Origin of the sequence: Methylocystis silviterrae, from assembly GCF_013350005.1 — a bacterium.
Lineage (GTDB): Bacteria > Pseudomonadota > Alphaproteobacteria > Rhizobiales > Beijerinckiaceae > Methylocystis > Methylocystis silviterrae.
Genome location: NZ_JABVWW010000012.1, coordinates 55796 through 97779, shown reverse-complemented (window position 1 = coordinate 97779; position 41984 = coordinate 55796). Strand labels below are relative to the sequence as shown.

Below are 41984 nucleotides of genomic sequence, written 5' to 3'. Positions count from 1 at the left end.
CCGGAAGGATGGCCTCGAGCCGCCTCACGCCCAACAGCCAGTCCACGAAAAGCCCGGTTATTGGAGGTGTCCAGCTTTGACGCTGGCTCAAAACATGTCGTGAGCTATTTCGTCGGCGGCGCGAACGGCTGCCGTCTCACCATGATGGTCATCGATTCCGCGCTGGAGGAGGATCCGACGCCGGCGACCCAGGCAACGCGTCTCGTCGTCACCGTCACGGACGGAAAAGCGGCGTTTTTCGACTCTGCCGTCGGCACATCCCTGCGCTTCAATTGCGCCGCTGGCGCAGAGACCATGCGCGTGGACAAGATCAATCGAGTCGCGCACGCTCCAGCGGAGTAGCATCAGAAAGCGGCGCGTCCCATGACGCGCCGCGTTACTCAAAAGGCCCAGAAATGCCCGCGCGTCAGTGCGATAGGAATTTGAACGGCTCGGCGGGAACGAATTTGTCCGAAACTTCGCCTGCCAGAAGCGGGCTGCCCGCAAGGTCGAGCTTCGCGGGCTTGGCGCCCGGTTCGAGCTTCAATTTCGTCAGCTCGACCCAGAAAATCGAAGGGTTCAGCGTCGGCTCGAAATAATAGAGCCGATCCTTGATGTCGGTGACCGAACGCCACCGCGTCGAGGCGATGTTCGGCTCCTGCGGCGTGGATATCCCAAGCGGCACCGAGACGTTTCGAATGATCGAAAAGACGCTGGCGATCGCCACGCGCTTGTCGTCGACTTTCGGCGTCGCGTTCAAGTTCCAGCTGGCGCGGGCGAAGCGATCGGACGCGCGATGCGTGCCGGGAAGGAAATTCGACCCGCCGATCTCGACCCAATAGGTGTTAAGGGCGAGCTGCTGATCGAAAGGCGGGGAATTGGTCATCACCGTGTATTTAGGGTTGTGATGAATGACGAGCTTGCCGCCGAGATATTCGAGTATCGCGCTGTCGCCAGATTGATCGGCCAGCGCCATATGGCTCGCCGCTTTGACGCCGCCGGGAAGATCGGGCGCGACGATCGCGAAGGGCTCCTTTTGCAGCGCCTTCACCGCATCAGCGACGTTCGCGTAATTGTCGAGAACATATTGCGCCCAGCCGCCGACGGACAGCAGCGGCTTCTTGGAGGCTTTCGGGTCTCCGTAATCCGCCTCGGCGAGATAGAGAAGATTAACCGCGAGCCCTGCGTCATTCATGCCTTCAGCCGTGGCCGCGTTGTAAAAGTCGGCGATGAGCGAACCGTGTTTCGAGGTCCATTTGATCGACCCCGGCCCGACGCCGCCGTCGCGCGCCATGCCGCGCGGGAAGGACCACAAGTTTGTTCGCGGATCGACGTCCCAGTCCATCGTCCGGCCCACAAGATAGTCCTTATCGCTGGTCCCATAGAGCACGCGCGTGCAGGCTTCGGCGCTCCCGCACATCGATGCGATCGCAACGGCGGCCGCCAGAAGCCCTTTTGCGAATTGCCTGTCCATATCGAATTCCTTTCAATTAAGTCCGTTTGGAGAGTGAACCGCTTTTGTGTTCAGGGCGCCACCTCGATCTGCGCGTCGGCGCCCATGAGCTTGCCGAGCGCCTTCAGACGATTGAGCACGCGCTCGCTCGCAAGATCGGCGTAAGCGGCAGGCAAAGTGAGCGTCGCCGCGCGATCGCAGACCCGCAAGCGCGTGCGCGGCAGCACGCCGGGCATCGACGCTGACAACAAATAGGCGACCCGCATGAGCGCCCCGAGAATGCGCGCGCGCGCGAACAGACGTGTCGTCAACAGGGTGCGCAGATCCGCAAGGCCTTCCGCCCCGTCGAGCCCTTCGTGGCGGAAGACGATTGCAAGCGACAGGAAGGCGCGGCCCGGATGATCAATGGCGACGAACGGCCCCTGCGTGACGATGTTCATGGCGCGCTGCGCACGATATTCCGGATGGGCGCGCCAAGCGATGTCGGAGAGCAGACAGGCGGCGTGGCGCAGCCGGCGCTCCTCGTCGGTTTCATCAATGCCGCTCTTTTCCATATAGGCGTCCGTCCAATCAATGAGATCGTCGCCATAGCCCGGCGCGCGCGCGAAAGTCACTTCCAATTCGCGCGTCGCCGCGAGCAAGGGGTCGACGCGACGCTCGGCCGACGACAGGCGCTCATACAACATTCCTTCGCGCACGCCCGCGGCTGAAATGACGATTTCGCGAGGCTTGGCGCGGCGGATGATCTCGTCAAGCACGATCGCGCCATAGGCAAGCAGAGGCCGGCGCGCCGCCGAAACGAAATCAATGTCCTCGAGCGCCTCGCTGTCGATATGTTCGACAAGTTCAGCGAAGTCGGCGGCTTCGCTCGTCTGGATGCGGTAATGATGCATGACGCCGAGCGCATAGTTGCGCTGACGCATATGGAGTTTGGCGAGCGATCGCCAGGTGCCGCCGACCGCGTAAAAGGTGCGGCCCTTGAGAAGATCGAGCGGCTTCGCGTCGGCGATCGCCTTGCGGGCGATGCGCGTCGCCTCGCGCATCGAGCGCCGCGAGGCGTCCATCAACGCGAGTCCGCCGAGCGGCAGGGTGATCCCCTTGCCGAGCGTTTCCTTGTGGACATCGATGAGTTCGAGCGAGCCGCCGCCGAGATCGCCCACGACGCCGTCCGGCTCATGGATCGCCGAAATGACGCCAAGCGCGGAAAGCTCCGCCTCGCGGCGGCCCGAAAGCAGCGAAATGTCGCGCTGAATGGCGTCGCGCGCCGCGTCCAGAAAAACGTCGCCATTCTTGGCTCCGCGCACCGCCGCTGTGGCGATCACCTCGATGTCGTCGACGCCCATCGTCTCGCAAAGCGTCCGATAGCGGCGCAGCGCCTTCATCGCCTTGTCGACGCCCTCATCAGGAAGTCGGCCTGTGGTGACGACGCCCTTGCCGAGACCGCACATCGCCTTTTCGTTGAAGATCGGGGTCAGCGCGCGCGCGAGCGCCTGATAGGCGACAAGCCGCACCGAATTCGAGCCGATGTCGACGATCGCGACAGGCTTGGGCGCGGAATCGGAGCGCTGCGTCGCGCCACGCGCCGCCGCCTCAAGCATTTTGGCCGCGCTTTAAGAGCGAGCGCGGCCGCCAGTCCTTGAGCGACTTGCCGCGACCCGATAGCGAGGGATTGGTCATGAAATATTTGTGCGCGTTAAACCGCTCCTCGCCTTCGGGCGGAACGATGCGCAGCGACGAGCCGTCCGGCAAGACACGATAGCTCTGCTCATTGTCGATCAGATTGGCGAGCATGATCTGATCGAGCACCTGCTGATGCACCGTCGGATTGACGATCGGCATCATCACCTCGACCCTTCGATCGAGATTGCGCTGCATCAGGTCGGCGGAAGAAATGTAGACGTGCGCGCGCGGATGCGGCAGCACATGGCCGCCGCCGAAGGCGTAAACACGCGCGTGTTCGAGAAAGCGGCCGACGATCGACTTCACGCGAATGTTGTCGGACAGTCCGGGAACGCCGGGCCGCAGACAGCAGATGCCGCGCACGATGAGTTCGATCGAGACGCCCGCTTGCGACGCCGCATAAAGAGCGTCGATGATTTCAGGATCAACAAGCGCGTTGCATTTGCCCCAGATCACGCCAGGCTTGCCGGCCTTCACGAAGGCGATTTCCTGGTCGATATGCTCGAGAAGTTTCTTCTTGAGCGAAATCGGCGACACCGACATGCGCTCAAGCCCGGCCGGCTCGGCATAGCCGGTGATGTAATTGAAGATGCGCGAGATGTCCCGTCCGATCACAGGGTCGGCGGTGAACACCGAAATGTCCGTATAGATGCGCGCCGTCACAGGGTGATAATTGCCGGTGCCGACATGGCAGTAGGTGACGAGGCCGCCGCCTTCCCGGCGCACGACGAGCGATAATTTGGCGTGCGTCTTGAGCTCGATGAAACCGAAGACGACTTGCGCGCCGGCGCGTTCGAGATCGCGCGCCCAGCGAATATTCGCTTCCTCGTCGAAGCGCGCCTTCAGTTCGACGAGCGCGGTGACGGATTTGCCCGCCTCCGCAGCCTCCACAAGCGCGCGCACGATCGGACTGTTGTTGGAGGTGCGATAGAGCGTCTGCTTGATGGCGATGACATTGGGATCGCGCGCCGCCTGTTGCAGGAACTGCACGACGACGTCGAAAGATTCGTACGGATGATGGACCGCGAGATCCTTCTGCTTGATCGCGAGGAAACAGTCGCCGCCATTGTCGCGCACCCGTTCCGGAAAGCGCGGGTTGTAGGGCTTGAATTTCAGTTCCGGCCGGTCGAGCGCGACGAGTTCGGAAAGATCGTTGAGGGCCAACATGCCGTCGATCTCGAAGGTCTCCGGTTCGTTGACATCGAGCTCCTCGGCCACGAGCGCGCGCAAGGTCGCCGGCATGTCCGCCGCCACTTCGAGCCGGATCACCGAACCGCGCCGACGCCGCTTCAACGCGGTCTCAAAAAGCAGCACGAGATCTTCGGCTTCTTCCTCGACTTCGAGATCGCTGTCGCGAATGACCCGGAACAGCCCCTGCGCCCGCAGCAAATAGCCAGGAAACAGCCGCTGCGCGTTCATCGCGATCAGCGTTTCGAGCAGCATGAAGCGCTCACGGCCGGCGACGCCCGTCGTCGCCGGCAAGCGCACGAAGCGCTCGATCTTCGGCGGCAGGCGGACCAGCGCCTGCAGCGTCTTGCGATCGCCGGGGCGCACCAGTTCGAGCGCCAATGTGAAGCCGAGATTGGGGATGAAAGGAAACGGATGCGCCGGATCGACCGCGAGCGGCGTCAGCACCGGAAACACGCGGCTGAGGAAATATTCCTCAAGCCACTCACGGTCGGCCTTGGAGACGTCGGCGGGCTCGACGATAATAATGCCGACGTCTTCAATCTCGGCGCGAAGCTCGCGCCAGCGCCGCAATTGCTCGCTCGTCAACAGCGTGACGCGCTCGGTGATCTTCGTCAGCTGCTCGGCGGGTGTCAGGCCGTCCTCGGAGCGCGCCGTCACGCCGGAGCGCACCTGCCCGCGAAGGCCGGCGACGCGCACCATGAAGAATTCGTCGAGATTATTGGCCGAGATGGATAGGAAACGCAGTTGCTCAAGCAATGGGTGATTGCGGTTGGAGGCCTCCTCCAGAACGCGGCGATTGAATTCCAGCCAGGACAGCTCTCGATTGATGAAGCGCTGTGGAGAGGCCGCAAGCTTGGCGGGATCCTCCACGAGAATCTCGTCGGCGCAATCCATCACGGCGATATCGGCGCCCGTGCGCTGGGCTGCGAGTTTATCCTGAATATGCAGCTTCATTTCCACTTCCCGTCCCGGCCATCATGCCACAGGCCTGTGCGGCGGCGAAATCCTTCGGCCAAATCCTTAAGTAAACTTCTCAATAACCTTAGCCGCGAGCGCCCGTGTGACAGGCCGCCCCTGCGCCAAAGCCTCGCGGTCGAGAGCGGCGACAAAGGCGCGGGCGGCGGCGAGAGAGCGCTCCAGCCTCAGCGCGGCGAAGGCCAGCGCCGGCGGTTCGACGAGGAGCTGCCGATCCGCGAAGAGCTTCACCAGAACCGCGCGCATCAACGTCTCGTCCGGCGCGCCGATTTCGACGATCGGGGCGCGGCGCAAACGCGACAACAGGTCGGGAAGCCGCGTATCTTCCGCCCGCGGCGGGCGGGCCGCGCTCATCAGCAGGAAGGCGCCGCTTTCGTTCACGAAATTCAGGAGATGGAACAACGTGGTTTCGTCCGCGACGCGCTCTACGTCGTCGATGACGATGGCGCGCGGCGCCTGCGCGACCAGCCCTTCCAGCGTCGGCAGGGCGTCGGGCGCAACGACAAGCGCGTCCGCCCGCGCCGCCCAAATGGCGCAGAGGTGGGACTTGCCCGCGCCGGCGGGCCCGATCAGCGCGAGAACCCGATCTGGCCAATCCGGCCAGCGTTCGATCATCTCGAGCGCCGCCCGGTTCGATGCGGCGGGCAGAAACTCTTCACGTCCGAAGCGCGGCGTCGTCGGCAGGTCGAGCGGCAACTGACGTCCTGGCTCACGTTTCCCCGGCGCGCCGGCCTTTGTCATGCGCGGTCGGGGATCGGGTGCTGATAGAGCGCGCTCCCACGGTAGCGTTTTGCAAGAAAGCGCATGAAGGCGCCGAGCGCCGCCGCGACAGGCACGGCGACGATAAGGCCCGTAAATCCGAAAAGCGCGCCGAAGGCCAGCAAGGCGAACATGATCCAGACCGGATGCAGCCCGACGGAGGCGCCGACGAGCCGCGGCGACAGCACATAGCCGTCCATGATCAGTCCGGTCGTCACGATCGCCACCGCCTCGATCGGCAAATGGACGTGCGGCCAGCCCTGAACGATCGCGACGATGATCGATAGAACGAAGGCGGTGACGGAGCCGACGTAGGGGATGAAGCTCAGAAAACCCGCGATGACGCCGATGAGGAACCCGAAATTCAGCCCGATCGCCGAAAGCCCGCCCGCATACCAGACGCCAAGGAACAGGCAGACAAGCGACTGTCCGCGCACGAAGCCGGCCAGCGCGCGATCGATGTCGCGGGCGAGCGAGCGCACGTCCTCGCGATGGCGCGGCGGAATCAGATCGTCGATGATGGCGACCATGTGATCCCAATCGACCAGCATATAGAAGGCGACGACCGGCGTGATCACGATGAGCGAGATCACGTTGATGAGCGCATATCCCCGCCACAGCAGCGATTTCACGAAATCGCCGAGCAACGTCGCGCCCTGGCTCGTGAGATCGTTTATATATTTTTGCGCATCGAATGACGCCGCGGCGCCGCCCAGCCCGAATTCCTGCAACCAGCCATTGATGGAATCGCTGGTAAAGCGCTCGCTCCATTGCGTCAGGAGGCCATGCAGCGTCTGCAAATAGCCCGGCAGCGAGGTGATGAAGCCCGCGAGCTGATGCGAAAGAATCGGAACCAGAATGACGGCCGCGGTCCCGACGACCAAAAGAAAGACGACGAGGAGGAGACCCGCAGCGCCCAATCTCGACAGGCCCAGCCGCTGCAGCCGGTCAGCCACGGGGTCGAGCAGATAGCCGAGCGCGGTTCCGGCGACAAAGGGCGCAAGCACCGGGCTCAAGAAATAGAGCGACAGGCCTAGCGCCAGAAGCGTCAAGCCCCAGAGCCCGAGCTGCCATTCGAGGCTCAGTCCCGCCCATTGCAGCTGCTGCATCTCGGCGTCGTCGCCAGCGTCGAGAGGCGGCGGAATGACCGCCGGCTGCGCAGTATCGAAGCCGAGCGTCGGTTTTCTCTGTGACATGTCACAGCCTCATATGCTGGACCCAAAGCCACAGATAGACGCAGGCGGAAGCAACGGTCAATGCGGCGACGAGGGCGATGAGCGTTACGTTTAACAGCGGAATATGAAGGCCGTATGCCTGAACGGCCAGAACGACGCCCGCGAACACCAGTTGCGCGGCGGTGGTCGCCTTGGAAGAAAAATGTGGATGCACCTTCATCGGCCGCCCCATGAGCCACGACAGCGACACGGCGCCGGTGATCATGACGTCGCGAAACACCACCATGATTGCGAGCCACGCCGGCAGCGCGTCGACGATCGCGAGCGTCACGTACATTGAAACGATCAGCGCCTTGTCTGCGATGGGATCGAGAATCGCGCCGAGTTCCGATTGGAGATGATAGGTCCGGGCCAGCCAACCGTCGAGGGCGTCTGACAGGCCGGCGACGGCGAACAGCAGGAAGGCGGCGGTCCATTGCCGCTCGACGATCAAGATGATCGCCGCCGGCGTCAGCACGAGACGGCCGATGGTGATGAAATTCGGAAGAGAAGCGAACCAATTGTGAGTCATGATGCATTATCTGGCGCGCGCGCCCTGCTTGTCATCACTTGGCCATCGCGCCGCGCGCGCCTGGAGGAAACAAGCGCCGCCAGTCCGAGCGCTACGGCGACGAGCGCCAGAAGCAGCGTCGAAATGGCGTTGATCTGCGGCGAAACGCCCAACCGCACTTGTGAGTAGATGCGCATCGGCAGCGTCGTCGCGCCAGGGCCCGTCGCGAAACTGGCGATGACAAGGTCGTCGAGAGAAAGCGTGAACGCCAGAAGATAAGCGGTGACGATCGCCGGCGCGATCTGCGGCAACGCCACGCGGACAAAGGCTCCGAACGGCGTCGCCCCCAGATCCATCGCCGCTTCTTCGAGCGCCGGATCGCTGTCGCGCAGCGCCGCGAGAATCGCGACCGTCGTGAAACACATTGTCAACGTAACATGACCGATGACCAGCGTGATGAAGCCTCGTCCGACCCCGAACGCGACGAAACACGTCAGCAGCGCGAGGCCGAGCACGACCTCCGGCAGAACCAGCGGGGCATGAACGGCGCCGAAAAACAGCATGCGCGTGCGAAAGCGTCCAAAACGCGCGAGCGATATGGCGGCCAGAAGGCCTAGCAGAGTCGCGATGGTGGCCGAGATCAGCGCGGCGGCGAGGCTGATCTTCGCCGAATGTAGAAGCTGCTCATTCTCCAGGAGCGCCGCATACCATTTCGTCGAAAATCCGCCCCACACGGAAACGAGACGCGACGCGTTGAAGCTCATGACCGCGAGAATGGCGATCGGGGCGTAAAGGAAGAGAAAGCCCATAAAAAGGGTCGCGCGACGCGCCCAGGAGACGACCGCGCTCATCGGGCGTCGTCCTCATCGGCAAGCCGCGCCCGTTCCCACAGCAGCAGCGGAATCATCAACACAGCGACGAGCGCGATCGCCGCGGCCGAGGCCGCCGGCCAGTCGTGGTTGGAGAAGAAGTCGTTCCATAAGGTTCGCCCGATCATCAGCGTCTCGGAGCCGCCGAGGAGATCCGGAATGACGAATTCGCCGACCGCCGGAATGAAGACGAGAAGCGCGCCCGCAACCACGCCTTCACGCGAGAGCGGCAGCGTCACGCGCAAGAAAACATGCGCCGGCGACGCCCCCAGATCCGCCGCCGCCTCGCGAAGGCTGGGGTCCTGGCGCTCCAGCGCCGCGTAGAGCGGCAACAGCATGAAGGGCAGATAGGAGTAGACGATGCCGATAACGACAGCGCCCGTTGTCGCGAACATCTGCAGCGGCGCGCTAATGAGCCCCAGCGCCAACAGCGCATTGTTGATCAGCCCCTCGTCCTTCAAAAGCGCGATCCAGGCGTAGACCCGGATGAGAAAGCTCGTCCAGAACGGGGCCGCAGCAAGGCCGATGAGCATGGGACGCAGGCGCTCGGGCGCGCGCGCCATCGCGAGCGCGAAAGGATAGGCGATGATCAGCGTGATCAGCGTCGAGACCGCGGCGATGGTGAGCGAGGACAGATAGGATTCGAGATAAAGCGTATCGCTCATCAGCGCGCGATAGGCGTCGAACGAAAAGGTCTGCGCCTTGGCCCAGATGGCGGCCAAACCGTCGGAAGGCTCGAAAATCGGCCGATAGGGCGGGCGCGCCAGCACCGACTGCGAAACGGAAATCTTGGCGATGAGCAACATCGGCGCAAGGAAAAAGGCGCCGATCCACAGATAAGGCGCCGCGATCACGAGCCGCTCGCCCAGCGAGAGTCTGCGGCGCGCGCTCATCTGGCGCCCTCGCTGCGCGCGGCGCATGGGGCGCCCTCATCCTGAGGAGCGCCTGAAAGGCGCGTCTCGAAGGACGAGGGCCTCCACAAGGTGAGGACAGCCTTAGGGCGCCGGGTTCGTCCTTTGAGCCTCATCCTCACAGCTCCTCCTTGAGAAGCGTTCCCGCGCCAGGCGGGAAGCTGAGCCTCACTGGGTCGCCGATTGCGTGGCGCTCGCCATGGCCCGCCGCCGCCCGTAGGACGATGTTGCTGGCGACGCGCACCCGCAGCAGCGTCGTTTCGCCGCGAAAGACGAAGTTCTCAACGACGCCTGCGATTCCTTCGCCCTCGCGCGCAACGCCAATGCGCTCGGGGCGCACGCTGAGCGTCGCCTGCGCGCCATCGGGAAAATTTCCAGGCTCGCAGGGGATTCGTCCGAACGCGGCGATCAGCGCCGCAGCGCCATTGCGCTCCAAGCGCCCCTCGATGAAATTGGTTTCGCCGACGAAGCCGGCGACGAAGCGTGTCGCCGGGCGGTCGTAAATCTCCATCGGCCCGGCGACCTGCTCCACCCTGCCCGCCCGCATCACCGCAATGCGGTCGGCGAGCGCCAGCGCCTCGTCCTGATCATGCGTGACGATGACGAAGCTCGTCTGCGTCAGCCGCTGGATTTCCTTGAGCTGAAACTGCGTCTCTTCGCGCAGCTTGCGATCGAGCGCGGCCAGCGGCTCGTCGAGCAACAGCATTTTCGGACGCGGCGCGAGCGCCCGCGCCAGCGCGACGCGCTGCTTCTGTCCGCCGGACAGCTCGTCGATTCTGCGATGGCCAAAAGCCGAAAGCTGCGTCATCGCAAGCAATTCGTTGACGCGCGCGTCGATGGCGTCTTTCTTCCCACCCTGCCGTCGCAGACCGAAGGCGATGTTCTCAAAGACATTGAGATGCGGAAACAGCGCATAGGACTGAAACATCATGTTCACGGGTCGCCGATAGGGCGGCACGCCAGAAAGATCGACGCCGCTCAGCGCGATCGTTCCGGCGTCCGGCGATTCGAAACCCGCGATGCAGCGCATCAGCGTGGTTTTGCCGCAGCCCGACGGTCCCAGCAGCGCGAAGAATTCGCCGGCCCCGAGGTCGAGCGATACGTTCTCGAGCGCAATGACGGCGCCGAATTTTTTGCTGACGCTTTTAATCGACAGCAGCGGCGCGCTCACCCGCCAGCCTCGTCGCGACGAAACTCGGCGCGCCAGTGGCGCGCGAGCCCGCCGCTTGCCGGAATATCTTCCAGTGAAACAAGCCGAAGACCGTCGACGGCGAACGCCTCGATGTCCCTCTGCGCGAGCGGCCATGGCGGGCCGCCAAGGTCTTCGCCATCGTCGCGCGCCCGCGAGATGACGAGCAGCGTTCCGCCCGGCGCGACGAAGGCGGCGAGCGCCCGCGCGGCGTCAGGCAGAAGCGCTTCCGGCAGCGCCTGCAGCGTATACAGCTCGTGCACGAGATCGAAGGCGCCGCGCCATTCAGATGGCGCAGCGAAGAGATCGGCGACACGATAGTCGACCTTGGTCTCCGGAAAGCGCTCGCGCGCCCATTGCACGGCGCGTTCGACGAGATCGAAGGCGGTAACGCGCGCGCCGGCGCGCGCTAGCGCTTCGGCGTTGTCGCCCAGTCCGCAGCCGACGTCGAGCGCGCGAAGGCCGACGAGCGAGCGCGCGGCCAGCCAATCTTCAAGCAGCGGGCGCGGCTCAAGATGCGCCCAGGGCACTGCGGCCGGATCGTCCTCGGCGAGAGCGTAGACCGCCTCGAACCATTCCTGGCGCTTGGGATCCGCCTCGATCCCGCCGGGACGCTTATGCGGATCAACGGCGTCGAGTCTTTCGCGCGCCCGGGCGCGGCGCTCGGCGAAATCTTCGCTTAGAGCGCGCTGCGAAAAAGTGGAATCCGGTTTTTCGCCTGGAGCGCGCTCTTTGCCTTTGGAATCGATCACGTCATCTGCATCTGGGCGATCCCGCCCAGATGCGGCGTGATCTACGCTTTCGGTTCGCGCGCCTTCTCTTCCCATCCGCCGCTCTCGCTCTGCTGGTGATAGACGAGGCTATAGCCCAGATCGCGCAGTTCTTTCCATTGCGCGCGCGCGTCGGCAAGTTCGGCGTCGTCGCGCCCGTCGAAAAGCAGCGCGGCGCGTTCGCGCGGCGCGCCAGCGCCGGCGAGCGCCGGGACGATGCGCGCGCCCTCGATGAAGAACCGCACATCGGCATTATTGGGATTGTCGTTCTCGCAGGTGAGATAGATCGGCTGCGCCTCCGGCGCGCCGTCCGCTTTCGTCCCGTGCGGGAGAAAGCTTTCCGGACGGTACGACCAGAGATCGGCGTCGAGCCGCTGGAGGCGCGTTTCGCTCATCGCCTGCACGATGGCGCGCCAGCCGCGCGCGCGTGAACGCTCGAGGAGCATTGGCAGCGTCTGCTCTACCGTGGCGCGGGTGAGATGATAGAAGGCGATCTCGGGCATGTCGGGCGGCTTTCGCTCCCGGCTATGTCGGAACTCTCCGCCTCACGCAAGTTCGACGGGCGACAGCCTGGTCCAGGGCAGTCGCTGGACTTGACTGACCATCGCTTGGCCTGCGCAGCGAGCCTGAGCGAAAACCTTAAGTCTCGCCCGGCGTCCAGGAGGGCGGATCACTTGCCGGAAAAGATTCGAGGCCGGCCTGGTAGACGTCGTCCTTCGGCGCCTCCCAAATCACGCTGATGGTCAGGGCGTTTTTGACTTTGAGGGGCGAAGAGGCCGTTGAAGCGGCGTATTCCGCCTCCATCCATTCAGCCGCCGAGGCGACGGAGCCCTTCAACACGACTTCTCCCTCCACGATCTCGACCGAGATCGACTTGGCGTCCGCCAGAGGGCTTTTGTCGAGAGCCTCGCGGACGGCGTCGCGAAGCCCTGCTGTGTCCATACCGGTCATCGCAGCCTCGGCCAAAAGCGCCTCGGCCCGAAGGCTGAGGCGCGCGCTTTGCAGCTCTACATATGGGCTGTGGTGACCGATCGTTCCATGGGCTTCGTAAAGCCGATCGCGAGCAGGACGACAGCGAGAACCGCATGCAGCCAGTGGTCGGCGTGGTTCATCGCGACCAGCCCGCCGAACTCGGCGACGTTCGGCGCAATGAAGCCCAGGATGGCGATCGCTGCATAGAGTATGGCCACTGTGCGAATCATGAGGACCGGGACGCCGAAATAGGGGCTGAGCAGCAAGAGCGCTCCGGTGATGAGGTGCACGAAGTTATGGGCTGCATTCACGTGGAAGTAGCCGCCGTCATAGACGATCGGATTGGGGACGAACCCCAGCAGGCCGACCGCCACGAACACGACGCCGAGTATGGTCGCGATGAAATCGGCGTTCCATCGAGATTCGATCATGATGCGTTCCTTTCAGTCCAGGACCAACTGAACTGAGCATCAGATTGGGCGGCGGGTAAGCTTTTCCAATTAAAAATAGGCAATGACAATAATAATTGTGAAGCTATAGCGAGAATGGCGAAGCTAAAACGTTAGAAATACTTTAGGCATTTGGCCGGGTTGACGGGCAATTATGCACTTGAGTTAGCAAATGAGCGATGATACTGATTCGGTCGACAGGCCGGCGCTAAAACCAAGTGAAATTGAAGTCACGCCAGAGATGATCAAGGCGGGTATGGAAGAGTATGCCTCTCGTTGGAGAGGGTTGCGTGACGCTGATGACGCTGTTGCAGAAGAGATGCTAGCGGCGGCATATAAATCTATGGTTCTGGCATCGCATCAACTTCGGTGAATATTTTATCAAGCCATTGGATGTGGCTTAGTATGTCAGAAAAAAGACGACGTAATTGTTCTATGTCAGATTCTAAAATTTCAAATTTAAATAATCTCCTAGCAGATACCTCTGTTTTAGTCACGCTGCCGTCATCGTCTTCGCACCAAGGGTCATGAATTACCCTATTCCGCTTCTCTGATAGAGCGGCGGTTGATTTGGCGAACTTTTCGAATTCTCCATTCATCATGGATGCTCCGCGCAATTTTGAAATCGCAATAAAGGCATCTATCTTTCTGGCGGAGCCGATAACTTGGGATGTTAGGCAAAATCCATAGAGAGCGTCCATGCGCGATAATCGGATGCATCTATCGTCCAGAACCAATTCAAATAGCGCCCATGCGCTAGCGATTCGGCCAACCCAAGCGAAGTGGGTTACCGGCCCCTGTGATTTCTCAAAGGATTCTATGAGATCGCTAATATTATCAGCCACGGGCGTAACCCAATGAGTAAGGTGGAAGACGATAACTGTCTAAGAATTGAAGAAGAGACGCTAAAGCGTCTTCTCTCCACTCCGCCGCAGCCTAAGCCAAAGAAGGACGCAAGCGCGAGTCCTAAGAAGCGAGGCCGTCCTAAGTTGGGCTCCAAGAGGAATAAGTTGGATTAAATTTTGGCTCGTGCGATCTATCATTCTCCAGCCGACAAAACATGGATTGGGGATGATGGAAGAGAAGAGAACAACCCGCAACTGGGAAGACCCGCCGTCCACTTTTTCTAATTTTTTCACTGTCGCAGCTTCTCCGGCTATTGTGAGAGTCTCATTCGGGGAGGCGTTTGGATCACCTGAAACCGCTAAATATCGATTGGCTGTCTCAATGATCCCTGAGGATGCAGAAGCTCTTGCAAAATCGATTTTGGACACGATTGAGAAGGACAAAAAGGCCAGATCATCATCTGCGATGAATGGTAAGGCTGGCGATGCGTAGCGTGCCGTCTAAGAGTGGTGGCGGCGGTCACGGCCAACTTACAGTTTCGCAATCGACCAATTTGCCAAGCGCCCAACTTGGACGTGCTCCGACTATCGAGCATGTCGAGCCAGCTCCAATACGGTTGCATCAGCTCACCGAGGAAAAGCTTTCCATGTTAGCGACGCTGCCCCGTAAAAAATGGGATGAGTTCACATATGCAGCACTGACTGGGTTCATCGCAGCTTTGCCAAGTGCGATTGAGGCTGTCTATAACGCTGCTCAGCGGTCAGAATTTTCAGTCCATGCGTTCGAATTGGTTCAGGTCCTAATAGCCGCTGGTTTTTTTGTTTGGTTCATGGTGAAGGTGTACGGCGGCAGTAGTGAGCAGACGGCCGCCGAGCTTCTTAAGGAGTTGTGCGGGAAAGAAGACGCTTAGCTTATTTTATTGCTTCTATTGCGTTTTCTCCAACGCTTAAACCGCGTCGCTTTCTGCTTAATCGTTTTCGGCTCAACGAGGCTGGTTATACATTAACCGTTTGCCTTCCGCGCCTTTCAGCGCTTTTGCAGCGCGTTCCGTGTCTTCCACACCAAGGCCCGTGCGATTATTATAGCGGAAGTCAAATTCCGCGAGATAGCGATGCAGGTGCGCCTCGCTGACCGAATGATAGGTCCCTGTAATCCCGCGCTTAAGGGTCGAAAAGAAGCTTTCCGCCGTGTTGCAATGGGCATAGCCGCCGAGACGTGCATACTCATTGGCGCTGTGATTGACCGTATGATGGTTGGCAAATTCCTCGCCGATCTTGGGGTAGATTAGGCTTTCGTCGGTCATCAGCGAGCTAGCGCGATTAGCGTTGGTCACGATGATCGGGCGCACGGTCTTTGCGGTCACGTTGGCGACGTGGAAAGACTTGGCGCGGCCATCGCGTTCGATGAGCGTCACAACGGCTTTCTTTGGCGCAGGCTCTTTGAAGGCGCGGTTCTTGGCCTTTCCCCCGACATAGCTTTCGTCGGCTTCGACAACCTTGTTCGCGCCGCCAAGCCCGCCAGTGGCCTTGTGGCTATCATCGGTCATGGCCTCGCGAATGCGATGCGCCAGAAACCACGCGGTCCGGTAGGAGCCGAGTCCGAGGTTGCGCATCAGTTGATGCGCCGAAATGCCTTTCTTGCTTGATGCCATCAGATGGATGGCGAGTAGCCACTTATGCAACGGGACGTGAGAGCGCTCCATGATCGTGCCAGTGCGGCAGGTGAACTTGTCGCGGCAATCGTTGCACAGGAACATGCCGGCCTGCGTCTTGCCTTCCATGCGGCGGACTTTGACCGATCCGCAATGCGGGCAGGTCACGCCATCAGGCCAGCGCGAGGCTTCGATATGCTCGCGGGCGGCGTCTTCGTCATGGAAGCGAGGGGCGGAAAGATTGGTCATCGGTGCTAACTCCAATAACCAAGTTATCGCTTATGCTGCTTGCTAAGTCAAGTGCATAATCGCCGGTTGACGACGCACACGAAACAGCTAAGCTTCAAAAGTAAAAAATGTAATTGCAGGGTGCCAGCTAGATTACCTGCGTGTGAACGACGAGACGACGCAGGATTATTCGGAGTTTGCTGGACTGAATAGCGCAATGTGAGCTGAAACGGATGCTAATTGAAGGTCCACACCACGTCCTTATTCTACCGGGCATCGTTATCGTTCTTTTTAGCGGGCTAAACCTGCGACGATATTTTGCGTGGCGGCGATCGGAGGCGACAGTCGTCGACGTCAAGCCGACAATTGGCGAATTCATTGGGGACAGGGTGAAAGTGGAATATGATTTTGATCAGCTGCACTATGTCAGCAATGTCGGATTTGGCTTTTGCCAAAACAGCAGAGACGTCAAGGTAAATGATAAAGTAGAAATATTGGTTAACCCGATAAACGCCAACGATTGCATGCTCTATGATCTACAAGCGAGCCTCTTCTCGCTAATTATAGGGGCGGTTATGATTATAGTTTCACGAGTGTAATTAAGCTTCGTTTGGCGTGGCCGCTGGAGACGGCGACGATCGCCGTCTCCAGCGCATGCATAACCAAGCCCAGATAGCGAGCCCGGCCACTACCCCTCGTAATAATCGCGCACCAGCCGGTCGAGCAGCCGCACGCCCCACCCGGCGCCCCAGCTCTGGTTGGTGTCGCTCATCGGCGAGCCCATGCCGGTGCCCGCGATGTCGAGATGCGCCCAGGGCGTCTTGCCGACGAAACGCTGCAGGAAATGCGCCGCGGTGATCGAGCCGGCATGGCGGCCGCCGGTGTTCTTCATATCGGCGAACTTCGAGTCGATCAGCTTGTCGTAAGCGGGACCCATCGGCAGGCGCCACAGCTTCTCGCCGATGTGGTTCCCGGATTTGGTCAGGCGATCGGCAAGCTCGTCATTGTTCGAGAACAACCCGCCATATTCCTGTCCCAGGGCGACGAGAATGGCGCCGGTGAGCGTCGCCAGATCTATGACCGCGGCAGGCTTATGGTTCTCGATGACGTAAGTCAGCGCGTCGGCGAGGACGAGCCGACCTTCGGCGTCGGTGTTCACGATCTCGATCGTTTGACCCGACATGGATTTGACGATGTCGCCCGGCCGCTGAGCCTTGCCGTCCGGCATGTTCTCGACGAGGCCGAGCACGCCGACGACATTGGCCTTCGCCTTGCGGGCGGCGATCGCGTACATGGCCCCGGTCACGGCGGCGGCGCCGGCCATGTCGCCCTTCATGTCCTCCATCGATGCGGCGGGCTTGATGGAAATGCCGCCGGAGTCGAAAACGACGCCCTTGCCGACGAAGGCGATCGGCGCCGCGCCCTCGGCGCCGCCGCTCCAGCGCAGCACGACGAGCCGGATCCCCGCCTCGGACCCCTGCCCAACGCCGAGCAGCGCCCGCATCCCGAGTGCTGACATCGCCTTCTCGTCGAGGACCTCGACCTCGACGCCAAGCTTCATCAGCTCCGACGCGCGGCGGGCGAATTCCGGCGGAGTCAGGACGTTCGCCGGCTCATTGACGAGAGTTCTTGCGAGCATGACGGCTTCCGCCAAATGGCCGCCATCCGACATCGCGGCGCTATGGCTGTCGGGATCGGCCAGGGCGACGACGACCTCCATCGGTCCTTCGCGCTCGGCCTCGTCCTTCTTCTTTGTCTTGTAATGGTCGAATTTGTAGGCGCGCAGCCAGCCGCCGAGCGCGAATTGGCCGACCGAGTCGTGAGCGGCGGAAACCCCTTCCGGCAGATCGAACAGCACGACCGCCCGCGCCCCCGGACCCATTTTCGCCGCGGTTTGTCCGCCAAGCGCGAAGAAGTCCTCGAAGGGCTTGGCGGCTTCGCCGCCCTCTGCCCCGGTCTCGTCCCCGGCGCCGACGCCCATCAGGATCACTCTGCTGGCGGGCGCGCCGGGCGCCGCCAGAATCTCGAGCGACGTTCCCGACTTGCCCTTGAATTTCGCCGCTGCGGCGGCGCGCGAAAGATGCGCGGCCGCATCCTTGAGCACGCTGGCGGCGCGCTCGCCCATGGCGAGATCGCGGCCCACGAAAACGACGAGCGTTCGCGGATGCCCGGCGTCCTCGGGCTGGCGCAGCAGCGCTTCGGCGGCGTCGAATGGCTGGAGTTCATATTTGGCGTTGACGAGCATCAGGGCCTCTTGCCTCCTCCGCCGAAGCGGAAGCCGTTCCGGCGCGAATGCGTCGGTTTTTGAGAAAGTTAGCGCCGGCGGCGCGCCAGACGCGCGATTTGACGGGAGCGGCCCGTAATATCTTCCGACGGGCGGCGGCGGTCAATCGCGGCTCCGGTCAATTTTTGAACTATTCCAGATTCTCGTCCCGCCGCGGAATCGCCGCGATCTTTACGCAGAAATCCGACGTGGCGCAAAAGCAACGCTCGCGAATTGAATATGTCGGTGCGGCTCAGAGGAGCCGCGCAACGCTTGCGCGCAAAGATGCGAGCGTCTAGCGATCGTTGACAGGGCCTTAACTGCTCCCGCCTGGGGCGGCGCGCCAAAACACAGAGGAGGACAGCCGCTGCCATGATCGGGGCGACGATCACGCGCTATTTTGCGCTGCGGTTTATGCGCACGATTCTGGCGATCTTTTTTACGATTTTCTGCCTGATGTTCGTCGTGGTTTTCGTCGAGATGCTGCGGCGCGCCAGCGACAATCCGCAGGCCGGCGCGGCGACCGTCGCGCTGATGACGGCGATGCGGGTTCCGGCGGCCGCCGAGATGATTCTGCCCTTCGCCGTTCTCTTCGGATCGATGGCGACCTTCGTTGACCTAACCAGGAAGCTCGAATTAATCGTCGCCCGCGCCGCCGGCATGTCGGTTTGGCAGTTCATTGCGCCGCCGGCGCTCACCGCCCTGCTCATCGGGGTTGTGTCGGTGGCGATTTACAACCCACTCTCGGCTTCGATGAAACAGCGCTCAGAACAAATGGAGTGGGATCTTTTCGGCGTGCCCGGCAGTTTGCGCATCGACCACGGCGTTTGGCTGCGCCAGCACGGCGTCGACGGCCTCGCCATCATGCACGCCATGAACTCCTCGAATGGCGGCTCGGAGCTCGCGGGGGTCAGCGTCAACATTTACGCGGCGCGCGGCGGCTTCCTGGAGCGGGTCGAAGCGCATCACGCGCGACTCGAGCCCGGAGTCTGGGTGCTCGAAAACGCGCAGGTCAGCCTGCCCGGAGAGCCGGCGCGCAGCGTCGGTTCTTACATGCTGGCCACCGACCTGACGCCCGAGCAGGTGGCGGCGGCGACGACGCCGCCACAAGGCACGCCGTTCTGGTCGCTGCCGGAAATGACGGCGCGCACCGCCGAAGCAGGTCTCGACGCGACCGGCTATCGGCTGCAGTTTCAGACGCTTCTTGCGCGACCGCTGCTGCTCGTCGCGATGGTTCTCGTCGCCGCTTCCTTTTCATTAAGATTCTTTCGATTTGGCGGGGTCGCAAAAGCCCTTTCGGGTGGCGTGGCCGCAGGCTTCGTGCTTTACATCGTTACTAAAGTCCTCTCGGATCTCGGCGGCGCAGGCATGATCAGCCCTGTAGTGGCCGCATGGTCGCCTGCGCTTGTCGGGAGCATGTTGGGCACGGTCATTTTGCTCTATTCGGAGGACGGCTGATGGCGCTCACCAGCTCCTCCCGGCGCCTATCCATTCTTGCGGCTGCGCTCGCGCTCGCCGAGGCGGCCTTCGCCGCTCACTCCGCCGCTGCGGCGCCGCCGGCCGCGGGCGCCGATGCGCGCATGGTCGTCGAGGCCAAGGAGCTCGTCTACGACGAGAAAAGCAACACCGTCACGGCGCGCGGGGCCGTCCAGATCTATTACAAGGGCCGGCTGCTCGAAGCCGACCGCGTCACCTATGACCGCAACACGTCGCGCGTCTTCGCCGAGGGCCACGCCACGCTGACCGAAACCGACGGCTCAATCGCCAGGGCCGAGCGTTTCGACTTCACGGACGATTTCAAGAACGGGTTCATCGACAGCCTGCAGGTCGACACCGTCAACAACACGCATTTCACCTCGCCGCGCGCCGAGCGGGCCGGCGAGACGACGACCTTCGAAATGGGCACCTACACCGCCTGCGAGGCCTGTCGAGACGATCCCGCAAAGCCGCGCACGTGGTCGGTTCGCGCCAAACGGATCATTCACGACAACGTCGAGAAGATGATCTATTACGAGGATGCGTCCTTCGAACTTCTTGGCGTGCCAATCGCCTATGTGCCGTTCTGGTCGTCGGCTGACCCATCGGTGAAGCGCAAGTCCGGTTTTCTATCGCCGGTTTTCATCTATCGCCAGCAGCTCGGCGCCGGCGTGGGCGTGCCGTACTTCTGGGCGATTGCGCCGGATTACGACCTGACCGTAACGCCGATTTATTTTTCCCGGCAGGGCCCGTTCGTCACGGCCGAATTCCGTCAGCGCTTCGACAATGGCGGCTATACGATCCGCGGTCAGGGCACGCATGTGGGAGACACGAGCGCCTTCGCGCAAGCCCCATTCGGCGCCGGCGGCAAGCAGTGGCGCGGCGCCATCCAGTCTATGGGCGAATTCTGGCTCAACGACCGTTGGCGCGCCGGCTGGGACATCACGGCGCTGTCCGATCGCTACTTCCTGCAGGACTACCAGCAATACAACTATCTCCTGCAGAACTATTTCTTCCGCGAAGCGTCATCGACGATCTATCTGACCGGCCAGGGACCGCGCAGCTATTTCGACATGCGCGGCTACTATTTCCAGCTGCTGTCGCCCAATGACGTGCAGGCGCAGCAGCCCGTCGTCCATCCGGTGATCGACTATAACCGCGTCTTCGACATTGATCCTGCGGCGACGGCAGGCGTTGGCGGACAGGTTGAACTCGACGCCAATGTGACGAGCACTTCCGCCAACGTCGCGAACTTCGAGTCCATCCAGCCGCGAACGCTCGACCGCATCTATAGCCTGTACAACGTTTGCCAGATTTACGGGCGGGCTACCGACCCGGCGCAGAGCGGCTGTCTGTTGCGCGGCGTCGGCGGCGATTATCAGCACGCGACGATCAGCGGCGCTTGGAAGCGCAAAATCATCGATCCGGTCGGCGGCGTGTGGACCCCGTTTGCGTTTGCGCGCTTCGTCGGGAGCTATCTCGATTACGACCGGCAAGGCTTGTTCCCGATCTATAATCAGAGTCTGTCGCCGATCCCCAATGCCGCGCAGGGCCAGTTCTTCAACGGCGCCGACAACCGCTTCCGCGGCCAGGCGCTCCCGGGCTTCGGCGCTGAATGGCGCTACCCGATCCTTGCCAGAAGCTTTATCGGCGACATCGTCTTCGAACCGATCGCGCAGGTCGTCGCGCGCCCCAATCAGACTTCGATTCCGTCGCTGGTGAACATCGACGCGCAAAGCCTCGTCTTCGACGATTCGACGCTGTTCGAATGGAGCAAATTCTCCGGCTATGACCGGTTCGAGACAGGCACGCGCCTCAACTATGGCGGTCAGGCCACCCTGTCGTTGCCCAATGGCGGCTTCATCAACGCAATGATCGGCCAGTCGCGCCAGATCGCCGGCGCCAACTCCTATGCGCAGGCTGACGCGGCGAATGTCGGCCTCGATTCCGGCCTCGACTCGCGCGCATCGGACATCGTCGGGCGCTTCGCGTTTGCGCCTTCGTCCGTTCTCAGCCTCACCGCCAAGGGCCGCTTCGACAAGGGGAGCTTGCGCGCGCGACGAGTCGACGTGTTCGCGACAATGAATCTGGATCCGATCTCGCTCCAGCTCCAATACGCGAATTACGCCTCACAGCCGGCGATCGGCTTTGACGTGCGTCGCCAGGGACTCTCCGCGTCCGGAAAATACGACATCACCAAAAACTATTTCCTGACGGGCACCGTCACCTTCGATATGAGCCGCTATCTCTATAACTCCCTCACCAATCCGACGTCCGTCTATTATGCGACGACGCTTACGGGCTCAAATCTCGTCGGCTCGGCGCCCCTCTTCTCGATCGCAACGCTCGGCGGCGGCATCGGCTATCAGGACGAATGCACGACGCTATCGATCAATTATTCGCAGATCTATCAGCCGCAGTCATACACGGGCCTGCCGGCCCGGAGCCAGACGGTAATGGTCACGCTCCAGCTGCGCACCCTGGGCGAAGCGAAGTTCAACTACGGCGTCGGTTCGGTGCTGGTGAACGACGGCGTTCGGGCCAATCAGTCGCGCTAAGCCATTCGCGTGAAATGCCAACCTCGTGAAATGCCAACCTCGTGAAAGGCGCCAACCATACGTCAGGAGGACGCCCGCCGCCCCCTGTGCTAAAAGCGCCGCGACGAAGGGATCCCGACACGAATGCGCTGTCGCGCAAAGGAGAATGCAATGAGCTTTTTTATCTCGCTCGCCGCCGGCGCATGTCTCGCTCTAGCCGCGGCGACGCCGCTCGTCGCGGAGGAGCTTTCGGGCAAGCAGAAGGTCGAGATCGAGAAGGTCGTGCACGACTATCTCCTTTCCAACCCGGAAGTGGTCCGGGAAGCAATTGACGAACTTGGAAAGCGCGAGAAGGTCGCCGCGGCCGCCACACGTGAAAAGGCCGTCGGCCAGCACGGCGCCAAAATCGTGAACTCGCCCAACCAGGCCGTCGTGGGCAATCCGAGCGGCGACGTCACGCTCGTCGAATTCTTCGACTATAACTGCGGCTACTGCAAGCAGGCGATGGCTTCGGTCGCCAAGTTGATCGAGGCCGATCCCAAGCTGCGGGTGGTGCTCAAGGACTTCCCGATTCTGGGGCCCGACTCCGTCGAGGCGGCGCAGATCGCGACCGCTGCACGCATGCAGCTCGACAGCCAGAAGTTCTGGGATTTCCATCGCAAGCTGCTCTCGACTCGCGGCCACATCGGCAAGCAGCAGGCGCTGGCGGCGGCGAAGGAGGTGGGCGCCGATATGCCCCGTCTCGAGAAGGACATGTCGAGCGCGGAGACAAAGGCCGCGCTGAAGGAAGTCGCTACGCTGGCCGATGAGCTGCGGTTCGATGGAACGCCCGCCTGGGTGATCGGCAAAGAGGCGATCATCGGCGGCGTGCCCTACGCGCAACTGAAAGCCAAGATCGAAAACATGCGCAAATGCGGCAAGACCGCCTGCTAGCGCGGCGGCGGGCTTTCTTTGCGGCGACAACACGGCTAAGACAGACAGCCTGTCGCCTTTGAGATTTTTCGGGGAACGTTTTCGGAAGCGCTATGTCAGCCGTCCACGTGCTTAACGGTCCCAATCTCAATCTTCTCGGCAAGCGGGAGCCCGCGATATACGGAACGGCGTCGCTCGACGATATCCGCGCGACGCTGGAGAAGCGTTGCGCCGAACGCGGCGTATCGCTGGTGTTCCGGCAGTCCAACCACGAGGGCGATCTCGTCGACTGGATCCAGGAAGCCGCAAGTGCGGGCGCGCCGGTCATTTTGAACGCCGGCGCGCTGACGCACACATCCATCGCGCTCTATGATGCGATCAAGGGCGCGGAAGCTGTCGTCATCGAAGTGCATCTGTCCAATGTGCACGCACGCGAAAGCTTTCGGAGCCATTCCTTCATCTCGCCCGCGGCGCGCGGCGTGATCGCGGGATTCGGCCCGCTCTCCTACATTCTCGCCCTTGACGCTGTCTTTGAAAACGAACTGAGAAAGAGCTGAGACACTTATGGCGCGCAAAGCTCAACCGCCTCGCACCGCTTCCTCCCGCAAACCGGCGTCGGTCAAAGCGCCCGCGCCCGCCATCGACGCGGATCTGCTGCGCACGATTGCGGAACTCGTCGCAAACAGCAATTTGACCGAATTTGAGGTGGAGAAGGGCGATTTGCGTATCCGCGCGGCGCGCGCGCCCGCCGCAGCAATCGCGAGCGTGGGCGCCGCGCCGCCGGTGCAGCCCCTGCCGCCGCCGCCGATGGCAAAGCCGGCCACGTCCCCCACTCCCGTCACGGAGCCCGCCGAATACCTGGACGCGGTGAAGTCGCCGATGGTCGGCACCGCCTACCTTCGGCCGAATCCCGACGCAAAGCCCTTCGTCGAGATCGGCGCGCGCGTTTCGCTCGGCGACAAGCTTTTGCTGATCGAAGCGATGAAGACCTTCAACGACATCGTCGCCACCAAATCCGGCGTTGTGACGGCCATACTGGTCGAGGACGGCCAGCCCGTGGAATACGGCGAACCTCTCCTCGTGATCGAGTAGGCGGCGGTAAGAGATGTTCGACAAGATCCTTATCGCCAACCGCGGCGAAATCGCGCTGCGCATCCTGCGCGCAGCCAAGGAATTAGGCGTCGCGACAGTCGCCGTGCATTCGACCGCCGACGCCGACGCCATGCATGTCAAGCTCGCCGACGAGTCCGTCTGCATCGGGCCGGCGCCCGCCCGCGATTCCTATCTCAATATTCCCGCCCTGCTCTCCGCCTGCGAAATCACCGGTGCCGACGCCGTGCATCCGGGCTACGGATTCCTTTCGGAGAACGCGCGCTTCGCCGAGATTCTCGAAGAACATAACATCACCTTCATCGGCCCGAAATCCGAGCACATCCGCCTGATGGGCGACAAGATCGAAGCCAAGGCGACAGCAAAGAAGCTCGGCATTCCCTGCGTGCCTGGCTCAGACGGGCCGATCCTGAGCGAAAAGGAAGCGCTGAAGATCGCCGAGAGGATCGGCTTTCCCGTTCTGGTGAAGGCGGCGTCCGGCGGCGGCGGCCGCGGCATGAAGGTCGCGCGCGACGCGTATGACCTTCCCATCGCCATCGCCACCGCGCGCACCGAAGCAAAGGCCGCGTTCGGCGACGATACGGTCTACATCGAGAAATTTCTCGAAAAACCGCGCCATATCGAGTTTCAGATTTTCGGCGACGGCAAGGGCCAGGCGGTTCACCTCGGCGAGCGCGACTGTTCGCTCCAGCGCCGACACCAGAAGATCTGGGAAGAAAGCCCCTCGCCCGCGCTCAACGACGCCCAGCGTATGGAGATCGGCGAGATCTGCTCGCGCGCCATGCGAGACATGCAATACGCCGGCGCCGGCACGATCGAGTTTCTCTACGAGAACGGCGAATTCTATTTCATCGAGATGAATACGCGCATTCAGGTCGAGCATCCGGTGACGGAGGCGATCACCGGCGTCGATCTCGTCTGCGAACAGATCCGGGTCGCGGCGGGCTCGCCGCTCTCCCTGCGACAGGAAGACATGTGGTTCTACGGCCACGCCATCGAATGCCGCGTAAACGCCGAGCACCCCACGAGCTTCAGGCCCTCGCCCGGGCGCATCGCTTATTACCACCCGCCCGGCGGCGTCGGGGTTCGCGTCGATTCAGCGGTCTATCAGGGCTATACGATCCCCTCCAACTACGACTCGCTCATCGGAAAGCTGATCGTTCACGGGCGTAACCGAACGGAAGCGCTGATGCGCCTGCGCCGCGCGCTCGACGAATTTATCGTCGACGGCATCGATACGACGCTTCCGCTGTTTCGCACGCTCGTGCGCAACGCCGACGTCCAAAACGGAATTTACGACATTCATTGGCTGGAGCATTTTTTGGCGACGGGCGGCATCGAGCCCGATTTTTAGAGCGAAGGGTGGAAAGAAGATGAATCGATCCTCGGTCATCGTCGCGGTGGTTCTGGCGGCAGCTGCGCCGCTCTCATCCGCCTACGCAAAAACCCCTGTGCGCGGTCCCTTCGTCTTCACATGTTCGGGCGATCCCAACGCCGCTCTGACGGTCACTTTCCTTGGCGCAAACGCCAATCGCGCCAAACTTGCCTTTAAAGGCGAGACCGTGTTGGCCAAACAGGCGATGGCGGCGAGCGGGGCGCGCTACGTCGCCAAGAATATCGAGTTCTGGAACAAGGGCGACGACGCCATGGTCGAGTGGCGCGGCGAGAAGCTCAACTGCACGACGCGCAATTAATTCGACTTTCTTTAAAGAAACTCGCCGCCTGAGGGTGGCGCGGCGTTCTCGCGCCGCTATCCTTGACTATATGTCGCGCCTCAACGCCCCCTATGCAATCACCCCGCATCTTCTGCTCCGCGCCTATTCCATCGGGCTTTTCCCGATGGCCGAGAGCGCCGACGACGACCAGCTTTATTGGGTCGATCCGGAGCGGCGCGCGATTTTTCCCCTCGACGACTTCGTCGTGTCGCGCTCCCTGGCCAAGACCGTGAGGTCCGATCGTTTCGAGGTTGTCGTCGATCGCGATTTTGACGCGGTGATCGACGCCTGCGCCGCTCCCGCGTTTCGACGTGAGCGGACCTGGATCAACGCCGAAATCCATCGGCTTTATCGCGAGTTGTTCGACATTGGCTTCGCGCATACGGTCGAATGCCGCCTTGATGGGCGTCTTGTCGGCGGGCTCTACGGCGTCGCTCTTGGGAGCGCCTTTTTCGGCGAGAGCATGTTCCATCTGGAGCGCGACGCCTCAAAGGTCGCGCTTGTCCACCTGATCGGGCGGTTACGGGCGGGCGGCTTCCAGCTGCTCGACACGCAATTCATTACGCCGCATCTCGCCTCGCTCGGCGCGATCGAGGTTTCGCGCGAGGAATATCATCGCGCGCTCGAACGGGCGCTCCCAGAAAAGGCCAACTTCAGCGTCTGGCCCAAGACCGCTCCCGTGAGCGGCGTTCAGGCGCTGGCCGCGCTTGCCGACTAGAAGGGGAAAAGCGGGTTGTTGGCCGGAGGCGCCGCAGCGGGGTTGGCCTGTTCGGCGCGCCGCCGCTTCTTCTTGCGCCCGCCCGTCGGCGAGGCGGCAGGATCTTCCGCTGGCGCGGGCGCCGCCTCAGGCTCGACGGGCGCCGGGGCCGCCTGATCGGCGGGCCCTATGGGCTGGTTTTCCATCGGCGGCGGCGTCGTCGGCTCGACTCTGCGCGAGCGGCGCTTCTTACCACTGGCCCCTTCTGACGGGGCCGTCGCCTCGGCCTCGGCAGGCGGAGCCGCCGGCGCGGCCGCCTCAGCGGGCGGCGCGATCGTCTCCTTGCCGCCTTTGCAGTCGACCAGCCAGACGTCATAGACGGGATGCTCGACCCCGTGGAGACCGGGGCTTGCAGCGAACATCCAGCCCGAGAAGATGCGCTTCGCCTCTTGTTTGGCGTCGGTCTTGACCGTTTCGGGCTTGGGGTCGCCCCGGCGTTCCGGCTTGAGGATGAGTTCGTCCACCTCGACGAAGCTCGTCGTTTGCGGCGTTTCGGTTTGCGGTCGCGTGTTGCATACGCGCGGCGTCACCTGAAGGGCGCCGAACTGCACGGTTTCGTCGATCGCGACGTCGAAATTAATGATGCGGCCAGTGGTCTTGTCGAGGCCGGCGAAGATCGCGGTCGGATGGCGGATCGGCTCGGCGGACGCTGCGACCGCAAAAAAAGCCCACGCGCCGACAGCCGCTGGCGCCAAGGATAAGGGCAACTTCATCCGATCACCGCAGGATTCTCCGCCAGCTCCAAAAACAAGCCGGGGACGAAAGCAGGCAAGAAAGGCCTTTCCAAGGAGAGCGCCGCTCAGCCTTCGGGCCGCCAGGGGGCGTAGTCGCCGCCGGCGGGCGGCCTCTCGCCCAGCGCGAGCTGAGAGCCCGGCGGCCGATAGGCCTGCGGCGTTCCGGTCAAATTGGCCTGGTGCGGAAGCTCCCAGGAGCGCGGCCGATAGGTCTCGTCGGTCGGCGGCGTATCCACCGTATGATGCAGCCAGCCGTACCATCCGGGAGGCGTCGCCGAACCCTCGCAATAGCCGTTGTAGATCACCCAGCGCCGTTCAAACCCGAGCGCCGGATCGATCTTGCCGCCGCGCCGACGGTAATAGACGTTGCCGAATTCATCTTCGCCGACGCGCTCGCCGTAAAGCAGCGTCCACAGGCCGGTGCTGAGCGTGGCGCGGTTCCACCAGGTGAAGAAGCGAACGATATAGGACATGTAGCTGCGTCCTCGAATTTCGTGGCCCCTTATTGCGTCTGATGGCGCCAATGTCCAGCCTGGCCGCAGCCCCGCGACGATTCGGATTCGAAGCCGCTCGCGCTTCCGCTTGCGACGCCCTCAGACGGAGGATTGCATGTCCGCAACACTTTCGACCCAATGCTGTGTCGTCGGCGGCGGCCCTGCCGGGCTCATGGCCGGATTTCTGCTCGCGCGCGCCGGCGTCGATGTGATCGTCCTCGAAAAACACGCCGATTTTCTGCGCGATTTTCGGGGCGACACGATTCACCCATCGACGCTGCGCATCATGGACGAGCTCGGCCTGCTTGATGAATTCCTGCGGCTTCCGCACCACAAGGCCTACGCGCTTTCGGCTTGGATCGGCGAGCGTCAATACAAGGTCGCCGACTTTTCGAGCCTCCCCGGCAAAGGCAATTTCATCGCCTTCATGCCGCAATGGGATTTTCTCGACTTTATCGCCGAACATGCGCGCGCGCTGCCCAACTTCCGCCTTCTGATGAAGACTGCCGGCGAGCGCCTCTTGTTCGACGGCGATCGCGTCCGCGGCATTTCGGCGATTGGGCCGGAAGGAGAGCTGAACATCGAGGCCAAGCTCGTCATCGCCGCCGATGGGCGCGGTTCGCATATGCGCGACGACGCCAGGCTCCCCGTCGAGGATTTCGGCGCGCCGATGGACGTGCTGTGGTTCAAGCTGCCGCGCAAGGAGAGCGATCCCGACGAAAGCTTCGGCCGAATCGCGCCGGGGCGCATGCTGGCGATGATCGACCGCGGCTCCTACTGGCAGTGCGGCTGCGTCATCCCCAAGGGCGACGCCGAAAAATTGCGCGAGAAAGGCATCGAGACGTTTCGTGATTCGATCGCCGGCTTAACGCCCTTCCTTGCCGATCGCGTCAGCGTGCTCAAGGATTGGAGCGACGTGAGCCTGCTGACCGTTCAGGTCAATCGGCTCAAGATGTGGAGCCGCCCCGGATTGCTGTGCATCGGCGACGCCGCGCACGCCATGTCGCCGGTTGGCGGAGTCGGCGTGAACCTGGCGATCCAGGACGCCGTCGCCGCCGCCAATCTCCTTTCCGCGAAGCTGCGCGACGATGCGCTAAGCGATGAGGACGTGCGCGCCGTGCAGCGCCGGCGGGAGTTTCCGACCCGCGTGACGCAGGCCATTCAGCTTGCCATCCAAAATCGCGTGGTGCGTAGCGTGCTCTCCGCGGAGAAGCCCTTCGATGCGCCGCTGGCGCTGCGACTCCTCAACGCCATACCGTTGCTGCGCCGACTGCCGGCGCGACTCATCGGGCTTGGCGTGCGGCCCGAGCATATTGAAACGTGACCGCGATGCCAATTCCGCCTGATCCATCGGGCATGTCATTCCCGGCGGGCCGAAGGCCTGACCGGGAATCTAGAGCCGATCCAAGAATGCTGGCTTTACTCTGGATTCCCGATCGCGCTTCGCGCGTCGGGAATGACATCCTAACCGTTCAAACGAATGCTGTATGGCTGCGAGATCACTCGGCTTCGCGAATAAAGGCGCCGAAAGCGCGCGGGCCGTCGCCGGTCTCCGCTTTTCCCAGAACTTTCAGCGTCTGCGCGTCGACCGCCCAGAGCTCGTTCGAGAACCAATTGGCGACATAGACTCGCGCGCCGTCGCCGCTGACCGAGAGGCCTTCCGGATATTCGCCGACCTTTATCGTTTCGAGCGGCGCCAAGCTTTCAGCGTCGAAAACGCTGACGCTGTCGCCATGCTGATTGGCGACGAAGACGCGGCCCTTGGCGAGCGCCACCGTATAAGGCCGGCTGCCGCATTTGAGCGTCGCGACGACTTTGCGGGAAGCGAGGTCGACGACGCTGACATCGTCGGATTCCACATTGGCCGAATAGGCGCGCGCGCTGGAAGCGTCGATCGTCACGCCGAAAGGATGCTTGCCGACCGGTATGGTCGCGGCGCGCGAAAACGTCGCCGCGTCGATGAGCGACAGCGCATTGTCGTCGCGGTCGGCGACGATGATCGTCTTGCCGTCTGGCGCGACGGCGACGCCCGACGCCATTGCGCCGACGCCGACGCTGCGCTGCGCGCCGCCTGCGAGAACAATCTCGACGAGGCGCCGGCCATAGAGATCGGCGACATAGACCCGATTGCCGTCGGGGCTCGCGGCGACGCCGAGCGGCCCGCCTTCGACCGGAATGCGCTTTTCGATCGTGCGGCTCGCCGCGTCGATGACGGTGAGAAACTTGCCTTCGGGGCTGGTGATGAAGGCGCGCGCGCCGTCGCGCGACACCGCTACTCCCGCCGGCTTGCCGCCGATGGGCAGCGTCGCGACGGTCTGCATCTTGGAAAGATCGACGATCGAGAGGGCGTCGGCGCCTTGCGCGGTGACGAAGGCCTCGTCGGCGAGGGCGGGCGCGGCAAGAACGGCGATGGAGAGAAACACTCTCGCCGTCATGGCCGGGCTTGTCCCGGCCATCCACGCGCGCGCAAAGCGCTTGGACGCTTTTCCTTCGACGCATCGCATCGTCTTGGCGTGGATGCCCGCGACAAGCGCGGGCATGACGGATTGAAGCCTCACTTCGCTTCCACCTTCGTCTTCAACGCCGCAAGAAAAGCGCGCTGCAGCCCCGTCACCGCGGCGATGGCGACGTCGTCGTTCAATTCCGGCGGCGGGTCGTTGTTGGGATAGCCGCGGTAGAAGCGCGCCTTCCATTCGACCTGCGTCTTGCCGTCTTCTGCGGGCCGCAGCGAAATCAGCGCGGTGTAATTCGTCGCCGGCAGCCGCTTCACATCATCGCCTTCGCGATGCACGCCAAGCATCATCCGCTCGGCGTCGCGCTTGGTCAGCAACTCCTCAACGACGCCGCCGTCGGCCATGATCAGCCTGCGCCGCGCCTGATCGGGAACATCATCGCCCGACGCTTCGACGCGGGCGACGCCCGGCAGCCAGTCGGCGTGAGCGAAGTCAGCGACGACCGCCCAGACTTTGCCTGGCGGCGCATCCACGATCGTCGTCTCGACGACTTTCAGCGGCGAAGCGCCATGCGCCGCGAATGCGATGACCGGGGAAAAAGCGGCGAGCCCCGCCGCGGCGCCAAGGATGAGCCGGCGCGTTGCGGCGATATCGACCCAGCGCGATCGGGTGAAGGGCTTCCTCATCCTGAGGAGCGTGCGCAGCACGCGTCTCGAAGGACGAGGAAGCCCGCTTTCGCGTGTGTTTTCCTCACCCGATTCCCCTGGATATCGACCGGCGCAATGTTGACCGACGCTTTGCGCATGGCGCGGCGCTTACTTGCTCTCCGCCTTGGCCTTCAATGCGGCGAGACCGGATTTGTAAATATCGCTCACCGCCTTCACTCCCGCCTCGTCGGAAAGTTCCGGCGGCGGATCATTGTTCATGAAGCCGCGATAGAACGCGCCCTTCCATTCGACGACGCTCTTGCCGCCGTCTTCCTTCACGCTGATCGTCGAAGCGTAGTTATTGACCGGCAGCACTTTCACGTCGACGGCGTCGATCTTGTAGCTCAGCGATTTGCCGTCGGCGTCATATTTGGTCAGCGACTCCTCGATCACGCCGCCATTCTTGAGGGTCAGCTTGCGCGTGGCGCCGGCGGCGTTGCCGCCCGTCCCTTCCGTCTTGGCGACGGCGGGATGCCAGTTCAGATCCTGGAAATTGCCGACGATCTCCCAAACCTTCGCGGCGGGGGCGTTAATTTCGATCTTTTCGACGACCTTCTGGCGCGACGGGCCGTGGGCCAGCGCTGGCCCGGCAGCGAGCAGCCCGGCGGAAAAAAGCGACAGGGCCGCAACGACACATGCGCGGCGCGCAAGCACAAACGTCATTAGGATCTCCCAGAAAGCCTGAACTGGCCGCCAACGTGGGCGGGCACGCGCACATAACGGCGCCCAAAGCGGCGGCGTCAAGAGTAGCGAAGAACTCGACCGCGGAGGAAGTCGTCAGGTCGACTATGGCCACAAAGGTCTTGCGCGCCACTTGCGCCCAAACCCGTTACCATCCATATACCATCCAGACAGATGGTGAGAGGATGGCCATGGCGGACCTGCACAAATTACGGGAAAGGCCGCCGGAGGCTGAGAAAATCACGATCAATGTCGGATATGTCGATCTCGGCCATATTGATCTCTTGGTGCGCGAAGGCTTCTACTCCAACCGCACCGACTTCATCCGCACCGCGATCCGCAACCAGCTCGGCGCGCATGCGGACGCGGTCAAACAATCCATCGTGCGGAATACGCTGGAACTCGGCTTGCGCCACTACAGCCGCGAAGACCTTGAGGCGGTGAAGGCCGCCGGCCGAAGATTGCGCATCCATGTCCTGGGACTGGCGTCCATCGCCGAAGACGTCACGCCGGAACTCGCGCGCGAGACCGTCGAATCCATCACCGTGCTCGGCGCGCTGCAAGCGAGCAAGTCCGTCAAGGCGGCGCTCCAGGACCGCATCAGTTGAACTTTTCTCCCTACTGTGAGGCGTAGACAAAATGAAAAACTTCCTGACGAGCGCCTTCAACAGGGCGACGCAACTGACGCGCGAGCAAAATCTCAACGAAGCGACGCGCGTGCTGATGCGCGCGCTGACGAGCGGCGCCGCGGCGCCGGCGCCGCAGCCGGCCGCGCATGCCGAGCCTCATCCCCCGACTTTTCGTCTGCGCCGTCCGCTCGGCGAGACGGTGGAATTGCTGCGTCATGCCGGTCTTCCGGGCCTCGATCAAAGCGGCGCGCCGCTCGTCGGCCTACGAAAAACCCCGAAAATCGACGTTCCGCCGGGCGCCGCCTATCTCTCGCGCAGCTATGTCGGGCCGGCCGGCGCCCGCGACTATAAGGTCTATGCGCCCAATGGCGTTGGAGACGGCAATCGGCCGTTAATCGTGATGCTTCACGGCTGCGCGCAGAATCCCGACGACTTCGCCGTCGGCTCGCGCATGAATGAGCTGGCTGAAGAACATGGTTTCATCGTCGCCTATCCTGCGCAGTCGACCACGGCCAATCAAATGGGCTGCTGGAACTGGTTCAACCCGGCGGATCAGACCCGCGAGAAGGGCGAACCCAGCCTCATCGCCGGCATGACGCGCGCCGTCATGGCGGAGTGGCGCGTCGATCAGTCGCGCGTTTATGTGGCGGGTTTGTCGGCCGGCGGCGCCATGGCCGCGACCATGGCCGCGACCTATCCGGAACTCTACGCCGCAGTGGGCATTCATTCCGGCCTCGCGCATGGCTCGGCGAGCGACGTCGCCTCCGCCTTCGCGGCGATGGGCGGCAAATTCGAACTCGGCGCGGCGCGCAGGACGCTGTCTGACGGCGTGCGGACGATCGTTTTCCACGGCGAAGCCGACCAGAAGGTGCATCCGACCAACGGCGAAACGATCATTGCGAGGGCTCGGCTCGATCTTGCCGATGCGCTGGCGCGCGAAACGCGCGAGACCGGAACGGCGGGCGGCCGCACGTACAACCGCACCGTCATCGCGGACGCACGCGGCGTGCCGCAGCTGGAGCATTGGGCTGTCGAGGGGCTCGGCCACGCCTGGTCGGGCGGCAATCCCGACGGCTCCTTCGCCGAACGCCATGGCCCCGAGGCCTCGCGCGAGATGGTGCGGTTTTTCCTGGCGGACGCGACGCCGTAGCGCAGGCGCCGTCATGCGCCTGTCTTACAGGCGCGCCATCTGCGCGCCATGGCCTATCTGCGCGCGCTCGCCTTTGCCCTCACGCTGACGGGCGCTTTCATCTTCCTTGTTCCGCTACAGGCGCTGGCGCGCCGGCGCGGCTGGCCGATTCAGCATGTGGTTCAGACGCGCTTTTGTCGCCTCGTCTGCGCCGTCATTGGCGTAAAGGTCGACGCGCGCAGCGCCCTGCCCTCAAAGGCGCCGCGCTTTGTCGTCGCCAACCATGTGTCATGGACCGACATCGTCGCGCTCGCGAGCGTCTATCCGTTGGTCTTCCTGGCGAAGAGCGAAGTCGCGAGTTGGCCTGTGCTCGGACTGCTGGCGCGGCTGCAAGGCACGGTCTTCGTCAAACGCGGCGCGAGGCAGGATATTGCGCGCGTCAATGACGCGCTCGCTGACGTGCTGCGCTCGGGCGGCGATCTCGTCGTCTTTCCCGAAGGCACGTCGAGCGACGGCGCCGCGGTTCTGCCTTTTCGTTCGGCGCATTTCGCGCCGCTGGAGGCGATGGCGGCGCGCGGCGAAGCGCCGACGCTCGCGCCGGTCGCGATCTCTTACTCCAATGGCGCGCGCAGGATCGATGTCGGCTGGTATGGCGACATGACCTTCCTGCCGCATCTGTGGAGCTTGATGAAGCGCGGCCGCACGCAGTGTCACATTATGTTCGGGGAAGCGATCGAGACGAGCGACAAGGACCGCAAGACGCTCGCGGCGGAGACGCATGCGTGTGTACAGAAACTGCTAGCGTCGCATGGCCGCAACCTTGCATCGCCGCAGTCCTCGTGCTTCGAGACGGTTGCTGCGCAACCTCCTCAGCATGAGGACTGCTTGTAGCGGCCTCAAGGGAATTCCATTTGCGCAAACCAAGGCGCCTCATCCTGAGGAGCGCACGCAGCGCGCGTCTCGAAGGACGAGGGGCCGCTTTCATTGGCGCGCTTTCATTCCCGGCAGGCCCTTCGCATGTCGGCAATGACGGAAGCGCTAAGCCGCGCGGCGCTGCGGCGCGCCGCCGAAAAATTCGAGATAGCGCGCGTCGATTTCAGCGACGGGCATGACGACGAAAACATCCGTCGTGTTGAATTTGCGGTCGACGACGGCGCCGTCGCCAAAACGCGCGCCGAGCCGCAGATAGCCTTTGATCAGCGGCGACAGCGAGTCGCGCGCCTTGCGCGCATCGAAGGCGTCGCGCGCCAGCATCCGCATCGGCGTGTGCAGCTCGTCTCGCGCGCTGACGCGCCACGCATCTTCCACGGGCGCGTAATGCGCCAGATAGCTCAACGCCTGCGCATGGGCGAGCGGATTGGCGCCGTGCAGGCTTGCGCAGCCGAACATCACGTCGATGTCATGCGCCCGCACATAGGCGAGAAGCCCGCGCCACAGAAGTTCAATGGTGCGCTTGCCGCGATAGGGCGCGAGCACGCAGGAGCGCCCGAGCTCCAGCGCGCGCTTGCCGGCGTGACGGGCGAGGAGCGGCGCGACGTCATATTCGCTTTCGGAATAAAAGCCGCCGGCCCTCCTCGCCATATCGTCGCGCATCAGCCGATAGGCGCCGACGATCTTCGGCCTGATCTTGCCGCGCCGTGTCTGCGCCGCGTGATCGATGACGATGAGATGATCGCAATATTTGTCGAAATGGTCGGCGTCGCGGCGGGTGAAGGCGGTGCGCGCGTCGGGAATGGCGCCGCCTTCCTTGTAGAAGACGTCGTAGCGCAGGCGCTGCGCCTTGCGCACTTCCCTCTTGCCGCGCGCGAGCCGCACTTCCAGCGCGCCGAGACGGCCGAGCGTTTCACTGAGCGCTTTCTTGGCCGCTTTCGGCTTTCTTGAATCCGCTTGCGGTAAATTGACGAGGGCGAAGATCGTCTGACCGAAATCCGCGTTGACCGTCCACATGTGCGACTCGCTCCGCTGCGATCTCCCCGTTTGAAGATCACGGGGAAGCGAAGCTTTTGTGACGCGAGAATTGCTGCTGTGACTCGCCAGTTACGGTTTACACTTGAACTTCTCGCCCCGGGAGACCGAATGTTCAAATCTCATCTGATCGTCAGCGCTGCGATCTGCGCTTTTGTTTTCGCGACAATCGCGGCGCAGGCGGAACCGCCCCCCTCGCTCGGATGTTACGCGCGCGCCTATGACAAGGCGCATCTTTCCGCCCATAAAAGCCAGATCGTCGACAAGGCGTGGCTGTCGATCGAGACGCGAAAAGACACGCCGCCCTATCCGTTTTTGGCGACGCTGCAATTTTCGACTAAGGGGCGCGGCAAGGCGACCTTCTCCACCTTCGGCGCCTGCAAGGAGGACCGCGGCGCCCTCTTATGCAACGCTTCGGTCTCCGCCGAGGAAACCGACCTCTGCAAGGCCAAGAACGACGGCGTGCATCATTGCCGGATCGGCTACAGCGAGTCCGGCGCGTTCCGCATCGCCGCGAAGCCCGAGGGCGTGCTCGTGACGGTCGTCGAGCGGCTGGAAATGCCGGGGCCCGATTCGGGCGGGCGCGCCAGCTATCTCTATCTCAGCCCGAACAATGCGGAGAACCACGCCTTTCTGCTCCAGCCCGCGGACGCGAAGGCCTGCGAATAGCGCCCATTAAAGTCCCGCTTGCCGAATCTGCGCAGATGCCGGACGCTCATCCCAGCCCGACTGGAATTTTCCCCTTTATCCACTAACTTATCCACATGTTGTCGCTTTATTAATTTTCACCACTATATCTTGACGTCGTCGCAAGACTCACGCAGTCTGGAGGCAACACGCAATGGCGACGCGGCGAACGATCCTTGAGACGTTCGGCGGCTCTCGGCGACAGCCGGACGTGAGCGTTGCTTTGCGTGGGCGTGATCCTCGTTTTCAGCGTGCTTTCAATCGCGGCGTATCCATCCGCGAGCGCGGGGCGCGCGTCTTTCGAGTTCAGAATTGGCAAGAAATTGCGTCGCGGGCCAGCGAGCGGCTGCGTGCGGGCGGACGCCTGCGCTTTGAGGGGATGGAACGATGAAAATTGAGCGGCGCTATACCAAGGCGGGCGAATCTCCTTATGCGAACATTCCGTTCCGCACGACGAAGAGCGAGATCCGCAACCCCGACGGCTCGATTGTCTTTTCCCTCGACAATATCGACGTCCCCAACCAGTGGAGCCAGGTCGCCGCCGACGTTCTGGCGCAGAAATATTTCCGCAAGGCCGGCGTGCCGGCGCGCTTGAAGCGCGTCGAGGAAAACGCCGTCCCGTCCTTCCTGTGGCGCTCGGTCGCCGATACGGAAGCGCTCAGCGAACTCCCCAAGGACCAGCGCAGCGGCTCCGAAATCTCGGCCAAGCAGGTCTTCGACCGTCTCGCCGGCGCCTGGACCTATTGGGGCTGGAAGGGCGGCTATTTCGATACTGAGGAAGACGCCCAGGCGTTCAGCGACGAGCTTCGCTACATGCTCGCCATGCAGATGGCGGCGCCCAATTCCCCCCAATGGTTCAACACCGGCCTGCACTGGGCTTACGGCGTCGACGGGCCGAGCCAGGGCCATTTCTACGTCGACTACGCCAATGGCAAGATGGTGAAGTCGAAATCGGCCTATGAGCATCCGCAGCCGCACGCCTGCTTCATCCAGTCGATCGCCGACGATCTCGTCAATGACGGCGGCATCATGGATCTCTGGGTGCGCGAGGCGCGGCTGTTCAAATATGGCTCCGGCACCGGCACCAATTTCTCGAAGCTGCGCGGCGAGAAGGAGAAGCTTTCGGGCGGCGGCTCGTCCTCCGGCCTGATGTCCTTCCTCAAGATCGGCGACCGCGCGGCGGGCGCGATCAAATCCGGCGGCACGACGCGGCGCGCCGCGAAAATGGTCGTCGTCGACATCGACCATCCCGACGTCGAAGCCTTCATCGATTGGAAGGTGAAAGAGGAAGAGAAGGTCGCCTCGCTGGTCACCGGCTCGAAGATCGTCAAGAAGCATTTGAAGGCGATCATGCGCGCCTGCATGAACTGCGAAGGCCCCGGCGACGACTGCTTCAACCCCGAGATCAATCCGGCGCTGAAACGCGAGATCAAGCTCGCGCGCAAAAACGACGTGCCGGACAATTACATCAAACGCGTCATTCAGTTCGCCAAGCAGGGCTACAAGGACATTCACTTCGACACCTATGACACGGACTGGGACAGCGAAGCCTATCTCACCGTCTCGGGCCAGAACTCCAACAACTCCGTGCGGGTTACGGACGAATTCCTGCAGGCGGTCGAGAAGGACGGCGACTGGACCCTCATCAAGCGCCTCGACGGCAAGCCGGCGAAGTCGCTGAAAGCCCGCGATCTGTGGGAGAAGATCGGCTACGCCGCCTGGGCCTCCGCCGATCCGGGAATCCAGTTCCATACGACGATCAACGACTGGCACACCTGCCCGGCGGGCGGCCCCATCCGCGCGTCGAATCCGTGTTCGGAATATATGTTCCTCGACGACACGGCCTGTAACCTCGCCTCGCTCAATCTGCTGCAGTTCCGCGATCTCGAGACCAAGCGCATCGACGTCGAGTCCTACGAGCACGCCGTGCGGCTGTGGACGGTGGTGCTCGAAATCTCGGTGCTGATGGCGCAGTTTCCTTCAAAGGAAATCGCGCAGCTGTCCTATGACTACCGCACGCTGGGCCTCGGCTTCGCCAATGTCGGCGGCCTGTTGATGTCGTCTGGCGTCGCCTATGACAGCGAGGCGGGCCGCGCCATCGCCGGCGCTCTTTCGGCGATCATGACGGGCGTGTGCTACGCGACCTCCGCCGAAATGGCCAAGGAGCGCGGCCCCTTCGCGCGCTTCATGGAGAATCGCGAAGCGATGCTGCGGGTCATCCGCAATCATCGCCGCGCCGCGCATGGCGAACGCGTCGGCTATGAGCAGCTCGCGATCACGCCGGTGCCGCTTGACGTCGCCGCCTGCCCCGATCAGCTCTTGGTCGAGCGCGCCGGCGCCGCCTGGGACAAGGCGCTCGCGCAAGGCGAACTCTACGGCTATCGCAACGCGCAAGTCACGGTCGTCGCGCCGACCGGCACCATCGGCCTGGTGATGGATTGCGACACCACCGGCATCGAGCCCGATTTCGCGCTCGTCAAATTCAAGAAGCTCGCCGGCGGCGGCTATCTCAAGATCGTCAACCGCGCCGTGCCGGAAGGGCTGCGTTCGCTCGGATATCGCGAGAGCGAGATCGCCGAGATCGAGGCCTATGCCGTCGGCCACGCCTCGCTCTCCAACGCGCCCGCGATCAACACCACGAGCCTGCGGGCGAAGGGTTTCACCGACGAGAAGATCGCGGCGGTGGAAGGAGCGCTGCGCAGCGCCTTCGACATCAAATTCGTCTTCAACAAATGGACGCTCGGGCAGGACTTTCTCACCGGCGTGTTGAAAGTTCCAGCGGCCGCGCTCGACGACAAGAACTTCGATCTGCTGACGCATCTGGGATTCTCGCGCGCCGACATCGACGCCGCGAATGTCCATATCTGCGGCGCAATGACTCTGGAAGGCGCGCCGCATTTGAAGCGCGAGCATTATCCGGTGTTCGACTGCGCCAATCCCTGCGGGCGCACCGGCAAGCGCTATCTTCTGGTCGACTCGCATATCCGCATGATGGCGGCGGCGCAGCCCTTCATCTCGGGCGCGATCAGCAAGACCATCAACATGCCCAATGACGCCTCGATCGAGGATTGCGAACAGGCCTATCTGCTGTCCTGGCGCCTCGGGCTGAAGGCCAACGCGCTCTATCGCGACGGCTCCAAGCTCTCGCAGCCGCTCTCGGCGCAACTTATCGCCGGCGACGACGACATCGACGCGATGGACGTCGTCGAGGAACTCGTGACCGCCAATATGCCGGCGCGCGCGGCGGCCGTCGCCGAACGCATCGTCGAGCGCGTCGTGCATCAGGTGATCCGCGAGCGCGAGAAGCTGCCGAACCGGCGCAAGAGCTACATTCAGAAGGCGACGGTCGGCGGCCACAAGGTCTATCTGCACACGGGCGAATATGAAGACGGGCGGCTCGGCGAAATCTTCATCGACATGCACAAGGAAGGCGCGGCCTTCCGAAGCCTGATGAATAATTTCGCCATCGCGATTTCGCTCGGCCTGCAATATGGCGTGCCGCTCGAGGAATATGTCGACGCCTTCACCTTCACCCGCTTCGAGCCCGCGGGTCCGGTGCAAGGCAATGACGCGATCAAATACGCGACCTCGATCCTCGACTATGTGTTCCGCGAGCTGGCCGTCTCCTATCTCGGCCGCAACGATCTCGCGCATGTCTCGCCCGAAGACATCGGCCATGACGTGCTCGGCAAGGGCCAGCATGAGGGCAAGGCGCCCGAGACGAATTCCGTCGTCTCGCGCGGTCTGCTGCGCTCCAAGACCGACAGGCTGATGGTGGTGCAAGGCGGCGAAGCTCTTGGCGCCGCTCGAAACATCGGCGGCGCGGTCGCGCTGCGCGAGACGCCGGACGCGGCGCATGAGGCGGAAGATCCGACCTCGACGCTCGGCTGGACCGAGCCGACGAAGAGCGTCACCGGCGTCGCCGAAAAGCGCGCCGAAGCGCGCATGAAGGGCTATGTCGGCGAAGCCTGTCCCGAGTGCGCGAATTTTACGCTGGTGAGGAACGGCACATGTTTGAAGTGCGAGACCTGCGGCGCGACGACGGGGTGTTCGTGAGGAAATCACCGAATTAACGGAGACATGGACATCATGGCGAAAAATGAGAAAACGAGCGGCCGCGTTGCAACGATCGCCTCCAAAGCCTTGCAAAAGCCAAGCTCAGCAACAAGGAAACAAATCAAGACGCTTGCTGCCTCTGCATTGACGCAAGCTGCCGACAAATCCGGCACAAAATCGCGCAAAAAGTAAACCGCGCCGCCCGCCTCGGTCGGTGCCTCACCCTCGTCCCTCGAGACGCCGCTCCGCGGCTCCTCAGGATGAGGACTGCTTTGTTGGCGCTCTATAGTCGCGAGCGGAAAGCGTCGGTAACACTCTGCACGCTGCGCAACCCAAGGCCCCTCATCCTGAGGAGCGCGCGAAGCTCGCGTCTCGAAGGGCGAGGGGCAAGCGTCGGCGCGTCTGGCCGCCAGCTTTTCCGCCTCCCAACAATTTTCCCTGCCCGACGCCTCTTGAAGACCGGGCGCGCCGCTCTGTTTAATCAAGAGCGCGGCCGCGCGCCAAATCGCCGCGCAGGAGCAAGAAACATGGACGCGAAGAGAGCCACCACCCCTGAAGAACGCCATGAGCTGCGCGAGGTCGTCGGCCTGTTCGACACCGTCGACACACTGCAGTCGGCGATCGACGATCTTCTCACCGGCGGTTTCGACCGCTCGGAGATCAGCCTTCTCGCCGAAGAGGACAAAGTGCGCGAAAAGCTCGGCGACACGGACGTGAGCGCCGACTCGCTTGAAGATAGCCCCAGAGCGCCGCGCACGCCTTACATCGACAGCGAGTCGCTCAATATCGGCAAGGCCTCGATCGTCGGCGTGCTGTTCTACGTCGGCGCCTTCATCGGCGCGGGAGTAACGCTTGCCTGGGGCCTGTCGCTGACCAGCGCCATCGCAGTTGGACTGCTGACCGGCGGCGCAGCCGGCATTTTGGGCCTGCTGGCTTCGAAGCTCGTCGGCGATCGCCAGACCAAATGGGCGCAGTCGCAGTTGAAGCATGGCGGACTGCTGCTTTGGGCCCGCGTCTGGAACGACGAGCGCGAACGCGCGGCGATGGAAATCATGCAGCGCCACGGCGGCCGCGACGTGCATGCGCATGTGGGAGCATAAGCGCAGCCGTCGATTGTCAACAGCGCGCATCGCTCTTATCATTGCATTGTAAGGCCCGCGGCCGATCGGCGGCGGTCGGGTTCCTGTGCGTGACGCCATGCGTGTCTCATGCGTGTCTTGGCGATTTTCATTGTTTTTTGCTTTTGGGTCGTTGCGGCGCGGTCGGCCTTTGCTGGCGCTTGGCTCATGCCGCCCGGCGCAGGACAGGCGATCGTCACCACGACCTTCGCCGACGCGCGCAAAGCCTATGACGCCAAGGGCCGACTGATCCAGACGCCCTCCTATCGTAAGTTCGAGACGCGCGTATACGTCGAGCACGGCCTGTTCGACTGGCTGACGATCGTCGCCGAAGGCGGCTATATGAATTTCCGCGGCGCCGCAGGGTCCTACGACCATCTCAACCTGCTCATCGAGGAAGCCAAGGCCGGCCTGCCGCTATCGCTCCAAGGACCGCCGGGCGCACGCTATGAAGGCCTCGGATTAGGCGCGCTCGGCGCGCGGACGCTACTCTTCACCTGGGGCGATTACATCGTCTCGCTGCAGGCGGGGGTGCGTGCGGCCTCCCCGGCCGCGCGGCGATTCCTCGATATGCGCGATCCCCTGCAGGCCGACCTGCGGCTGCTTGTTGGCCGGCCCTTCGAGCTTTTCGGCTTTCCCGGCTTTGTCGACGCGCAGCTGGGGTATCGGTCGCGCGGACAGAATGGCGATGAGATCCGCGCCGACCTCACCGCCGGACTGCGCCCCCTGCCCCCGATCCTGCTTCTCGCCCAAAGCTTCTCCGCCTTTGCGCCGAGAGGCGGCCCGGCGGGCGTCGTCGCCGCGCAGAAATTTCAGCTGAGCGCGGTCTACGACGTGACCGCGTCGCTTTCGTTGCAGATCGGCGCTATCGCCGCGATCGGGGGCGTCAACTCGCCCGCCGAGCGCGGTCTGAT

General features: G+C 62.8%; 43 protein-coding genes (1 of these 43 cut by a window edge). 21 read left to right on the top strand and 22 right to left on the bottom strand.

Annotated elements, in window-relative coordinates; translation table 11 throughout:
• The coding region (locus HUN39_RS13260) for a hypothetical protein (RefSeq protein ID WP_232366084.1) at window positions 1–342 on the top strand (342 nt) is incomplete at its 5' end.
• A gap of 64 nt (window positions 343–406) precedes the next feature.
• On the opposite strand, the gene HUN39_RS13255 is transcribed toward HUN39_RS13260, so the two are convergent.
• From HUN39_RS13255 to HUN39_RS13195, 13 genes are all read right to left on the bottom strand, one after another.
• Window positions 407–1453: a linear amide C-N hydrolase gene (locus HUN39_RS13255; RefSeq protein ID WP_175094976.1), complete on the bottom strand. Its 1047-nt coding sequence runs from the start codon at window positions 1451–1453 to the stop codon at window positions 407–409.
• Window positions 1454–1503: 50 nt separating this feature from the next.
• Window positions 1504–3030: an exopolyphosphatase gene (gene ppx, locus HUN39_RS13250; protein ID WP_175094975.1), complete on the bottom strand. Its 1527-nt coding sequence runs from the start codon at window positions 3028–3030 to the stop codon at window positions 1504–1506.
• Complete coding sequence (locus HUN39_RS13245) at window positions 3023–5257, bottom strand: RNA degradosome polyphosphate kinase (RefSeq protein WP_175094974.1); 2235 nt, start codon at window positions 5255–5257, stop codon at window positions 3023–3025. The genes ppx and HUN39_RS13245 overlap by 8 nt, the downstream gene beginning before the upstream one ends.
• A 66-nt stretch (window positions 5258–5323) precedes the next feature.
• Window positions 5324–6019, bottom strand: a complete 696-nt coding sequence (locus tag HUN39_RS13240) for a P-loop NTPase family protein (protein WP_175094973.1) — start codon at window positions 6017–6019, stop codon at window positions 5324–5326.
• On the bottom strand, window positions 6016–7233 hold the full coding sequence (locus HUN39_RS13235; protein ID WP_175094972.1) for an AI-2E family transporter: 1218 nt from the start codon (window positions 7231–7233) through the stop codon (window positions 6016–6018). The genes HUN39_RS13240 and HUN39_RS13235 overlap by 4 nt, the downstream gene beginning before the upstream one ends.
• Window position 7234: 1 nt before the next feature.
• Complete coding sequence (locus HUN39_RS13230) at window positions 7235–7783, bottom strand: CDP-alcohol phosphatidyltransferase family protein (protein WP_175094971.1); 549 nt, start codon at window positions 7781–7783, stop codon at window positions 7235–7237.
• On the bottom strand, window positions 7780–8613 hold the full coding sequence (locus tag HUN39_RS13225; RefSeq protein WP_175094970.1) for an ABC transporter permease: 834 nt from the start codon (window positions 8611–8613) through the stop codon (window positions 7780–7782). Before HUN39_RS13225 ends, HUN39_RS13230 begins: the two co-directional genes overlap by 4 nt.
• A complete protein-coding gene (locus HUN39_RS13220; protein WP_175094969.1) occupies window positions 8610–9524 on the bottom strand; it encodes an ABC transporter permease in 915 nt (304 codons plus the stop codon). The genes HUN39_RS13225 and HUN39_RS13220 overlap by 4 nt, the downstream gene beginning before the upstream one ends.
• A gap of 136 nt (window positions 9525–9660) precedes the next feature.
• A complete protein-coding gene (locus HUN39_RS13215) occupies window positions 9661–10713 on the bottom strand; it encodes an ABC transporter ATP-binding protein (RefSeq protein WP_175094968.1) in 1053 nt (350 codons plus the stop codon).
• On the bottom strand, window positions 10710–11483 hold the full coding sequence (locus HUN39_RS13210) for a class I SAM-dependent methyltransferase (protein WP_175094967.1): 774 nt from the start codon (window positions 11481–11483) through the stop codon (window positions 10710–10712). Before HUN39_RS13210 ends, HUN39_RS13215 begins: the two co-directional genes overlap by 4 nt.
• A 41-nt stretch (window positions 11484–11524) precedes the next feature.
• Window positions 11525–12004: a DNA polymerase III subunit chi gene (locus tag HUN39_RS13205; RefSeq protein WP_175094966.1), complete on the bottom strand. Its 480-nt coding sequence runs from the start codon at window positions 12002–12004 to the stop codon at window positions 11525–11527.
• 136 nt (window positions 12005–12140) lie between these two features.
• The gene (locus tag HUN39_RS13200; protein WP_175094965.1) at window positions 12141–12452 is read right to left on the bottom strand and encodes a BON domain-containing protein; all 312 of its coding nucleotides are present in this window, start codon (window positions 12450–12452) and stop codon (window positions 12141–12143) included.
• 56 nt (window positions 12453–12508) lie between these two features.
• The gene (locus HUN39_RS13195; RefSeq protein WP_175094964.1) at window positions 12509–12904 is read right to left on the bottom strand and encodes a DUF4383 domain-containing protein; all 396 of its coding nucleotides are present in this window, start codon (window positions 12902–12904) and stop codon (window positions 12509–12511) included.
• 190 nt (window positions 12905–13094) lie between these two features.
• Between HUN39_RS13195 and HUN39_RS13190 the strand changes: the two genes are divergently transcribed.
• Window positions 13095–13295, top strand: coding sequence for a hypothetical protein (locus tag HUN39_RS13190; RefSeq protein WP_175094963.1), 201 nt, complete (start codon window positions 13095–13097; stop codon window positions 13293–13295).
• Here HUN39_RS13190 and HUN39_RS13185 read toward each other — a convergent pair.
• Complete coding sequence (locus HUN39_RS13185) at window positions 13264–13623, bottom strand: hypothetical protein (RefSeq protein ID WP_175094962.1); 360 nt, start codon at window positions 13621–13623, stop codon at window positions 13264–13266. The two genes, HUN39_RS13190 and HUN39_RS13185, sit on opposite strands and share 32 nt — an antisense overlap.
• Window positions 13624–13993: 370 nt before the next feature.
• Here HUN39_RS13185 and HUN39_RS13180 point away from each other — a divergent pair, with 370 nt between their 5' ends.
• A complete protein-coding gene (locus HUN39_RS13180; RefSeq protein ID WP_175094961.1) occupies window positions 13994–14260 on the top strand; it encodes a hypothetical protein in 267 nt (88 codons plus the stop codon).
• Window positions 14253–14678 (top strand): hypothetical protein, encoded by a 426-nt coding sequence (locus tag HUN39_RS13175; protein ID WP_175094960.1) that lies wholly within the window; start codon window positions 14253–14255, stop codon window positions 14676–14678. Before HUN39_RS13180 ends, HUN39_RS13175 begins: the two co-directional genes overlap by 8 nt.
• A gap of 72 nt (window positions 14679–14750) precedes the next feature.
• Here the strand turns inward: HUN39_RS13175 and HUN39_RS13170 are convergent, their stop codons facing one another.
• Entirely contained in the window at window positions 14751–15668 is a 918-nt protein-coding gene (locus tag HUN39_RS13170) for an IS1595 family transposase (protein ID WP_175094959.1), read from the bottom strand.
• Between the two features lie 667 nt (window positions 15669–16335).
• On the bottom strand, window positions 16336–17892 hold the full coding sequence (locus HUN39_RS13165) for a leucyl aminopeptidase (protein ID WP_175094958.1): 1557 nt from the start codon (window positions 17890–17892) through the stop codon (window positions 16336–16338).
• A gap of 390 nt (window positions 17893–18282) precedes the next feature.
• On the opposite strand from HUN39_RS13165, the gene lptG reads away from it, so the two are divergent.
• The 8 genes from lptG (at window position 18283) to aat (ending at window position 26378) form a co-directional block, all read left to right on the top strand.
• Window positions 18283–19368, top strand: a complete 1086-nt coding sequence (lptG, locus tag HUN39_RS13160; RefSeq protein ID WP_175094957.1) for an LPS export ABC transporter permease LptG — start codon at window positions 18283–18285, stop codon at window positions 19366–19368.
• Window positions 19368–21944 (top strand): LPS-assembly protein LptD, encoded by a 2577-nt coding sequence (locus HUN39_RS13155; RefSeq protein ID WP_175094956.1) that lies wholly within the window; start codon window positions 19368–19370, stop codon window positions 21942–21944. Before lptG ends, HUN39_RS13155 begins: the two co-directional genes overlap by 1 nt.
• Window positions 21945–22094: 150 nt before the next feature.
• A complete protein-coding gene (locus HUN39_RS13150) occupies window positions 22095–22856 on the top strand; it encodes a DsbA family protein (RefSeq protein WP_232366083.1) in 762 nt (253 codons plus the stop codon).
• Window positions 22857–22948: 92 nt separating this feature from the next.
• Window positions 22949–23392, top strand: coding sequence for a type II 3-dehydroquinate dehydratase (gene aroQ, locus HUN39_RS13145; RefSeq protein ID WP_175094954.1), 444 nt, complete (start codon window positions 22949–22951; stop codon window positions 23390–23392).
• Between the two features lie 7 nt (window positions 23393–23399).
• Complete coding sequence (gene accB, locus HUN39_RS13140; protein WP_175094953.1) at window positions 23400–23927, top strand: acetyl-CoA carboxylase biotin carboxyl carrier protein; 528 nt, start codon at window positions 23400–23402, stop codon at window positions 23925–23927.
• 13 nt (window positions 23928–23940) lie between these two features.
• The gene (gene accC, locus HUN39_RS13135; RefSeq protein ID WP_175094952.1) at window positions 23941–25299 is read left to right on the top strand and encodes an acetyl-CoA carboxylase biotin carboxylase subunit; all 1359 of its coding nucleotides are present in this window, start codon (window positions 23941–23943) and stop codon (window positions 25297–25299) included.
• Window positions 25300–25318: 19 nt separating this feature from the next.
• On the top strand, window positions 25319–25639 hold the full coding sequence (locus tag HUN39_RS13130) for an MliC family protein (RefSeq protein ID WP_175094951.1): 321 nt from the start codon (window positions 25319–25321) through the stop codon (window positions 25637–25639).
• A 70-nt stretch (window positions 25640–25709) separates the two neighbouring features.
• Window positions 25710–26378, top strand: a complete 669-nt coding sequence (aat, locus tag HUN39_RS13125) for a leucyl/phenylalanyl-tRNA--protein transferase (RefSeq protein ID WP_175094950.1) — start codon at window positions 25710–25712, stop codon at window positions 26376–26378.
• Here aat and HUN39_RS13120 read toward each other — a convergent pair.
• Window positions 26375–27130 (bottom strand): DUF2155 domain-containing protein, encoded by a 756-nt coding sequence (locus HUN39_RS13120; protein ID WP_175094949.1) that lies wholly within the window; start codon window positions 27128–27130, stop codon window positions 26375–26377. The two genes, aat and HUN39_RS13120, sit on opposite strands and share 4 nt — an antisense overlap.
• An 86-nt stretch (window positions 27131–27216) precedes the next feature.
• Window positions 27217–27624 carry an NADH:ubiquinone oxidoreductase subunit NDUFA12 gene (locus HUN39_RS13115; RefSeq protein WP_175094948.1) on the bottom strand — a complete coding sequence of 136 codons (408 nt, stop codon included), beginning with the start codon at window positions 27622–27624 and terminating at the stop codon, window positions 27217–27219.
• A 136-nt stretch (window positions 27625–27760) separates the two neighbouring features.
• Between HUN39_RS13115 and HUN39_RS13110 the strand changes: the two genes are divergently transcribed.
• Window positions 27761–28969: an FAD-dependent oxidoreductase gene (locus HUN39_RS13110; protein ID WP_175094947.1), complete on the top strand. Its 1209-nt coding sequence runs from the start codon at window positions 27761–27763 to the stop codon at window positions 28967–28969.
• Between the two features lie 175 nt (window positions 28970–29144).
• On the opposite strand, the gene HUN39_RS13105 is transcribed toward HUN39_RS13110, so the two are convergent.
• The 3 genes from HUN39_RS13105 to HUN39_RS13095 all read right to left on the bottom strand — a co-directional run bounded on the left by HUN39_RS13105 (window position 29145) and on the right by HUN39_RS13095 (window position 31468).
• Window positions 29145–30080: a YVTN family beta-propeller repeat protein gene (locus HUN39_RS13105; protein WP_175094981.1), complete on the bottom strand. Its 936-nt coding sequence runs from the start codon at window positions 30078–30080 to the stop codon at window positions 29145–29147.
• 119 nt (window positions 30081–30199) lie between these two features.
• A complete protein-coding gene (locus HUN39_RS13100) occupies window positions 30200–30784 on the bottom strand; it encodes an SRPBCC family protein (RefSeq protein WP_175094946.1) in 585 nt (194 codons plus the stop codon).
• 129 nt (window positions 30785–30913) lie between these two features.
• A complete protein-coding gene (locus HUN39_RS13095; RefSeq protein ID WP_175094945.1) occupies window positions 30914–31468 on the bottom strand; it encodes an SRPBCC family protein in 555 nt (184 codons plus the stop codon).
• A 209-nt stretch (window positions 31469–31677) separates the two neighbouring features.
• On the opposite strand from HUN39_RS13095, the gene HUN39_RS13090 reads away from it, so the two are divergent.
• The 3 genes from HUN39_RS13090 to HUN39_RS13080 are packed head-to-tail and all read left to right on the top strand — an operon-like array spanning window position 31678 to window position 34135.
• On the top strand, window positions 31678–32094 hold the full coding sequence (locus tag HUN39_RS13090) for a CopG family transcriptional regulator (protein ID WP_175094944.1): 417 nt from the start codon (window positions 31678–31680) through the stop codon (window positions 32092–32094).
• A gap of 31 nt (window positions 32095–32125) precedes the next feature.
• A complete protein-coding gene (locus HUN39_RS13085) occupies window positions 32126–33265 on the top strand; it encodes an extracellular catalytic domain type 1 short-chain-length polyhydroxyalkanoate depolymerase (RefSeq protein WP_175094943.1) in 1140 nt (379 codons plus the stop codon).
• A 48-nt stretch (window positions 33266–33313) separates the two neighbouring features.
• A complete protein-coding gene (locus HUN39_RS13080) occupies window positions 33314–34135 on the top strand; it encodes a lysophospholipid acyltransferase family protein (RefSeq protein ID WP_175094942.1) in 822 nt (273 codons plus the stop codon).
• 147 nt (window positions 34136–34282) lie between these two features.
• Here HUN39_RS13080 and HUN39_RS13075 read toward each other — a convergent pair whose 3' ends face one another.
• Entirely contained in the window at window positions 34283–35191 is a 909-nt protein-coding gene (locus tag HUN39_RS13075) for a GNAT family N-acetyltransferase (RefSeq protein WP_175094941.1), read from the bottom strand.
• Between the two features lie 129 nt (window positions 35192–35320).
• Here HUN39_RS13075 and HUN39_RS13070 point away from each other — a divergent pair, with 129 nt between their 5' ends.
• The 5 genes from HUN39_RS13070 to HUN39_RS13050 all read left to right on the top strand — a co-directional run.
• The gene (locus tag HUN39_RS13070) at window positions 35321–35878 is read left to right on the top strand and encodes a hypothetical protein (RefSeq protein WP_175094940.1); all 558 of its coding nucleotides are present in this window, start codon (window positions 35321–35323) and stop codon (window positions 35876–35878) included.
• A 405-nt stretch (window positions 35879–36283) separates the two neighbouring features.
• Window positions 36284–39952 carry a vitamin B12-dependent ribonucleotide reductase gene (locus HUN39_RS13065; protein WP_175094939.1) on the top strand — a complete coding sequence of 1223 codons (3669 nt, stop codon included), beginning with the start codon at window positions 36284–36286 and terminating at the stop codon, window positions 39950–39952.
• Between the two features lie 24 nt (window positions 39953–39976).
• A complete protein-coding gene (locus tag HUN39_RS13060) occupies window positions 39977–40144 on the top strand; it encodes a hypothetical protein (RefSeq protein WP_175094889.1) in 168 nt (55 codons plus the stop codon).
• A 335-nt stretch (window positions 40145–40479) separates the two neighbouring features.
• Window positions 40480–41052: a hypothetical protein gene (locus HUN39_RS13055; RefSeq protein WP_175094938.1), complete on the top strand. Its 573-nt coding sequence runs from the start codon at window positions 40480–40482 to the stop codon at window positions 41050–41052.
• Window positions 41053–41238: 186 nt separating this feature from the next.
• Window positions 41239–41984: the 5' portion of a hypothetical protein gene (locus tag HUN39_RS13050; RefSeq protein WP_232366082.1), read on the top strand. 25 nt of this gene lie beyond the right edge of the window; 746 of the gene's 771 nt are visible here — the first part of the coding sequence; it begins with the start codon at window positions 41239–41241; the stop codon falls past the right edge of the window.

What these genes read in the sequence shown, in the direction of transcription:
- HUN39_RS13200 (WP_175094965.1), bottom strand. Translation starts at nt 12,452, where the DNA reads ATGACCGGTATGGACACAGCAGGGCTTCGCGACGCCGTCCGCGAGGCT.
- HUN39_RS13110 (WP_175094947.1), top strand. Translation starts at nt 27,761, where the DNA reads ATGTCCGCAACACTTTCGACCCAATGCTGTGTCGTCGGCGGCGGCCCT.
- HUN39_RS13235 (WP_175094972.1), bottom strand. Translation starts at nt 7,233, where the DNA reads ATGTCACAGAGAAAACCGACGCTCGGCTTCGATACTGCGCAGCCGGCG.
- HUN39_RS13115 (WP_175094948.1), bottom strand. Translation starts at nt 27,624, where the DNA reads ATGTCCTATATCGTTCGCTTCTTCACCTGGTGGAACCGCGCCACGCTC.
- ppx (WP_175094975.1), bottom strand. Translation starts at nt 3,030, where the DNA reads ATGCTTGAGGCGGCGGCGCGTGGCGCGACGCAGCGCTCCGATTCCGCG.
- HUN39_RS13205 (WP_175094966.1), bottom strand. Translation starts at nt 12,004, where the DNA reads ATGCCCGAGATCGCCTTCTATCATCTCACCCGCGCCACGGTAGAGCAG.
- HUN39_RS13245 (WP_175094974.1), bottom strand. Translation starts at nt 5,257, where the DNA reads ATGAAGCTGCATATTCAGGATAAACTCGCAGCCCAGCGCACGGGCGCC.
- HUN39_RS13255 (WP_175094976.1), bottom strand. Translation starts at nt 1,453, where the DNA reads ATGGACAGGCAATTCGCAAAAGGGCTTCTGGCGGCCGCCGTTGCGATC.
- HUN39_RS13080 (WP_175094942.1), top strand. Translation starts at nt 33,314, where the DNA reads ATGGCCTATCTGCGCGCGCTCGCCTTTGCCCTCACGCTGACGGGCGCT.
- lptG (WP_175094957.1), top strand. Translation starts at nt 18,283, where the DNA reads ATGATCGGGGCGACGATCACGCGCTATTTTGCGCTGCGGTTTATGCGC.
- HUN39_RS13075 (WP_175094941.1), bottom strand. Translation starts at nt 35,191, where the DNA reads ATGTGGACGGTCAACGCGGATTTCGGTCAGACGATCTTCGCCCTCGTC.
- HUN39_RS13195 (WP_175094964.1), bottom strand. Translation starts at nt 12,904, where the DNA reads ATGATCGAATCTCGATGGAACGCCGATTTCATCGCGACCATACTCGGC.
- HUN39_RS13225 (WP_175094970.1), bottom strand. Translation starts at nt 8,613, where the DNA reads ATGAGCGCGGTCGTCTCCTGGGCGCGTCGCGCGACCCTTTTTATGGGC.
- HUN39_RS13230 (WP_175094971.1), bottom strand. Translation starts at nt 7,783, where the DNA reads ATGACTCACAATTGGTTCGCTTCTCTTCCGAATTTCATCACCATCGGC.
- HUN39_RS13165 (WP_175094958.1), bottom strand. Translation starts at nt 17,892, where the DNA reads ATGCTCGTCAACGCCAAATATGAACTCCAGCCATTCGACGCCGCCGAA.
- HUN39_RS13155 (WP_175094956.1), top strand. Translation starts at nt 19,368, where the DNA reads ATGGCGCTCACCAGCTCCTCCCGGCGCCTATCCATTCTTGCGGCTGCG.
- HUN39_RS13090 (WP_175094944.1), top strand. Translation starts at nt 31,678, where the DNA reads ATGGCGGACCTGCACAAATTACGGGAAAGGCCGCCGGAGGCTGAGAAA.
- HUN39_RS13095 (WP_175094945.1), bottom strand. Translation starts at nt 31,468, where the DNA reads ATGACGTTTGTGCTTGCGCGCCGCGCATGTGTCGTTGCGGCCCTGTCG.
- HUN39_RS13120 (WP_175094949.1), bottom strand. Translation starts at nt 27,130, where the DNA reads ATGAAGTTGCCCTTATCCTTGGCGCCAGCGGCTGTCGGCGCGTGGGCT.
- HUN39_RS13100 (WP_175094946.1), bottom strand. Translation starts at nt 30,784, where the DNA reads ATGAGGAAGCCCTTCACCCGATCGCGCTGGGTCGATATCGCCGCAACG.
- accB (WP_175094953.1), top strand. Translation starts at nt 23,400, where the DNA reads ATGGCGCGCAAAGCTCAACCGCCTCGCACCGCTTCCTCCCGCAAACCG.
- aroQ (WP_175094954.1), top strand. Translation starts at nt 22,949, where the DNA reads ATGTCAGCCGTCCACGTGCTTAACGGTCCCAATCTCAATCTTCTCGGC.
- HUN39_RS13190 (WP_175094963.1), top strand. Translation starts at nt 13,095, where the DNA reads ATGAGCGATGATACTGATTCGGTCGACAGGCCGGCGCTAAAACCAAGT.
- HUN39_RS13065 (WP_175094939.1), top strand. Translation starts at nt 36,284, where the DNA reads ATGAAAATTGAGCGGCGCTATACCAAGGCGGGCGAATCTCCTTATGCG.
- HUN39_RS13130 (WP_175094951.1), top strand. Translation starts at nt 25,319, where the DNA reads ATGAATCGATCCTCGGTCATCGTCGCGGTGGTTCTGGCGGCAGCTGCG.
- HUN39_RS13150 (WP_232366083.1), top strand. Translation starts at nt 22,095, where the DNA reads ATGAGCTTTTTTATCTCGCTCGCCGCCGGCGCATGTCTCGCTCTAGCC.
- HUN39_RS13185 (WP_175094962.1), bottom strand. Translation starts at nt 13,623, where the DNA reads ATGGACGCTCTCTATGGATTTTGCCTAACATCCCAAGTTATCGGCTCC.
- accC (WP_175094952.1), top strand. Translation starts at nt 23,941, where the DNA reads ATGTTCGACAAGATCCTTATCGCCAACCGCGGCGAAATCGCGCTGCGC.
- HUN39_RS13180 (WP_175094961.1), top strand. Translation starts at nt 13,994, where the DNA reads ATGATGGAAGAGAAGAGAACAACCCGCAACTGGGAAGACCCGCCGTCC.
- HUN39_RS13085 (WP_175094943.1), top strand. Translation starts at nt 32,126, where the DNA reads ATGAAAAACTTCCTGACGAGCGCCTTCAACAGGGCGACGCAACTGACG.
- HUN39_RS13240 (WP_175094973.1), bottom strand. Translation starts at nt 6,019, where the DNA reads ATGACAAAGGCCGGCGCGCCGGGGAAACGTGAGCCAGGACGTCAGTTG.
- HUN39_RS13070 (WP_175094940.1), top strand. Translation starts at nt 35,321, where the DNA reads ATGTTCAAATCTCATCTGATCGTCAGCGCTGCGATCTGCGCTTTTGTT.
- aat (WP_175094950.1), top strand. Translation starts at nt 25,710, where the DNA reads ATGTCGCGCCTCAACGCCCCCTATGCAATCACCCCGCATCTTCTGCTC.
- HUN39_RS13170 (WP_175094959.1), bottom strand. Translation starts at nt 15,668, where the DNA reads ATGACCAATCTTTCCGCCCCTCGCTTCCATGACGAAGACGCCGCCCGC.
- HUN39_RS13055 (WP_175094938.1), top strand. Translation starts at nt 40,480, where the DNA reads ATGGACGCGAAGAGAGCCACCACCCCTGAAGAACGCCATGAGCTGCGC.
- HUN39_RS13220 (WP_175094969.1), bottom strand. Translation starts at nt 9,524, where the DNA reads ATGAGCGCGCGCCGCAGACTCTCGCTGGGCGAGCGGCTCGTGATCGCG.
- HUN39_RS13105 (WP_175094981.1), bottom strand. Translation starts at nt 30,080, where the DNA reads ATGACGGCGAGAGTGTTTCTCTCCATCGCCGTTCTTGCCGCGCCCGCC.
- HUN39_RS13060 (WP_175094889.1), top strand. Translation starts at nt 39,977, where the DNA reads ATGGACATCATGGCGAAAAATGAGAAAACGAGCGGCCGCGTTGCAACG.
- HUN39_RS13175 (WP_175094960.1), top strand. Translation starts at nt 14,253, where the DNA reads ATGCGTAGCGTGCCGTCTAAGAGTGGTGGCGGCGGTCACGGCCAACTT.